The organism is Salipiger sp. CCB-MM3, from assembly GCF_001687105.1.
Lineage (GTDB): Bacteria > Pseudomonadota > Alphaproteobacteria > Rhodobacterales > Rhodobacteraceae > Salipiger.
Genome location: NZ_CP014596.1, coordinates 880,486 through 937,796, shown reverse-complemented (window position 1 = coordinate 937,796; position 57,311 = coordinate 880,486). Strand labels below are relative to the sequence as shown.

Here is a 57,311-nt window from a genome sequence, read left to right as displayed (position 1 = left end):
AACGCTTGCGGCAGGATGACGTATCTCTGCGCCTGCCAGTAGGTCAGCCCATGGGCGAAGGCCGCCTGCGACTGTCCCTTTCGGACCGATTGGATGCCAGCGCGGATGATCTCCGAGTAGTAGGCGGCCTCGAAGAGCACGAAGGCGATCAGCGCCGAATAGAAGCTGCCAACCGGCCTGCCGATCGCAAGCGGGACCAGGAAGTAGAACCAGAAGATCACCAGGATCAGTGGCACCGAGCGGATCAGGTTCACGTAGCCCGCCGACAGCAGCGACACCGGCAGCACGCCCGACAGCCGCATCAGGGCAAGGCCCGTACCAAGCACCAAGCCGCCGATGATGGAGAGAAAGGTCAACCCGAGCGAAAGCCCCAGCCCCTGCAAGAGGAAAGGCAGATTGCTCGCGATGACGCCAAAGTCGAAACCTTCTGTCATCACTTGGACCCCACATAACCTGGAATGCGCGTGTAGCGCTCGAGCAGCATCGCGATGGCGGTGGCCATGAGCGCGATGCAGACGTAGATGACCGTCGCGGCGGTGTAAGCCTCGAACCCCTGGAAGGTGTACTCGGCGATCTGCTGGCTCTGCGCTGTCAGTTCGAGCAGGCCAATGGTGAGCGCCAGCGAGGAATTCTTGAATATCGTCAGGAATTCCGATGTGAGCGGCGGCACGATGAGCCGGAACGAGATCGGCAGAAGAATGTAGCGGTAGGTCTGCGCGACTGAAAACCCGTTTGCGTAGGCCGCCGCGGTCAAAGACGTGCCAACGGATTCAATGCCTGCACGCACCTGCTCGGCGACCCGGCTGGCCGTGTAGAGCCCGAGCGCGATGACCGCCGTCACGTATTCCGGATTGGGCATGTCGCGCTTCATCCAGCGTCCGACATCTTCTGGGACGACCTCGGGCATGACGAAGTACCACAGGAACATCTGCACAAGCAGCGGCACGTTGCGGAAGAGTTCGACGTAGGCCGTGCAAATGAAAGCGATTGGCTTTGAGGGCAGAGTTCGGCCTACGCCAACCAGCACACCGATGCTCAACGCGATAACCCAGGCCGCCAATGCGACGGCAAAGGTCCAGAGCGTCCCGGAGACGAGCCAGCCGAAATACTCCGGCTGGAAGAGGACGCCCCAGTTCCAATTATAGTCCATGCTGCGTCCTCCGATCTCAGCAGATTTCCAAGATCATTCCGGAAGAGCACCCAGCTGGAACGCGGCTTCAAGCAGCGGGGTCATTTCCACGCCCATCGGGCCGAACCACTGATCGTAGATCTCGGTGATCTCGCCCGAGCGGAAAACCTCCGCGAGAGCCGTCTTGCCGATAAGCGCGAAGTCCGCGTCACCCTTCGGCACCATGATCGCGTAGGGGTCGAAGGAGAGGAAATCACCAACCACCGCATATTGATCCGGCGTCTTGGATTTCTGCTTCAGCCCGTAGAGGAGGATGTGGTCCGTCGAGTAGGCATCGACGCGGTCGGTCTCCAGCGACAGCATGCCTTCGGCGTGGTCGCGCACCGGCAGCACCTTGATATCAAGCCCTCGCTCTTCGGCCGCGGCCTTCACGGCGCGCTCATTGGTCGTGCCCTGCGCCAGGGCAATCGTCATCCCATCGAGATCGTCGACCGACGAAATGCCGCTGTCGGCTCGGACGAGGAGCTTGGTGCCGGTGACAAACGTCGTGGGCAAGTAGCCGACCTGTTCTTCGCGCGTCAGCGTATCGGTGGTCGAGCCGCATTCAAGATCGATCGTGCCATTCGCCATCAGCGCGATGCGGGTCTTGGGATTGACCGGAGTCCAATCGATTTCGAGTTCTTTGCCGACAGAGTTAGAAACGGCTTCGACGACCTTCATGCACAGGTCGATCGTGTAGCCGACCGGCTTCTGGTTCTCGTCGAGGTAGCTGAACGGCACTGAGCTTTCGCGATACCCGATGCTGATCGAGCCGGTCTCGGCAATCTTGTCGAGACGACCCTCGGCCTGTGCGGGCAGCGTTCCGAAGGCCAGAGCAGCAGCGGCGAGTGTGGATATGAGTTTCATTCTTAGTCTCCCTGTTGGATGTTTAGGCTATTGTTATTTTTAGTCGTTTTCCCAAAGCGCCGGATAGCCGAACAGCGCTGCCGAGCCACCCGTATGCAGGAAAACAATGTTTGCTGCGCCAGCGAAGCGGCCCTTCCTGGTAAGATCGATCAGTCCATCGAGGCCCTTGCCCGAGTACACCGGATCGAAGAGCAGCCCTTCGAGCCGCGCGAGCAGCGAGACCGCGGACTTCATGCCCTCCGTCGGCAGCCCGTAGCCGGGGCCAACGTAGTCACAATTCGCCTCGACCTTCAGGTTCGCAATGTCGGCGCCAAGCCCCAGATGCTTCAGGGTTCGCGTGGCGAGATCGCGGACCATGGCCTCCTGCTTCTCGCGCGGCGCGCGCACCCCGATGCCCAGAAGTTCGATATCGGAGTCCAGCGCCGCGAGTCCGGCCACCAGGCCCGCCTGCGTGCCAGACGAGCCCGTGGCGTGAACGAGGGCGTCGATCTTGAGCTTCATGGCGTCTGCCTGAACCATTAGTTCGCGGGCACATTCGACGTAGCCAAGGGCGCCTGTCTCGTTGGAGCCGCCACCCGGGATGATGTAGGGCGACTTGCCCTCAGCGCGCAGCTCTGCGGCGAAGCGTTCCATTTCCGCGACCATGTCCGTTCCACCGGGATGACGTTCGATCGTCGCTCCGTGCAGGACATCGAGCATGACGTTGCCCGAATGGTTGTAAGCCATCTCTTCCGAGCCGGTGCGGTCTTCGAGAAGGATGTGGCACCCGAGGCCGAGCCGGGCTGCGGCCGCTGCCGTCTGGCGCGCGTGATTGGACTGAGTGGCGCCTTGCGTGATGACGCAGTCGGCGCCTCCTTCGAGAGCGGCCGCCATCAGGAACTCCAGCTTTCGCGTCTTGTTCCCGCCGGTCGACAGGCCAGTGCAATCGTCGCGCTTCACCCAGATGCGCGGGCCACCAAGGTAGTCGGACAGGCGATCGAGCGGCTCGAGCGGCGTCGGAAGGTGACCGAAACGCAGCCGCGGGAACTGCGTGATAGCCATCTCAAGTCGTTTAAGGCGATCCGTCGCCAGTTCCAGGTCAGCCTGCATCGTCTTCTCCTTCATGCTTAGCTCCTTTTTGGGTAACACTTGAAAATTCAGGCCCAAAATGCCGATTGCGCAGGCCGCCAATACTTTTAGTATGGGCAAGATGGATCTGAAGCTCATCGAAGATGCGCTGGCCCTTCTTGAGGAGCGCAACCTGACGCGGGCCGCCGCACGGCGAAACGTCACGCAACCTGCCTTCTCGCGCAGGATCCGGGCACTCGAGGATTGGATCGGGGTACCGCTGCTCGACCGACAGACGAATGCCGTGCAATTGCTGCCCGGCCTGATCGACAACGCTGCGGAATTCCGCGCCGTTCTGGCGAGGGTTGAGCAATTTCGCGAAGCCATTGCTCAGAGCCGCCCTCAGGGCCGCAAGGTGGAACTTGCGACCCAGCACGCCCTTGCCACCAGCGCCGTACCCTCGGTGCTCCGCCAGTGCGCGGAGCATGTGCCCGGAATCGACTGGAAGGTGAACACCATGAACCGGGAGGACTGCATTGCCGTCTTTCTCCGAGGCGACGTGGACATCCTGCTGTGCTACGAAGCGCGCGGCTTCCCGCCTCTTCCCTTCGACGCGACCATCACGCGCCGTCTTTGGATGCACGACACGTTGCTTCCCATTGTTGGCGGACGGCATCGCTACCGGCTCGGGGCCGACGGCTCCGTGCCAGAGGATGTGCCGGTTATTGCCTACCCGCCCGGCAGCCATTTTGGCCGACTCATGGAGAGAACCGGCACCGCCCACTCCTTCGGGCCGGGGCGCCGCGACATGGTCGAGACCGACTTTACCGTCGGCGTCTTCGATCTTGTACGGGACGGGTTCGGCGTTGGCTGGGTGCCGCACTCGATGTGCCGGGAGGCGCTTGGCTCCGGAAAGGTCCAAGGTCTTCAATCGCGCTACGGAGCTGTGCCAATTGACGCAACGCTTTTTGCGTCGACGAGCAACGAATTAGCAAAGAGTCTCATTGATTCAGGGCCGCACGGAGCCAGACAAGCGATTCCTGATATTTCGGAGGGAAGAAATGAAAATAAGAACATCCAAGGATTTAGGCGGCAATGATGCTGGTAACCTTGCGTGGGCCTTGATGCTGCATAAATAGCCCCACGTTTCTTAGACACCTTCTTTTTTCAGTTTCTGCTGCTCATCATGGCCTCCTTGCCTCAAAATTGGCGAAGGAGGCGTCCACGATACACGGGGCGATTCAAAGATGTCCTGACTGCAGACGCTACCCACGACTCATACAGCATAGCGGTCACTGCGAGCAAAAAGCTTTATCTCACCTAAATCCTGGGGAGCGACCATGGAAGCGCAACGCCGGGCCTAATCCAGCGAGATGGGATCAAACGCGATGAAATCGGTGAAAGCAGCTGCAATGCGAAGATCGAGGTTGCCAAGCGGGCCGAGTAGGTCTCTCCTTTAGCTACATGCTGGGGAGGTCTACGACATGAGATGTGTCGCCCTATCGGTTGTGCTTGCTCTTGGCCTGCCGATCGCCGCGGTCGCTGATCCTGCGACTGAGTGTGGCGGGAGTAGCCAAATCGAGATCGGGGAGTGTGTCACCGACGCTCTGGAGAGGGTCGATGCCGCGCTCGACGTCTATCTGAGGTCCGCTATGATCTCAGCCGAAGAACTCGACGACGTGACGGGGCGTACTGTAGCCGTCCCGGCGCTCGGGGCTTCGCAGGCTACCTGGTCAGAGTACCGCGACGCTCAGTGTGAGTACGTGGGCGCCACGTTCGGAGGCGGCTCGGGCACCGCCATTGGGATCAACTCGTGCAGGATCGAGCTCGGTCGAGAAAGAGCGATCGAACTCATGCGCTACGCTCGGTGAAAGATGACCTGCTCTTCGCTAAAACGGCTTTTCCGCATCGTCTGTCTCCTCGTTTGGAGAACAGGCTAACTTCAAACCGCGGACTTTTCAGGGGAGCAGGTCACCGACCTTCATCCTCCGAAAATGCTGCGCGATGGACGAATGGCCGGTCTGGTGAAGTTGCACCGCGGCGATCGGCCAGAGACTGAACGGCAGGTCTGGGCCGGGAGCGACGGCCGCCGCTGCCCGCCAGGCGCAAGACCCGCTGCGGCGCCGCATGTCGGCTCCGAGCCCATCAGCGACTTTCAGGCATGCCCCAGCAACGAGAACTCCTTCGCAGGAGCGGCTATGTGCTCGGCCCTTTGAAGTCTTGCGGCGGCGCAGGGTTGCTGTCACTGACCTTGGCGTGTCTCTCTCGGAACATCATTGCGGGCTGGAACACCCGCCAAGAAACGCCGCCTTCAGTCCACATCATCCGTTGTTAGCCATTCCCCGAGGGCTGAGGCGCCCGCGCTGGCGTGTGAAATCGGGGCAGGTCTTTTCAAGTCGTTCCCAGCGCGTCGCCGTAAAGATATGGCTCCCCTCACTACAAAATGTCTCGAACGCTGGACCCAAGCACTGTAACAATGTGTCCCTATCAGCGCCTGCTCTTTCCGCAGAAAGTAGAGCAATATCAAGTAGGTTGTAGCTATGGGAAAACGCGACTCTCACTTCTATTGGCAATGAGGAATACAGGTCGTCCGCTTCCTCAACTGCCTCTTGTTGTTGGTGTTCGAGGCGCCAGTTGCGAATCGTCTCATGATCTCTTCTTAGGATTGGCCCAATGTAGTATTGCACGCACAGATCGACGGCTTCCGATACGCGGTCTCGTTTGGTCCCTGAGAACGTTGTATAGCCGGAAGCGAGAATTGCGATGACCGACAGAACGATTGCTATCCAATCCAGCGCCAGTTTGTTTTTCAGGATTTCCATTACAATCTGCCATGCCCCGGCACAACGTCATGCAAAAAGACAGGCGAAAGGCCGGAGTCTTTCGCCTGTCACCACCCGGAATTGTGGCTTACGTTATTTGCAAAGACGAGTAGGATCACACATTGCGCCCTCCATTGAAAGTTCGCCCAAGACTAGTCCCCATCAAGAGTAGCCCCCTATTGATACCTGTCAAGTGAACTTGAGCGGTGTCAGGAAATCGTGTTCGGATGAAGGTGCGGTGGGGGGGCAGCAGTTTGAGCGCATTCAGATAGGATCTGTCCGCATTGTTTCGGGCGGCGCGCCGGCGGGCGTAACCGTATAACTAGTGGGCGTCCTTGCGCGATGCATGGCCTGGAGTGCTCTCGCCCCGCAATTTCCCGACTAGCGGTTTCCGAGCACCGCCGCTTTTCCGCAGCCGCGAAGAACCTACTGGCTTGCGCAGCGAATGTCCGCAAGGTCCGCACAGTGTGAGTTCGCCCATGCCTCGGCTTCGCAGCCGCGGCAAATGGCCGGTCCTGGGAAGCTGCGCCGCAGCGAATGACGTTAGTACAGGCGACGGAAAAGGGCCGAAGCTGCCCTGAACGCCTGGCACAGTAAGGTCGACTTGGCTGGCTCCGCTGGGAATGTCCGCTGTCGCAAAAGCCGTCGGGTGGTTTCGCGGTTGTCGCGAGCTCGTGTTTCCCGCCCAGCGGCCGGACAACTCGATGAAGCGTGGAGCTATTTTGGCGCTCAAGCATCCTTTTCCGCACGGCTCAGAGGCCGCCAGTGAACCCTCCTCGGCTCTTCTTGGCATGGGGTACATCCTGAACCTTTGACAGATGAAGGCCCGGCTCATACCTGACCTGCATGACAACTCCGCAGTTCCGATCTCCACTTCACACCACGCTCCGCGACCGGGAGCCTGCTTTTGCCGCGATGTCTCGGCTAGCAGCGGTAGGCGGCGTCTCCGCAGCTGATTTCGGCCGCGATGTCGAGATTCCCTTTACCGCAGTGCTTAAGGGTGAGCAGTCGAGTCTGGAGGCTCTCGGCCACCTTTGTGGGCAGCCGGGCGGAGTTTTCCGCGAGTGGACACCCAAGATTGTTGGATCGGCCAAGCGCAGCATTCGGGACCATCTCTTCCCTGTGCGTCCGTTACTGACGTCCGAAGTGCGGGGTTGCCCTTGCTGCCTTCGCGAAGATGAGCCAGCCCCTTTGAAGTGGTCCACCCACGAAGCCTGAAATCCGATAGGATTTCGGCGAACAGGAGGACTACGGAATGGCTGGAAAGCGTGAGAAGCCGGAAGACATTGTCACCAAGCTGCGTCAGGTCGAGGTGTTGCATGGCCAGGGCCTGTCGATGGCCGATGCGGTGCGGCAGATCGGGATATCGCAGCATACCTTTTACCGGTGGCGGAAGCAGTATGGTGGGATGAACCGGGCACAGTTGTCGCGGCTGAAGGAACTCGAGAAGGAGAACCTGAGGCTGCGGCGGGCGGTATCTGACCTGACGCTCGAGAAGCTGATCCTGACCGAGGCTGCCCAGGGAAACTTCTAAGCCCTTCGCGCCGCCGCGAATGCGTGGAGCATGTGCGCCAGACACTCGGCATCTCCGAACGCCGGGCCTGCCGGGTGCTCGGCCAACACCGCTCCACGCAGCGCAAGCCACCACAGGGCCGGGAAGACGAGGCGCGGCTGACCGCCGACGTCATCGATCTGGCCCGGGAGTATGGCCGCTACGGCTACCGCCGGGTCGCCGTGCTGCTGCGGCGTGCCGGCTGGCAGGTGAACCACAAGCGGGTGGCGCGCATTTGGCGGCGCGAAGGGCTCAAGGTCCCACACAAGCAGAAGAAGCGCGGCAGGCTCTGGCTGGACGATGGCTCTTGCGTGCGGCTGAAGCCCGAGCACCCCAACCACGTCTGGTCCTACGACTTCGTGCAGGACCGGACCAGTGACGGCCGGACCTACCGGACGCTCAACATCCTCGATGAATATACGCGGGAGGCGTTAATGATCCGTGTCGACAGGCGACTGAACTCCACCGATGTCCTGGACGCCCTGACCGATCTCTTCATCCAGCGCGGCCCGCCGCGGTTCATCCGGTCCGACAACGGCCCGGAGTTCATCGCGCAGAAGGTGCGCGACTGGATCGAGTTGGTGGGGGCGAAGACCGCGTACATCGAGCCGGGGTCACCCTGGGAGAACGGTTATTGCGAGAGCTTCAACAGCAGGTTCAGGGACGAACTCCTCAATGGCGAGGTCTTCTACTCGTTGAGGGAGGCGCAAATCCTCATCGAACAATGGCGAAAGCACTACAACACCGCTCGGCCGCATAGCGCTCTTGGATATCGGACACCGGCACCGGAGACTTTCATCCCCATAGATCGAAGGCCGACCATGCATTAGCATTTAACCCGGACCACTCGATGGGGTCAGCTCAACGCCGTTCCCGGCACCGTAATCGGCATCGAGGGCAACATGATCCGTCTCGATACGCCGCTGGGCCGTCTTTCGGGCAGGGCGACGTCTCCGTTCAGCATCGGCGACCGCGCGACCCTATTCGTGCGTCCCGAACTGATGCAGCTGTCTTCCGAGGGCTGCGACTGTGGGCTCGAGGCGACCGTCGAGGAGCGCGCCTTCGAGGGTAGCGTCACCCACCTTGGCCTGCGCACGCCATCAAACACCGGAATGGCTGCAACGCTCATCGCTGCCGATTTCGGGATGCTGCCCAACGAGGGCGACCGCATTACGGCGCATTTCTCCAGCACAAACGCCATCGTCCTGCCTGACGGGGCCGGCCAACTGGCGGGGGCCGCATGAGCAACCTTGCTATCACCTTCATGGCGACGCTCGTCGTTCTCGCGATCTTCTTTTCGCTGTACCGCTTCGACAGGAATGGACAGGACGGGGAAATCGGATTCTTCCGCCGCAACGGGGTGCTCGTCGGCGGCTATCTTGTGCTCGCGGTCGCGTTCTGGGTCATCCTGACCATCGTCATGCCGATGGTCTACATGGTCGACCTGTCGTTTCATCACAAGCTGCCCCCGTCGAAGGTCGGCGGCCCGGAAGACGTCTATACGCTGGACAACTACCGCAAGCTCATTTTCGGCAGCACGACGGACACAAGCAGCCTGAACTGGCTGCACCTGCGCAGCTTCCTGATGACCATCGGCATCTCGATCCTGCTGACGCTGTTGACCTTCGCAATCTGCTACCCGGTGTCCTACTATATGGCGCAGTCGGCGACGTCGCAAAAGCTGCGGATCGTCCTGCTGCTGCTCATCATTCCCTACTGGGTTAACGACATCCTGCGCGCCTTCGCGTTCCGCATCATGCTGGCCGAGAACGGCTTCATGAACAACCTGCTGGACTGGTTGGGCCTCATCAACGCGCCGATAGATTTCCTAGGGGCGAATGCGGCGCTCTATATTGAGCCAGCCCCTTTGAAGTGGTCCACCCACGAAGCCTGAAATCCGATAGGATTTCGGCGAACAGGAGGACTACGGAATGGCTGGAAAGCGTGAGAAGCCGGAAGACATTGTCACCAAGCTGCGTCAGGTCGAGGTGTTGCATGGCCAGGGCCTGTCGATGGCCGATGCGGTGCGGCAGATCGGGATATCGCAGCATACCTTTTACCGGTGGCGGAAGCAGTATGGTGGGATGAACCGGGCACAGTTGTCGCGGCTGAAGGAACTCGAGAAGGAGAACCTGAGGCTGCGGCGGGCGGTATCTGACCTGACGCTCGAGAAGCTGATCCTGACCGAGGCTGCCCAGGGAAACTTCTAAGCCCTTCGCGCCGCCGCGAATGCGTGGAGCATGTGTGCGAGACACTCGGCATCTCCGAACGCCGGGCCTGCCGGGTGCTCGGCCAACACCGCTCCACGCAGCGCAAGCCACCACAGGGCCGGGAAGACGAGGCGCGGCTGACCGCCGACGTCATCGATCTGGCCCGGGAGTATGGCCGCTACGGCTACCGCCGGGTCGCCGTGCTGCTGCGGCGTGCCGGCTGGCAGGTGAACCACAAGCGGGTGGCGCGCATTTGGCGGCGCGAAGGGCTCAAGGTCGTCCCACACAAGCAGAAGAAGCGCGGCAGGCTCTGGCTGGACGATGGCTCTTGCGTGCGGCTGAAGCCCGAGCACCCCAACCACGTCTGGTCCTACGACTTCGTGCAGGACCGGACCAGTGACGGCCGGACCTACCGGACGCTCAACATCCTCGATGAATATACGCGGGAGGCGTTAATGATCCGTGTCGACAGGCGACTGAACTCCACCGATGTCCTGGACGCCCTGACCGATCTCTTCATCCAGCGCGGCCCGCCGCGGTTCATCCGGTCCGACAACGGCCCGGAGTTCATCGCGCAGAAGGTGCGCGACTGGATCGAGCTGGTGGGGGCGAAGACCGCGTACATCGAGCCGGGGTCACCCTGGGAGAACGGTTATTGCGAGAGCTTCAACAGCAGGTTCAGGGACGAACTCCTCAATGGCGAGGTCTTCTACTCGTTGAGGGAGGCGCAAATCCTCATCGAACAATGGCGAAAGCACTACAACACCGCTCGGCCGCATAGCGCTCTTGGATATCGGACACCGGCACCGGAGACCTTCATCCCCATAGATCGAAGGCCGACCATGCATTAGCATTTAACCCGGACCACTCGATGGGGTCAGCTCAATATCGCGCTGTGCTATTCGCACCTGCTGCTGATGATCTTCACCCTCTACAACGCGATCGAGGCTCAGGATCACAACCAGATCGAGGCCGCGCGCGACCTTGGCGCACCTTGGTGGCACATCCACCTGTTCGTGGTCATGCCCCATGCCAAGCCGGGGATCGGATCCGGCATGACTCTGACCTTCATGCTGACCGCGGGCGCGGTGGCCACTCCCATGGTTCTGGGTGGCCCGAATTCGCTGTGGTTCACGCCTATCGTCTACGATCGCTTCTACCAGCTCTTCGACTGGCCACAGGGTGCAGCCTATGCCTTTGCCTTGCTGATCGGATGTTTCGTGCTGGTTCTCGGCGGACTGAAGCTGGCAGGTCTCAAACTCGGGGAGATCACCAAATGAACGAGAAATACGTTACCGGCTGGATGGTCAGCCTCTACCTCGCCGCCTTCTTCGTTTTCCTTCTCGGACCTCTGGCGGTGATGGCGCTGTCCGCCTTCAACACCCCGAGCTATCCGCAGGTCTGGCCGATCGAAGGCTTCACGTTCCGGTGGTTCATCGAACTCGCGAACGACCGGGAAATGATCGAAGGTCTGCAGACCTCCGTCATCATCGGCCTCGGCGTTGTCGCCATCGCCGTTCCGGTCGGCCTTGCAGGGGCGCTGGTCATGACGCAGGTCTACCGGTCGTCACGGACCTTCTATTACTTCATTGTGGTGGTCCCAGTCCTGGCACCCGGCATCGTGCTTGGCATCTCGACGGTCGTATTCTGGCGCGACTTCGCCGGACTGCTGAATGCGCGATCCTGGCTCTACAATGGGACGGTGCTGACGATCCTGGCGCATTCCACCTATATCTCGTCCTATTGCATGCTGGTCATCCTCGCCCGCCTGCAACGGTTTGACCGGGCACAGGAAGAAGCCGCGCTGGACCTTGGCGCAACCTATCCCAAGGTTTTCCGCCATGTCCTTCTGCCTTACCTGCGGCCCGCGCTGCTGTCCTCGGCCGTGCTCGCGTTTCTGTCCTCGTTCGAGAACTTCAATGCCACGACCTTTGCAATTCTCGCGGACAAGACCCTGACGACCGTGCTTGCCTCCCGGGTTCGCATGGGTTCTTCGCCGACAATCAGCGCACTGGCAACGGTGATTGTGATCCTGACAATCGTCTCGGCGCTGGCGTTCGAGTGGTACAAACGCCGCGAGCAGAAGCGCAAATACGTGCAGCAGAAGGTTGCTCGCGAAGCAGATGCCCGTGAGGCCGTGGCCTGACTGGCAATCCCCAACAAGCGCGGCGGCTCATCGCGTCGTCGCTCAATGCAAAGAACGGCCCCGGGATCGCTCCCGGGGCCGTTTCAATTCCGAAAGCAGCTTACATCATTGAAGCATGCCTCTTGGGTTTCGAAACATGGCGGTGTTTTTCGCCAGTGCGCAGGCTCGCGATTGCTCGGGGTGCAGCGGTTTTGCACACCCGGAGCAGTCGACGAAAGTTTCAGATCTCCATCTCAAGCAGCACCGACGCGAGACACTTGCCATGCGCATCCAGCGCCAAGGAGCGGGTGACCCCTCCCGTCAGGGCGCCGCGGATCACGAAGTTCAGGGCGTGCAGTTGCGGCAGCGCATAGCGCGTCACATCCTCGGGCGCAACGTCACCCATGTGCCTTGCCACGCGCTGCTGGGTGACTTCGCGCTGGATCAGCGGCCAGTCCTCGGGGCGGTAGGCGATCACCGAGATGTTCGAGACATCGCCTTTGTCGCCGGTGCGGGCATGGGCAATCTGGTGCAGTTTCATTGCTGTGTCCTTCGGCTTGCCGGGATCGCGAGACGCTCAGGCATCGAGCGTCTCCGAAAGTTCGCTTCGCACCGTGACCGATGCGGCGGGGAGGAGCGCCGAGGCAACGGCTATGATCTCGCGATGCGCGCGGCTGACGCCACCACCACCGGCCGGACCACAAAGGTAGAGGCTCTCGACCTCCTCGCCGACCCGCAGTGCGGTTTCTTGATCAGCGCAGCGTGCGGCGACGCGCAGTCGCACCTCGCTTGGCTCGGTCGCCGCGCGGGCGGCACCAGGAGCCACCGCATCGAGACCGATGAGATCGGTGCGCTCTTCGAGGATCCGACTGCCCCATTCCGACAGGCGCTGCCGCACCAACCCGGCGGCCAGCCGCCCCCGCGCAACGCAATTGGCACCAGCATAGGAGATCTGCCCCTCGCCACGCCAACCGTCGCGGTAGCCGACCGAAACCTTGAGCTCGCCCGTCGCAGGATGCCCCGACCCACCGGTGACGCGCACCCGGTCGACGCCGATCTCCTCGAGCTCGACCTGCGAGAAGTCGGCCACCACGTCGGGCTGCATGTAGCGGGCCGGGTCATGGATTTCATAAAGCAGCTGCTCGGTGCAGGTGGCGCGGCTGACCAGCCCCCCGGTGCCGGGCAGCTTGGTGATCACCGCGTTGCCGTCGTCCGAGACCTCCGCCAGCGGAAAGCCGACGTCTGCGAGATCCGGCACGTCCTTGACCCCCGGATCGGCGAAATAGCCGCCGGTGATCTGGGCAGAGCACTCCAGCAGGTGCCCGACAAGCGTGCCGCGTCCGAGCCGCTCCCAGTCGTCCATCGCCCAGCCGAAGCGGTGCACCAGCGGCGCAAGGAAGAGTGCGGGATCCGAGGCCCGGCCGCAGATCACGATGTCGGCTCCGGCGTCCAGCGCCTCGACGATGCCCGCGACACCGATATAGGCGTTGGCCGAGATCAGCCGCTCCCCGAGCGCCCGCGCCGGGGCGCCGGTCTCGGTCAGGATGCAGTCGCCGATGAGGGGCAGCACATCGTCGCCGGTCACCGCCGCCACGGTCAGCGGCAGGCCCAGCTCGCGCACCACGGCGCGCGTGCGCTCGGCAGCGGCGCGGGGGTTGGCCGCGCCCATGTTGGTGACGATGCGCGTACCATTGCGGGCACAGGCGGGCAGCACGGCACGCATGCGGCGCTCGAGCAGCGGATCGAACCCGGCGCCGGGATCGGCCAGCCGTGCCTGCTGCGCCAGCGCGATGGTGCGCTCGGCGAGGCATTCGAAGACCAGGAAGTCCAGCTCGCCGCGCTCGGCGAGATCGACGGCGGGGGCAATGCGGTCTCCCTGAAAGCCCGCGCCGGTACCAATGCGGACCATGCTCATGCCATCGCCCTCCCCTGTGCGCGGCCCACCGCGCGGGCGCCGAAGAAGATCGCCAGCGCCAGGAACGGCGTGATCAGCATCGGCCAGATCGCCAGCGCAATGACCAGCAGAAGCAGCAGGATGTCGAGGCCGCGCCTGCCGGTGAGGGGCGTGCCGCTCAGCAGCGCCGGCACCGCCAGCACCAGCGCCATGCCCGCGGCTGCCGCCTCGACGATCCCGACGAGGCCGCCCGACATGGTCATGCCCGGGTAGAGCAGCAGCAGGAAGGGCACCAGATAGGTCACCGCGCCAAGCCGCACCGCCTCGCCTGCGGCGGGCAGCCAGTTGGTGTTGGCGATGCCCGAGCCGACGAAGACCGCGACGCAGACCGGCGGGGTGATCACCGAGATCGTGGCGAAGTAGAAGACGAAGAGATGCGCGGCCAGCGGGTCGACCCCCACGGCGGTCATCGCCGGAGCAAGCACCGCGGCCACCAGCACGTAGGCGGCGGTGGTCGGCAGGCCCATGCCCATGATCAGGCAGACCAGCCCGACGATGATCGCCACCAGCACGACCGAGTCCCCGGCCATGGTGACGATCAGCGAAGACAACGTCACACCGATGCCGGTCATGTTGATCATCGAGACCAGCACCTGCGCGCCGGCGAGCAGCACGCCGATGATCACCATGCCCTTGCCCGCGTCTTCGAGCCCGTCGATCACCCGCCCGGCCATCTCACGCGGGCTCAGCCGTCCGGCCTGAGTGGCGACGAAGGCGATCAGCAGGCCGACGACCCCGTAGAAGGCGGCGGTGGCGATCGAGCGGCCAAGCCAGATGCCGATGCCCAGACCGCCAAGCGCGGCAAGGATCGGCAGCACCCGGCGCGGCGCGGTGATGGTTTTCCAATCGGGCATCTCATCCTCGGGCACCACGGCAAGCCCGCGCTGCTGCGCGACAAAGTGCACGGTGACGAAGACCGAGACGTAGAACAGCACCGCCGGAAGGATCGCGCCGACGATGATGGTGGTATAGGGAAGCCCGAGGATCTCGGCCATGACGAAGGCCGCGGCGCCCATGATCGGCGGCGCGATCTGCCCGCCGGTGGAGGCCACTGCCTCGACCGCCGCCGCAAAGGGGCGCGGGTAGCCGAGGCGGATCATCATCGGGATGGTGAAATTGCCGGTGGTGGCGACATTGGCCACGGCAGAGCCCGAGATCATCCCGAAAAGCCCCGAGGCGATGGTGGCGATCTTCGCCGCGCCGCCGGGCTGGCGGCCGCCGAGACGCATGGCCAGATCCATGAAAGCCTGCCCGCCGCCCGAATGCAGCAGCAGCGCGCCAAAGAGCACAAAGGCAGCGATCACCGTCGCCGCGACGCCGGTGAGCATGCCCCAGATGCCGAGATCACCGAGGAAGATGGTCTCGGTCACGAAGGCCGCGTCGAAGCCGCGGTGCCCCAGCGCGCCCGGAAGCAGGTTGCCGAACATCGCGTAGCCGATGCCGATCAGCACCAGCACCGGGAAGATCAGCCCCACCGTGCGCCGCCCAAGCTCGAGCACCGACAGCACCAGACCGACGGTCAGCGCCATGTCGAGCGTCGTGGCCCAAGGCAGCGTCGTCATGATTTCATCGTAGTTCCAGACCACGTAGCCGCAGGCCCCCACCGTCACCGCGCAGAGCACGAGGTCGATGGCGAGCCCGAGCGGGCGCCAGGATTTCCCGGCGCCCAGCGGGTAGAGCGCGAAACCGAGGGAGGCCACGAGGGCGAGGAAGATCGCCCGCTGGATCAGCCCCTCGAAGGGGCCGGTCGCGGCGGTGTAGAAGACGAAGGCCCCGACGAGGATCGCCAGCCCCTTCTGGACGCGCTCCAGTGTCATGTCAGCTCCCCGGCTGCAGCTTGGCGGGGATCTCGAGCCCCTGCTCCTCGAACCAGCGCGCCGCGCCCGGATGCAGCGGGACGGTGCCGTAGTCGAGCGTCATCTGCGCCAGATCCGCGCCCTTCAGGCTGGCCATGGCGTTGGCCTGCGCGCTGTCGTCGGCCATGATCGCCGAGACGATCTTATAGGCGGTCTCGTCGTCCATCGAGGCGGGCGCGGCCACGCCGACGCCGAAGCTCCAGGTGGTGTAGGCGGGGATGCCGTCGGCGGCACCCTCGGGGATGTCGATCACCGAGATGTCCGGCATCTTCTCGCGCAGGGTGTCGGCTTGGGCGTCCGAAAGACCGACCACGGTGATGTCGGTCGAGGTGGCGATGTCCATGGTCGAGCCGTCGAGCTTCATGCCCGAGCCCGATTTCACGTAGCCCGCCACGCGGTTGTCCTTGATCGCGCCAACGATGTCGGTGGTCGAGCCGCGCACGTAGTCCGCCTCGAGCCCCAGCGCATTGAACACCGCCTCGGTGGTCGACTCGGTGCTCGAGCCCTTGATGCCCGGATTGAAGCGCACGCCCGACAGACCTTCGAGACTGTCCACGCCCGCGTCCTTGCGCAGGATCACGTTCTGCGGCGCGTTGGTGTAGACCCAGAGCAGACGCAGGTCCTGCGCGTTGCCCTCGAAGGCGTTGGTGCCCGAGACCGCGTGCTGCGCCGCGTTGGTGGTCACGAGGCCGAGGTCGACCTGACCGCGCGCCATGCGGCGGATGTTGTCCATCGTGGCGCCGGTCTCGACCACCGAGGCCTTCAGCCCCTCGGCGTTTTCGTTGATCAGCTGGCCGACGGCGACGAAATAACCGTAGTGGCTCGACGAGGCCGAGGTCGAGCCGATCAGCAGATCGGTCTCTTGCGCCAGTGCCGGACCGGCAAGCAGAGTCGCGCCCGCAAGGGCGTAGAGCGTAGATTTCATGGTTTCCTCCCTGGAATCCCGGTTTCGGGATCGTGCGGGCAGAATGGCGCAATCAGTTTGTTGTCGGAAGTGAGAGTTTGGGTATTATTAGTGCATGGAACGCACCAATCCCTCGCTCGCCGATTTCAATGCTGTCCTTGTGGTGTTGCGTTGCGGCTCGTTCCGCGCCGCCGCCGAGGTTCTGGCGCTCTCGCCTTCGGCTCTGTCGCGGCAGATCACCGGGCTCGAGGCCCGGCTCGGCACCCGGCTGTTCGATCGCGACACGCGCAATGTCACGCCCACCGCCTCCGGTCTCGCCTTCGGACGCGTCGCAGAGCGGATGATCAACACCGCCGAAGACGGCATGGCGGAGTTTGAGGCGCATCTTTCGGCCCGCAATGGGCGGCTGACCATCGCCGGGCTGCCCTCGGTGACCGCCGGCCTGCTGCCGGGGCTGCTGCGGAGCTTCTCGGCGGAATACCCGGATATCGACCTGCGCATCGTCGACGCGCTTTCGGGCAGCGTCATCGAGGCGGTCGAGGCGGGCATCGCCGAGATCGGCTTCACCGCCGGCACGCTCTCGGCGCGCAGCAGGCTGACCTTTCAGCCGCTGATGGATGACCGGTTCGTCGCCGTCGGCGCGCCCGACGGGCCGCTGCGCGCGGCGCGCGACTACACTTGGGAAGAGCTGGTCGAGATGCCCTTCATCGCCATGGCGCAGGGCACCAGTGTGCGCGAACTGATTGATGGCGCCTGCCTGCGCATCGGCCACACGCTCGCGCCCCGCTTCGAGGTGGCGCATCTTGCCACCGCCGGAGCGCTGGTGGCCGAGGGGCTGGGGATCACCGCCCTGCCCACCCTGACGCTGCCGGTGCTACGCACGGAAACCTTGGTCCAACGCGAGATCACCGGCTTCGGGGCACGGCGGCGGATCGGGCTGGTGCGGCGCTCCGGGCAATCTCTATCGCCCTCGGCACAAGCCTTTCTGGCGCATGTGCGGAAAGCGAGCGCGCTGAAGTGACTCACCTGGACTTGATGGTGTCGGTCTCCTTTCGGGTGGCCCAGCCAAGCACTCGAAGGATAATCCTCCGCGGTGCCTCCGGCTAGCCCAGCGTGGGGTCAGGCCGCGCCGCCGCGCAAGAGGCCGCGATAGCGCGCGAGACTGCCCTCGAGGTGCGCCTTCATCGCTGCTTCCGCCGCCTCGGGCGCGCCGTCGATGATCGCATCGACGATACGCGCGTGCTCCTGCACAAGATCGGGGTTCGGCTTGTAGGCACGCGGCGTACCGCTCTTGCCGGCCTCCAGTTCGACCCGGGGCACGATGCCGGGGCGGATCAGAGCAAGAAACTCGGGAAACCGCTTGTTCTGCGTGGCCTGCGCGATGGCGTAATGGAAGGCGAAGTCTGCTTCGCGGGTGTTGCCGCCTTCCTCGAAGGCTTTTGAGACGGCGGCATTGGCCGCGAGGATCGCCTCGATCTGCTGCGCCGAGCGCCGCGCGGCAGCGAGCCCAGCGGCGCGGATCTCGAAGGCCGAACGCAGCTCGAACAGTTCGATCACCCCCGAGAGCCGCTCCATGTCGAGATCGGCGAACGGCTGAGCCCGCCGCGCCTGCACCGGATCGAGCGCGAAAACCCCAGAACCCTTGCGCGCTTCCACCAGCCCCTCGGACCGCAGCAGGCCAAGCGCCTCGCGTACGACGGTACGGCTGACAGAGTGGATGCGCGTGAGCTCGGATTCGCTGGGCAGGCGGTCGCCGGGACGAAAGCGCCCAGTCTCAATCTCGCGCCGCAGCCCGGCGGCGATCAGCTCAGCACGGGTGCGCGCGGGCGACGGCTCAGCGGCCTGCCCGGTGGGCGAGAGAAGAGCATTCGTGTCGGTCATAGGTTCGCGCCTGCGGATTTCTGTACAACAGGAAGTCTAGCCGCACCAGGGATCGGGACGCCAGAAAAATCGTCCATATTTCGGATATATCAATCACTCGACCGCGGAATGGTCCGGAAAAACCGTTGACCCGCCAAGGGTACATGTCATACCTTCCTGTTATACAGATTGCCGCTTGGCGTTCCTGCCTGCGGAGAGGAGGAGACCACCCGTGATCATCACCGACGTGTCCGTGCGCGTGTTCCGGCACAAGACCCGCCGTCACTCCGACAGCGCGGGCCACGCCCACCCCGGCCCCGAGCACGAGGTGCAGCAGGCCATTGTCACCATCCGCAGCGAGGACGGAATCGAGGGCCATTCCTTCTGCCCGCCCGAGGTGGCGCGCCCGCATGTCATCGACAAGTACGTCAAGAAGGTGCTGATCGGGCAGGACCACCGTGACCGCGAGCGGCTGTGGCAGGATCTGGCACACTGGCAGCGCGGATCGGCAGCACAGCTTACCGACCGGACTTTGGCGGTGATCGATTGCGCGCTCTGGGATCTCGCCGGGCGCACGCTGGACCAGCCTGTCTACAAGCTGATCGGTGGCTACCGTGACAAGGTACTGGCTTATGGCTCGATCATGTGCGGCGACGAGATCGAGGGCGGACTCGCCACGCCCGAGGATTACGGCCGCTTCGCCGAGGCGCTGGTGGCGCGCGGCTACAAGGGCATCAAGCTGCACACCTGGATGCCCCCCGTCAGCTGGGCGCCGGACGTGAAGATGGACCTCAAGGCCTGCGCCGCCGTCCGCGAGGCCGTGGGCCCCGACATCGCGCTGATGATCGACGCCTTCCACTGGTACAAGCGGACCGAGGCGCTGGAACTGGGCCGCGGGCTGGAAAAGCTCGGGTTTGCCTGGATCGAGGAACCGATGGACGAGCAGTCCATGTCCTCCTACCGCTGGCTGGCCGAGAACCTCGACATTCCTGTGGTCGGCCCGGAAAGCGCCGCGGGCAAGCACTGGCACCGCGCCGAATGGATTACCTCAGGCGCGTGCGACATCCTGCGCACCGGGGTAAACGATGTCGGTGGCATCACCCCGGCGTTGAAGACCATGCATCTGGCCGAAGCCTTCGGCATGGAATGCGAGGTGCATGGGAATACCGCGATGAACCTGCATGTCGTCGCCGCCGCTAAGAACTGCAAGTGGTACGAGCGCGGGCTGCTGCACCCGTTCCTCGAATACGACGACGGGCTCGACTATCTCAACACGCTGTCCGACCCGATGGATCGCGACGGCTATGTCCATGTCCCGGACCGCCCCGGTCTGGGCGAGGACATCAATTTTGACCTCATTGAAAACAACCGCGTCTGCTGAACTGGCGCGGGTCTCTAGAGCTTTGGGAGGAGAACCTATGAGACATTTCCTAACGGGCGTGGCGCTTTCGGCGCTGCTGGCGGGGGCCAGCCCAGTGCTGGCCGAAACCCCCGAAGACCAGCTGATCGTCGCTTTCACCATGACCAACGTGCTGACCATGGATCCCGCCGCGATTACTGGCGGTGAGGCGGTGCAGGTGCTCAACAACGTCTACGACGCGCTGGTCGAGCTCGACCCCGAGACCAAAGCGCTCATGCCGCGTCTCGCGGAGAGCTGGGAGATCGGCGAGGACAACCTCAGCATCACCTTCCACCTGCGCTCCGATGCCACCTTTGCCTCTGGCAACCCGGTGACGGCAGCGGATGTGAAGTACAGTTTTGACCGGGTGATGGCCCTTGGCCAGTCGCAATCCTCGGGCCTCAACTCGCGCGGCTTCACCGCCGACGGGGCGGATGAGCAGTTTCAGGTGATCGACGATCACACGTTCCGGATGGTGATGCCGGAGGCGGGCGATCCCAAGATGATCCTGATGTATATCTCGCAGGCGGGCGTCGGCTCGATCCTCGACAGCCGGCTGGTCGAGGAACATGCGGGCGACGATCAGGGACAGGCCTGGCTGACCAACAATTCGGCAGGCTCGGGGGCTTTCACCCTCGGCCAGTGGCGGGCCAATGAATACGTGATCCTCACGCGGAACGACGACTTCTGGGGTGACGCACCCGCGATGAAGCGCGTACTGATGCGCCACCTGCCAGAAAGCCAGAGCCAGCGGCTCGGCCTGCAGCAGGGCGACATCGATGTGGGCTTCAGCCTTGCCGCGCCCGACCTGCGCGCGCTGGAAAAGGACGAGACGATCACCGTCGAGACCGTGCCGAGCGCCGGCTTTTACTACCTTGCCGCCTCTACCGCCGACGAGAAGTTCGCCAATCCCAAGGTGCGCGAGGCGCTGCGCTACCTCATTGACTACAAAGGCATCAACGGCGCAATCATGCCCTATTTCGGTGTCGAGCGGCAGCGAGTGATCAACAGCAGCGCCTTTTCGGCCCTGCCCGATCCGGGCTACGCGCTCGACGTGGAAAAGGCCAAGGCATTGCTCGCCGAGGCGGGCTTCCCCGACGGGTTCGACACCACTCTGCGGGTGATTTCGACCCAGCAGTTCCTCGACAGCGCCACTGCCATTCAGGGCACGCTGGCACAGGCCGGGATCAATGCCGAGATCATCACCGGCGATGGCGGCCAGATTTATGGCGCCATGCGCGAGCGGCAGTTCGAGCTCTTGGTCGGGCGCGGCGGCGGCGGCCAGCAGCCGCACCCCGACAGCAACTTGCGCGCGCTGGTCTACAACCCCGACAACAGCGACGAGGCGGGGCTGACCAACTACCAGAGCTGGCGCACCTCTTATCAGGACACCGAGTTGAACGGGCTGATCGAGAGCGCGCTGGTGGAGCGCGACGCCGACGCGCAGATCGCCCAGTACGAGCAGATTCAGCAGATGATCGACGAGAAGGTGACCTCGATCCAGCCGTTTTCGGAACGGGTGGTCACCGCGGCCTTTCAGGACGACGTATCGGGGGTGATCATCGACCCTTGGGTGTCGCGCTTCGAAGACGTGGTGAAGTCGCGCTAAGCGGCAAACCATAGGAGACGCAGAGGGCGCATCCCACGGGATGCGCCCTTTTTGTGTGTCGGCTGTTGGCTGGCCAGCAGGCTTCGCCTTTGTTCCGGGCGGATCAGTGCCTTTGCCTAAGCTCCCTCGCCCATTCGGCCTGGACTGGTCATCGGAACCGACAAGGAACTGCCATTGCCCAACGAAAAACCCCTCCCTGCCACGCGGCAGGGAGGGGGTGTCGTACTGTCGTTAAAGATGCCCTACGCCGCGCCCTCGTAGGCAAGGCTGGCTGCAATCAGCTCCTGCGCGTAGGGGTGCCGGGCCGATCCGTCGAGGATCGCCTCGCGCGGCAGCACCTCAACGATGTCCCCGGCCTTCATCACCGCAAAGCGGTCGCACATGTGGTCGATCACCGCGAGATCGTGGCTGACCATGACGTAGGTGAACCCCTTCTCCTCGCGCAGCCGAACCAAAAGATTGAGGATCTCTGCCTGCACCGAGACATCGAGCGCCGAGGTCGGCTCGTCGAGCAGCAGGACTTCGGGCTCGAGGATCAGCGCACGGGCGATCGCAACGCGCTGGCGTTGCCCGCCCGACAGCTGGTGCGGGTAGCGATCGAGGAACTCCACCGGCAGGCCAACGTCTCGCATTGCCTGCGCGAGCCGGCACTCGGTATCGCCGAGCCGGTGGATCTTCAGCGGTTCCGACAGCGTGGTGCGCACCGAATGGCGCGGGTGGAGCGAACCGTAGGGGTCCTGGAACACCATCTGCAGAGTGCGGCACCGCTCCATCAGGTCCATCTCGCGCACCGATCGGCCGCCGACCCTGGCATCGCCGTGCCAGTTGCCCAGCAACATCGAGGCGCAGCGCAGCACCGTCGATTTGCCCGAGCCGCTCTCGCCGACGAGCCCGAAGCATTCCCCGGGTGCCACCTCGAAGCTCACCTCGGGCAGGATCGTTACCGCGCCGAAGCGGATCGACATTTTCTCAATGCTCAGCGGTTTCATGCGAGGGCCTCCTTGGTCCAACTCGGGTCGCGCTGCAGCACTGGCAGCGGCGCGCGCGCCCCGCCGATGCGCGGCTGCGCGGCCAGAAGCCCGCGCGTGTAAGGATGCGTCGCAAGATCGAGATCGCGCGCATCCAGCGTCTCGACCACCCGGCCCGCGTACATGATCAGCACCCGGTCGCAGAAGTTGCGCACGAGGTTGAGGTCGTGGCTGATCATGATCAGCCCGATGCCCCGCTCTTTTACCAGATCGTCGAGGATCTTCAGCACCTGCAGCCGCACCGTGACGTCGAGCGCCGAGGTCGGCTCGTCGGCGATCACCAGATCGGGATCGGTAAGCAGCATCATGGCGATCATGATGCGCTGACCCATTCCGCCCGAGACTTCATGCGGGTAGAGATCGTAGACCCGCTCGGGATCGCGGATCTGCACCGCCGCCAGCATTGCCACTGCCTTTCCGCGCGCCGCCGCCTTCGAGCAGCGCACATGGGTGCGGTAGGCCTCGGCCACCTGGTCACCGCAGCGGCGGATCGGGTTCAGCGAATACTTGGGATCCTGCAGGATCATCGACATCCGCGCGCCGCGCAGCTTCAGCATTTGCGCCTCCGAGGCGTTCAGCAGGTCGACCTCTTCGAAGCGCATGGCGTCGGCGCGCATCTCAGCGTCGGGAAGCAGTTTCATGATTGCGCGGCCGACGGTTGACTTGCCCGAGCCGCTCTCGCCGACGATGCCGAGCCGCTCGCGCCCGAGGGTGAAGCTGACGCCGCGGACCGCTGGCTCGTCGGCACCAGGATAGCGCAGCGACAGATTGCGAATATCGAGGATGGGATCGCTGGTCATGGCTCTCACCTCTTCGTCATCTGTTTTGGGTCAAGTGCGTCGCGCAACCCGTCGCCCAGCAGGTTGAACGCCAAGCTCACCGACAGGATTGCGAGGCCGGGGAAGGTCACCAGCCACCAGCTGTCGATCATGTAGCGCCGCCCGGTGGCAATCATCGCGCCCCATTCCGGCATCGGCGGCTGTGCCCCGAGCCCGAGAAAACCCAGCCCCGCCGCCGTGAGGATCACCGTTGCCATGTTCAGCGTCAGGCGGATGAGTACCGAGGGAAGGCACATAGGCACGATGCTCTTCCAGATGATCCGCGCCGGGCTAGCGCCCTGCAGCCGCGCCGCCGCGATATAGTCGGCGCTGCGGAAGGTCATGGTCTCGGCCCGCGCCAGCCGCGCGATCGGCGGCCAGGCGGTGAGCGAGATGGCGATGATCGCATTGTTGAGGCTCGGCCCCAGCGCCGCGACGAAGGCCAGCGACAGGATCAGCGAGGGGAACGACAGGAAGATGTCGGTCACCCGCATCAGCACCACGTCGGTCTTGCCGCCGAAGTAGCCCGCCACCGTGCCCACCAACAGCCCCAGCGGGCCGACCACGATGGTCACGAGAAAGATGATCGTCAGCGTGATGCGCGAGCCGTGCACGAGGCGCGAAAAGATGTCCCGTCCGAGCTCATCGGTGCCGAAGAAGTGCCCGCCGCCCGGGGGTGCCAGCGTGTTCGTAAGGTCCTGCATGTAGGGATCATGCGTCGCGATGAGTGGCGCAAACAGCGCGGTGAGGATCAGCGCCGCCAGCACCAGCAGGCCGAAGGCCGAAGTCGGGGTCTTGGCAAGGAAGCGCAGGATGTTCCCGGCGGCGATCAGCGATTGCGGCATCCGGCGGCGGGTCTCGGCCGCGGCAGTGGTCTCGGACATGGTCATCGGGTCCTCGGGTCGAAGATGCGGTACAGCAGGTCGGACAGGATGTTCAGCGCGATGAAAATCACGCCGACGATCAGCACGCAGGTCATCACCGCGTTCATGTCGCCGATCAGCAGGTTAGAGGTCAGGTATTGGCCAAAACCGGGCCAAGCGAAGACCGTCTCAATGAGCACAGCGCCCTCGAGCAACGCGCCGTAGGCGAGCGCCACGATGGTCACCAGCTGCACGCGGATGTTGCCAAAGGCATGACGCCAAACGGTCTGGCGGCGGCTGAGGCCCTTGACCCGCGCGGTGGTCACATATTCCTGTCCAAGCTGGTCGAGCATGAAGCTGCGGGTCATCCGGGTGATATACGCTGAGGACGAATAGCCGAGCAGCGAGGCCGGCAACACAATGTGGTTGAGCGCCGAGCGGAAGACGTCCCACTCCCCTGCCATGATGCTGTCGATCAGCAGGAAGTTGGTCGTCTCGGGCACCATGCCGATGTAGAATTGGCTCATCCGGCCCGAACCGCCGACCCAGCCAAGGCCCGCGTAGAAGATCAGTAGCGCGATCATCCCGGTCCAGAAGATCGGCATCGAGTGGCCCATCAAGCTGAACACGCGGATCAATTGGTCTTGCCAGCGGTCCTTCTTCACCGCCGCGAGCACACCGAGCGGGATGCCGACACCAGCCCCGAAAAGGATGGCGAAGGTCGCGAGCTCGATGGTCGCGGGCAGCACGTGGAGGATGTCCTGAAGAACCGGCTGGCCGGTGCGGATCGAGGTCCCAAAATCAAATGTAGCCACATCGCGCAGGTAGACGAAGAACTGCTCCCACATCGGCCGGTCGAGGCCAAGTTGGCGGTACACCGTCTCGTAGACTTCGCGCGTCGCGTCCTCCCCGACGATGGCGCGGACCGGGTCGGTGGGCATGATGCGCCCGATCACGAAAGTCAGGATCAGTAGGCCGAATAGCGTGACGAGAACAGATCCCCCCTGCCCGGCCAGCGCCGCCCATCTGCGGCGGGTGTCGTAGGTCATGCCAGCTCCTCCTCCTTGATCCGGCACAGGACGGCAAGCGCCCATGATGTGCGACAAACCTGTTATACAGGATTGTCTTTGTCAAGGATGCTCTATCCCCTGACACAAAGGTGCCTGAGGTGCTTTGCGGCAGGACAGCGCTCGGTGGCATCCACGAAAGTCTGTACTTCGACAGGCTGCGCTCGTGTTAGGATCTGTCGCCAAGAGGGTGGCATCATGAGCGAACGGCGACACGTCGAGGAGATCGAGCAGGTCTTGGGAGGCTCTCAGACCGGCCGAGACGGGTTCGTTTCAGCCTCTTGGCGGAGATGCGTCGAGCTTTACGGCATGGACCCCATGCGCCGCGACCCCGCTTACATCGTGACCGAGAGCGAGCTTCGCGACCATCGCAAGCAGGCGGAATGGATGATCGGTGCCGCGCGGTCCAGCCTGCAGAGCCTGTTCCGGCAGGTCGCGGGGCAGAACTACGTGCTGCTGCTCACCGATGCCAAGGGCGTCTGCGTCGACTTCTTCGGCGATGATCTCTTCGTCGATGATCTGCGGGCAGCCGGGCTCTACCTTGGCTCAAACTGGTCCGAAAACCTTGCCGGCACCTGCGGCGTCGGCGCCTGCATCGTCACGCAAGAACCGGTGACGGTGCATCAGGACGACCATTTCGGCAATGCGCATACCACGCTCAGCTGCACCGCCGCGCCGATCTTCGACAGTCTCGGCGGGCTTGCAGCGGTGCTTGACATCTCCTTGCTGCGCTCGCCGACCCCCAAGCGCAGCCAGAACCTTGCCATGAGCCTCGTGACCAATGCCGCGCGGCGCGTGGAGATGGCGAACCTGATGGCCGAAAGTCGCCGCGATTGGGTGCTGCGCCTGTCGGCCAGCCCGGAATTCCTCGACGTCGATCCCGAGGCTGCCGTTCGCCTTGATGGCGGCGGTCGCGTACTCGGTTACACTCGGGCCGCCCGGCGCCTGTTCCCAGACGGCGGCGAAGTGATCGGGCGGCGCGTCGACGAGGTGCTGGGGCTGAGCGTCGACGATCTGCCCGACCTGATGCGCGACCGTCCCACAGAAGAGCGGATCATCGAGATGCGTGACGGCGGCGCGCTCTTCGGCCATGCCATCGCGCCGCAGGCGCCGCGCATCGCACCGCGCAGCAGCCGCCGCGGCGGCCCTCTCGCGGGACTTGCCGGAGAAGACCCGGCGATGGCGCAACTGCTGGCGCAGGCGGCAAAGCTGGCCCGCACCTCGGTGCCCTTGCTGATCACCGGTGCCACCGGGACCGGCAAGACCAAGCTGGCCCATGCGATCCACATGGTCGGCACCGCCAATGGCTTCCTGTCTCTCGACTGCGCCGGGCTGTCGCCCGACGTTCTGCGAGAGGCCACCGCAACACTGACCGGCCCCACTACCCTCGTGCTGCGCCGCATCGAGGACTTGCCCGCCGACACGGCACCGACGCTGACCGCCGTTCTGGATGGTGGTCCTTGCCTGCGCCCGATCGTGACAACCTGCGCCGACCCCGCCGCCCTGGCATTGCCCGGCCCGCTGTTCCACCGGCTGGCAGGCGCGACCCTCCGGCTGCCGTCGCTGCGCCAGCGCCGCGATCTCGGCTGGCTGCTCGACCGGGTCCTGCATCGGCGCGCCCCCGAGGACATGCGGCTGTCGCCCTCGGCCCGTGCGGCGCTGCTCGGCCGCTCGTGGCCCGGAAACCTGCGCGAACTGGAGCAGGTGCTCGACGTGGCCATTGCGCTCTGTGACGGCCGGGTGATCGACCTGCCCGACCTGCCTGCGCCGGTCGACAGCCTGCCCGAACCGCCGGATGCCGAGGAGCAGCTTGAGCAGGTGATGGAGGCCTGCGGCTGGAACATGGCCCGCGCCGCGCGCCGCCTCGGCGTCAATCGCTCTACGGTCCTGCGGCGCCTGCGCAAAGCCGGCCTGCAGCCCCCAAGCTGAGCTGTTGCGCGCCGTTGCGCACGCAACATGCCGCAGCGCGGCGCCCATTTTTCGCACAGTCCGAGGCAACCTGCCGTAGAACGCCGCGCCAGCCTCCCGCGATACTCCTCGCAGAACAACGCGCAGAGGAGGAGACGCGATGCTCGATTCAACCACCGTGAGCCGCACGCAGGAGGTGCTCGACCGGCTCAACGCCGCCCTGGAGGAAGGCGACGTCGCCGCCGCAGCGGCCCTGTTTGCCACCGACAGCTATTGGCGCGATCTGATCTCGGTCAGCTGGAACCTCAAGACGGTCGAGGGCCCTGCGGGGGTCGCCGACATGCTCGGCCAGCAGCTCACGCAGACCCGTCCCGGCAATTTCCAAATTCAGCCGGGCGAGGTGCCTTCCGAGGACGGCGGCGTGATCACCGCGTGGATCACCTTCGAGACGGCCGCCGGACGCGGCTGGGGCCTGATGCGATTGAAGGATGACCGGATCTGGACGTTTCTCACCGCGCTGCAGGAACTCAAGGGCTTCGAGGAGAACCGCGGCACGCGCCGCCCGATGGGCGCCGAGCATGGCGCGCAGAAGAACCGCAGCAGCTGGAAGGAGCGCCGCGAGGCAGAGGAAGCCTCGCTCGGCTATGACACACAGCCCTATACGGTGATCGTCGGCGGCGGTCAGGGCGGCATCGCGCTCGGCGCGCGGTTGCGGCAGCTCGGCGTGCCGACCATCGTTCTCGACAAGCACGACCGTCCCGGCGACCAGTGGCGCAGCCGGTACAAGTCGCTCTGCCTGCATGATCCGATTTGGTACGACCACCTGCCCTACATCAAGTTCCCCGACAACTGGCCGGTGTTCACCCCCAAGGACAAGGTCGGTGACTGGCTCGAGATGTACACCAAGGTCATGGAGATCAACTACTGGACCCGCTCCGCGGTCGAGAAGGCCAGCTTCGACGAGGCCTCGGGGACCTGGACCGTGGAGGTCGACCGCGACGGCGAGAAGGTGGTGCTGAAGCCGACGCAGCTGGTGCTCGCCACCGGCATGTCGGGCAAGCCGAACCTGCCGCAGTTCCCGGGTATGGACAGCTTCAAAGGCACCATCCAGCACTCTTCGCAGCACGGCGGTCCGGATGCCTGGAGCGGTAAGAAGGTGGTCGTGGTCGGGTCGAACAACTCCGCCCATGACATCTGCGCCGCGCTCTGGGAGGCGGATGCCGATGTCACCATGGTGCAGCGCTCCTCGACACACATCGTGCGCTCGGACAGCCTGATGGAGATCGGTCTCGGTGCGCTTTATTCGGAAGAGGCGGTCGCGAACGGTGTCACCACCGAAAAGGCCGACATGATCTTCGCCTCCCTGCCCTACAAGATCATGCACGAGTTCCAGATCCCGCTCTATGACCAGATGCGCGAGCGCGACGCCGACTTCTATGCCGGGCTGGAAAAAGCCGGGTTCGATCTCGACTGGGGCGACGACGGCTCGGGGCTGTTCATGAAGTACCTGCGCCGTGGCTCGGGCTACTACATCGACGTCGGCGCCAGCCAGTTGATCATCGACGGCGAGGTGAAGCTGGTGAAAGGCCAGGTCGACCACTTCGACGAGACCGCGGTGGTGCTGTCGGATGGCACCCGGCTCGAGGCCGATCTTGTGGTCATGGCCACAGGGTACGGTTCGATGAACGGTTGGGCCGCGGAACTCATCAGTCAGGAGGTCGCCGACAAGGTGGGCAAGGTCTGGGGCCTCGGGTCCGACACCACCAAGGATCCCGGTCCCTGGGAGGGCGAGCAACGCAACATGTGGAAGCCGACCCAGCAGGAAAACCTGTGGTTCCATGGCGGCAACCTGCACCAGTCGCGGCACTATTCCCTCTACCTTGCCCTGCAACTGAAGGCCCGGATGGAGGGCTTGGACACCCCCGTCTACGGCCTGCAGGAGGTGCATCACCTGGCGTGATGCATTTCGCGCCCGGCTCCCTCCCAGGCCGGGCGCAATCCCTTTCAGGGCTCGGAGAAAGCCCCACGAAAGCAGCACGTTGATACGGCATGAAGCATATCCGACCCGAGGGTGTGCCCGAACCCGTCCCGGGCCTGACGAGGTGAAGGTGAAGGGCGCCTGGACAGGTATCTGCGGCAGCTTCCTGCAAGAGTACCTTGCCGGTCCGATCTTCGTGCCAGTGGGTGAGGACCATCCGCTCAGCCACGATCAGGCGCCGATCACCATGGGCCATGAGTATTGCGGCGTGGTGACCGAACTGGGCGATGGCGTGACCGGGCTGGCTCCGGGTGATCGTGTCGCCATCGAGCCGATCTTTGCCTGTGGTAGTTGCCCGGCGTGCCTAGAGGGGAAGTACAATCTGTGCGACCAGCTGGGCTTCGTCGGCCTCTCCGCTGGGCATGGCGGGTTCGTCGCCCCCTGGCCGGTTTTTGCTCCGCCGTTGACAGCCGCTCGATATGCTTACTTGATGACGCGCCGGAACGCTCAGGCTTTGCGTTCCCTGAAGCCTTCCGTGTCGATCTCGAACCAATCGTTCGGCAATCCGCCATACACAAGGAAGAGCTGTAGTGCTTTCTGGCAGATCTCTGCTGCGGCGGTCAGCCGGGGGCTTTCTGTTTCCTTCAGGCTGCCTTTGTGGACAGCGCCGGACGCTAGGTCATAGGCTTTCTTGACAGCCTGCTTGATCTCGCGCCGCTCTTCCAGATTGCTGCCCGTGACGATTGCTGCGCGGAGCGCGATGCGGTCAGCTAATCCGGGACCGTTGTCTTTCGATAGGAAACTTGTTTCGAGCGCGACGCGCAGATGTATGGCTTTTTCGACAAGCGGCAGGCGTGCGCCGAACAGGTTCAGGTGCCGCAATGGGACTCTTATCCGATCCGCATCCGTTGGTTCGAGGCAGTCCAGATACCCCGCGAGACGGGCCGCATTGTGGACCTCTACTGGCGCCAGAGAGACCATGAAATTCGGGGCGGCGAGGCGTTCAAGATCCCAAGCACCCCAATCGGTGGCGAACGGAATGCGCGTGTCTGGAACGATTGTTTTCGGACCGCCAAACACCCCTTCCTTAACGTCCGATGCCAGCCCGAGGCAAAGGGCAACGTCTTCGAGCTGTTGGCTGGAACTTTGCAACTCTTCCCATGACCAAAAGAATTCACGATCACCTTCTAGACGAGCTTTCCCTATAGGGACCGGGTACAGGTGTTCTTTCGTCAGGGCGAAGTGATAGCGCGGCGCTGGCACGCCGTATGACCAGCGCGTGAGCTGAAAGGCCAAGGTGGCATTGGGCACACCGCCAGAATGGCGAAGCATGACACCGTTCGGAAATTCGTAGGGTTCATCAAGCCCTGCAACTTCGACCTGAGCGATTGGCTGCACGTGATGCACAACCATTTCCGGGTTCGCGAGGTAGGCAAACAAATCATCTAGGGCTGTCTCGGCGCTGCGGCAAAAGCGCGTGCGCTCAATCATCCATTTGGTCAGGTGCCAAATGCTGGTGGAGCTGGAGCTATTAGGTAGATACTGGACATTTCCCTTGCGGAAAATGGCAAGTTCCTCAGCGCCCAAAAGTGCAAGACCAAGAGCTGAAAAGTACGGATCGCTCTTTGACAGTTCTTCTTCATCTGTAACGCCCATCCACAGCATGGAATGAGCGTCAGCATTCTTCGCCGCTGCTTGGAGCAGGGGGAGCAGCTGGGCTTTCAAGTCTGTGTACGGCAAAGGGCCCTCGAACTGGTTAAGCGATCTCGCGCACGTTCTGGCTATCTGGAGGATGCGTCAAGCCTGTGCTCCTACTGCTCCGAGGATTAAAGGATCGTCTTTCCCTCAACTAACTCCATGTAGGCCGGCGTGCCGTCGAAGGCGAATGTATGCTTGTGCTGAGCCCCGTCTTCGCTGGTGCAAGACACGATTATCTCTTCCGGCTCGCCCCCTAGGGTCAGGACCCATTGATTTGGTTGGGCGCGCGTGATTCACCCTTTGAAAACGAGCGGTGAACATGTCTGATCTTTTCTGGTTGAGCGATGCGCAGATGGCGCGTCTGGAGCCTTACTTCCCCAAGTCGCACGGCAAGCCCAGGGTTGATGATCGGCGTGTCCTGAGCGGGATTATCTTCATCAATCGCAATGGCTTGCGGTGGCGAGATGCGCCGAGGGAATACGGCCCGCACAAGACGCTCTACAACCGCTGGAAGCGTTGGAGCGACAGGGGTGTCTTCGCCCGGATCATGGCGGGGTTGGCGGCCGAGCACGGTGAGGAGACGACCGTGATGATCGACGCAACTCATCTGAAGGCCCATCGTACGGCGTCCAGCCTGGGCGTCAAAAAGGGGGGCGTGGGCGTCTGATTGGCCGAACCAAAGGCGGCATGAATACGAAGCTGCACGCGATCTGCGACAGCCAGGGCCGACCCATCGACCTGTTCCTGACTGCCGGACCCGTCAGCGACTACATCGGGGCGCGTGCCCTGGTCAGCGGGTTGCCCAACGTGAAGTGGCTGCTCGGAGATCGTGGCTATGATGCCGATTGGTTCAGAGAAGCCTTGCAAGACAAGAAGATACGTCCTTGCATCCCGGGCCGGAAGAAACGGAAGACGCCCGTCCGGTATGACAAGCGCAGATACAAACGTCGCAACCGGATCGAGATCATGTTCGGCAGGCTCAAGGACTGGAGAAGGGTTGCGACCCGTTATGACCGCTGCCCGCAAACTTTCTTCTCAGCAATCGCACTCGCTGCGACCGTAATCTTCTGGCTTTGAGAGAGAACGAGTCCTGACCCTAGCCACCGCTCGTCAATGTCAGCTTCTGGGAAGCTGCAGTGCAGCAACCTATGGCACGGTCAAAGTCTTGTTGGGGCCGTTAGCGACGGGCGTTGCTGCCCACCATGTTTACGGCTCGCTGCACTACCCCAAGCCCGCTCCGAGCCCTTTCACGACATTCAATTTATGGCAGTGTGCATTCATCGCTGCATTGCTGCAAAGGCTTCTTCCACCAATCTTTCTGGAATTCCTAGGACGAACCTATTCGCTGCCAGCATTGCAGCGTTTGATTGCATCAAACACCGAAGGCCTTCGACCCTCCCCAGAGTGCGCGATGTTGCGCGGAACCAGCATCAAGCGGGGATTTTCATCAATTCGCATTCACATACTGGAATGCGTCACCTTGCCTCATTCAGAGCGAGCGAGCGGAGACCAATATCTGAAGGCGACGGAAAATTATCGAAAGGAATCGAGATGAAATACCTAATCCTTGGAACATTCCTGGTTGGTACGGCTGTGTCACCACTGTATGCGGGCCATGCCAATCCATGGGCGGACGGAGATGATACGCTGAACATGCAATATCATGATGCCAACCAGGCCAAGAGCTTGGACACACCCGGACAGGACGAGATGCGCGGGAATATGGTACAGAGCGCCCACGGCAAGCTTGACGAAACGGTTGGAAAATCGATGCCAGGTAGGGCCGGGGGTGCTACGGAAGCAGGGCAAGGTAAGAACTGATCCGAAACGCCTGCGCAGTAGTGAAATGGCCTGCGGCACATGGTTCATGTGCCGCAGGCCTTTTTGTGACATTGAGCGGCGATCAGAACCTCATCCGAACCGCAAGCTGCAGGGCATGGCTTTCGTACTCATCACCGAAAGAGCCGATGTAGCCGCCCTGTATTACGCTGCCTGAAACTCCTAGGGATGTGGCGAAGCCGACGGAGAGCTCCGTCCACTCTTCGTCGAAGCCATTTACCGAGAGCGCCGTGGCCGGAAGGCCGATGAAGCCGCTGTCGACGAGCTCATCATCCCCCTCGGCCGAGTTGTATGTTAGCGCTCCGGACAGGCGCGTGACGTTCGGGCCGCCCGCGAAGAGATATTCACCGCGCATGCCTATCGAAGCGAGGTGAATTGTGCCGGACTGATCCTCGACGTCGAGATTCCACGCTCCGGCCCCGCTTTCCTTAAAGCTGGCCACCGACAGGTCGTAGAATTCTAAACTCGCCGTAGGTCCGAAAGCATAGCCGTGCTGGCTGAACATCCACTCGCCTTGGAGTGCTCCGAAGACCTGGCTACCTTCGGTCTCGCCGTTGGCGGTTTGCCCCATAACCTTGCGTTTACTCTCAAAGCTCAGGTCCTGGTAGCCGACGATCGCCTGCACAAGGCCGCCCTCGCCAAAGCCCATTCGGCCGAAGGCAGAGACGGAGATACCGTCAGCATCGATTTCGCCCCGTCCGTGGTATGCGTCCGCCGTGCCTCTCACGCCGCCAAGCATGACGCCGAAAGACGCATCCCCGGACAGTTGCTGCTCGATCCCAGCGCTGAGGCTAGAGATGCCTATGTCATAGCCGATGCTGTCGGACGTTGTGTCGTAGCTCGCCTCGGTCCCATTGAGCGCTACGAACCCTGACAGGCCATCGCCCATCGTCCAAGTTGCGGGCTGTCCCTGCGATGACAGAACTGGCTCTTCATCATCGCCGTTGAACGATGCATGGCCATAGGCGAGAATCTGGCTACGGCCCAGTTCAAAGCCGAGCGCCTTGAAGGCCGACAGAAAACTGAAGCCGACGCGTTCGAGGGCCTCGGCCTGGTCTGCTGGCTCGAGCGCAAGAATGCTGGAGATCGCCTCCTGATAGGTCGTGCTATTCCCGAGGTCGAGGTAGGGCACATTCGCGGCCATATCGAGATTTGAGGCAACGTCGAACTGATAGTCTGACTGCGCTTCGGCAACGATATCGGGGAAGACCGGGGTGAGGCGCAATGTCACCGCGCTGCCATCCACGTCGCCGAGATCGATGATGAAATTGAGGTTCATGTTCCTCAGGTCTTCGATCACGTCGACCTCGAAGAGCTCATTGGCTTGCATCGCCGCCAGAACCTCGTCGGGGATCACGTCTCCGCCGCCGCTGTAGCCAAGCGCCGCCGCATCAATACCAAGGCTGTCTGCGAGGGCCGAGAGCCTGTCCGAGAGTGGGACCACGCCCTCTTCGGTCGGCGTCTCGACGCCGAGGTTCCCGTAGAGCCACGTGCCGCTGCTCGTGTTGTACCAAGCGATCAGCACGGGCTCGTCCGAAGCGAGGGTCGTGGCAGAAGCATCCCAGAAGTAGGCGTCCGGGATCATCCTGTCGTCGAGCATCGCGTCCCCAAAAAGAACCTGATAGGAACTGTTGCTCAGATCGTTGGCAGAGAGCAACACCTCTCCAACCGCGACGCTCATCTGTGCGCGGGCGTCGTCAAAGAAACCGGTGCCAGCGTCCTCCTGCCCACCGCTCCCGAACAAACCGTCGGGCAGGTTGAAGCGAGGATTGTAATCCTCGTCGAACAACGCCGCGTAGGCAGGATCGCTGGAGTCCATCGGCGTAAAGTTGTCGCCCGATCCGGTACCGAGTTCGATCTCGAATCCCGTGACCCGGGCGCCGGTCAGGTTCGAGGTCTTGCCGTAAAGGAAATACTCGGTGATGCCGCCGCTGGTTTGCGTGCTGAGACGGATGTCCATGCCCGATCGGCCTGTAAGGCGTGTCTTGATGCGTTTTCCCGAACCCGGCTCCGCTGTGCATGCAAAATCGGGGTTGTTTGCCATGAGGCAGTTCTCGATCCCGCTGGGATTGAAGGTGTTGGGATAGTCAGCGTTCACCTCGGAGGTGACGGCCTTGATCCCCGGCTCGAGGATGCCTTCAGCGGGATCGGCGAAGACATAGCCATCACCATCGATGCCAAGTACGGGTGCATCGTCGAACGTGCCTGCCCAAAGCGGCGCGCTCCACGCTGCGCATAGCGCAGACACCGCGACAGTTGCCCATTTCCCAGCGCTCGCACGCTTCTCAATTGTACCCACGGTTCCCTCCATCATGTTGCCTGAGGCATCGGTGGAAGGCGCGAGTCGGTTCCAGAAGGGGACGACGGTAGCGGGAAAAGCTGAGCATTGGACAGTCCAAAAGGCAACTTTTTACAGCAACTTATCGTGGTTCAGCCAGAACTTTTCGGGCCTCCATAGCTCAGGCGGTTCAACTCAGACATTGAAATTCAAGTATCGGAATGCGTAAAGATAAATAGTGAAAGTGGAATGTATCTTTCTTCGTTCCGGAACGAGCAAATCTGCCACACTGTCGTACTTGGCTTTCAAGGACGGACCCCACGCCAAAACGTCATTCAGGCGCGCCCGGCATTGTTCGAGGCGAATGAGGCTTCGGCCCTTCCGGGGCCAGAACGCGCGGAGGCTTCAAGAGTGCGGGTCCACGCAGAGTCTGACGGATTTCGTTGATACACATCAAGACCGCGGAATGTGAATTGTGGTCCGCTCGCCTGGGGAGGGCTTTCATCACACATTTCACACCCCCAACATTGCACTTCCGAATTGGAGGAGAAGAAGCATGTCAAATTTCCTGTCTCCTGTTCACACGTTTTCCATCAACGATCTCACCGCAACATTTACCGGCATTCAGTTTCCGGACGATCCGTCCATCCTCGACACGGCTGGCGCAGTCGTCGCGCCTTACGTCGATCATGACGGCAACGTGCTCTATGGCATCGACAGCGAGTTCGGCTTCTATGTGACCGACTTCATCGGAGCCGAAGAGAAGGTTCTCGATGGCGATTATGGCGAAGGGTTCGCCGGCAACATCTACGATACCGACGGGGCTCTGCTGGGGCTCGCGCTGCGAGATGCAGAGACGGACCTCTTCCTGTCTGGCGCTCCGCTGGGCACATGGTCGCTCGGCCTTGGAGGCACAACGGTCAAGGCGTCCACAGAGCATTACGTCACAATGTCTTCGGTGCTGTCGGATCAGCTTTTCCCTGGTGATCCGGATGCGCTCGGTCCGCTGGACAATGATCTGAAGATGCGCGACTTGCGCCCGACGGGTGTGGGCGGAAGCTTCGAGCCTGGACCGCTTCACGATCTCTACGTGAAGGAACTGGTGAACGCCCTGCAAAGCGCCATCGACGATCCCGATCCTGCGCTCGACGCCACGCTTACCGACATTGATTTCGACCGCGACGGCACCAATGACGCATACCGCATCGCCAAGACGGCGGTGGACTTTGATGAGGATGGCGACGGCACGGTAGAGACAATCCTCGTCGGCGCCGTGGACCTTGGAGCGGACGGGACTGTCGACGTGGTTGACAGCCAGCTTAACGGCTATGGAGGTGACGCCGACATCACGGATCTGCTCGAGCCAAACGAGTCTAGTGTTACCTACAACATCGCTTACGGGCAGGACTATTCGGTCACCCTCAAGGATGACGGGAAGTTGCTTTATCGTTGGGGCGAGGCGGTGAAGCGCCCCAATGACATCCGTATGGAGGTCAATCTCGCGCTTCCCGAGGAATGGATCGCGGATACCGACGGCAACGGGATCGCCGACATCCTCGAAGACGGTTCAGGCGGCTTCGAAGTCACCCGGGCAGAACTGATCATCACCCATGATATCACCAACAACCCCAACGATCAGGTCCGTCCGGAAGACTATGAAAACGAGGCGGCGATTGGTCGGCTGCCGTCTTACTATGTGGTCGTCGATCCCGATGACTCGAGCAACACGCTTTGGGTCTCACCGGTCGACAGCTACGATGGCACTGGCGCAGCCCTGCCGAGTTATTTCATCCTCAACGCCCAGGGCGAGATCGATATGACAGCCGGCGGCACGCCGGTCTATAGTGCAGATGGCGCGCTGGTGGGATATCGCAATCAAGATGCCTCCGGCGCACCGGTCGGCACCGTCCTGCGTGACATGGCGTTGGCCGCTCTGTCGGGGGCCGCGGGCCTCGATTTTGCCACCGAAGACCTTGAGGAAGGGTTCACCCCGGCTTGGTACACGACGATCGACCGCGAACCTTTCGAATGGTCCTATGACAAGTATCCCGACGATCCCTATGCGAATGTCTTCGAGAGCTTCAGGAGCCCCGAAGATGCCGCTGCGGCTGGCTACGACGAAGAAGCTCTGGTTTCCGGCCCGCGCTGGCGCCTGACGCCCAACAAATTCGGCCAGGACCTCCCGGGTCTGGAAATCCCGCTGGAACCCAACAGTGAGCCGCCCTTCACCTCAGACAATATCAAGTATGACACCGGTGAACTCACCACCACGACGCTCAATCTTCTTGACTGGGAAGGCCCCTCTCCGCTGGCTAACAGCACCGGCTGGATGACAGTTGATCCCACCTTGATCGATGCGAATGGGGATGGCGTTATTGATGACGGCTGGTCCGAGGTCAATGGCACGCTTGGTGCAGGAGACGCACTGCCGAGCGGGCTGATCCTGTCAGCGATCACACCGAATGGAGTGCTCCTTGAGCAGGACTTTTTCGACACGGCGATCTACCTCAAAGGCGATCGCCAAGACTCCGCCAACCTCTTCGACATGCAGCTGGTAATCGAATACGGATCCGACGACGATCTCCCCAGCGAAACGATGGGAGCCGTCCAGAAGATCGTAGGGCTCGATCACAATGTCCTTGCCGTCACCTACGAGGACGGCGCCATTTTCGAGAATCCGGTGGTCTTCGCCAGCCCGGCGACTCTGAACGGGCCTGATGCGGTGACAGTGGAGTTCACCGAGATCACCTCGACTGGCGCCAGCCTGTACCTGCAGGAACCGTTTGGCTACGACGGCTGGCACACCGGTGAAGATGTCACCTTGCTGACGCTGGAGGAAGGAGTCTGGGAACTCGACGATGGTTCACTCTTGCAGGTGGGTACAACCACCTTCGAGGAAGGGGCGCTCGACACATTCCATGAGGTCGCTTTCGCAGAAGCCTTTGAGGATATCCCGAGCCTGCTCGTGCAGATCCAGACAGATAACGGGTCGCACTGGGAGATTGTTCGCTCAAAAGATGTGTCTGAGACCGGATTCAGCTTTGCGATTCAGGAGTCCGAAGGTCAAAGCGACGACTGGCACATGTCCGAGGTCATCGGTTGGGCCGCGCTGGATGCTGCTTCCTCATCCGGGGTCGTCGATTGGGGTGACGTGACTGCGCAGTCTTTCAAGACGGGCACAGCTGTCACAGATGCACCTACGCCATTCTCCTTTGAAGAGGAGATCGGAACAGCACCGCTTGTCTCTGCCGTGCTTTCAAGCTTCAGCGGCTCGGATCCCGCGACCCTTCGACTCGATGACCTGGCGAATGATGGTCTCGCAGCTACAGCATTCTTCGTAGCGCATGAAGAGAAGAGCCTTGATAGCGAGATCATTCACTTGGCCGAAGAAGTCAGCGGTTTTGCCTTCGAGGCTGCTGGCCTTCTGACGGCGTCGGAATTGGGCGTGGATGATTTGGTATTCGTCTGACCACTTGATGCGAAAACTTGCAGGGCGCTGCTCATATGGCGCCCTGACGAGAGGAAAACTATTCCACTATGCGGAATCGCATTGTGCCTTGGAACCGGATGCTGTCCTAGACCCCAAATCGCGGGTACCCGATGCCCTCGTGACGCAAGCGCAGCGGATGTCCGGAAAGTCCGCCCTGCCGACCTCGGACTTTCCAAAATGCTGCAGCTTGCATGATTGACCGGTTGGGTGAAGGCTACAGTGGTCGCCATGGATGACAACGAAGGGCCGCTCCCCACCTCAAAGCATCATCTGAGGGCAGTCGACCTTTTACCCGTTCGTGGTTCCGGAGAGCTCACAAAGGTACCCAGTCTGGAGAAAGGTGTCGGCCACGTGGCACTTTAGGTCAATGGGGACCAGGCCTGCATACGGTACCCTGGGCCTGCTGGGCAGCCTCTATCGACCGGCGCACAGTGCCAAACTCAAGCGTGGTGGCATCCGGGCATTGGCTGACTCCTTCTGGCAGAAACATGATTTCAGGCAGCGCGTCGATTGCCAGACCTATCGCCGCTTCGCACGCATCAGGGACAAATGCCTTTGGCTTCCGTTCCCGGGAACGGAAGTGCTTGTGGTATCCAAACATCATGACAATCGGTCTGACGCAGCATGAGCCCCGCGCCGGTGTCTCACCCAGGATGATCGCGGCGCATGCGCCAGAATTTCCTATCGAACAAGGCGACGAGCGCCACCGCGCTCGACAAGTTTTCCCGTCGGTGGCCGGGATATCGAAGGTCGTCGTGACCGACCTTCTGAGACGGGCATCATGAAGACACCATCCAAGTGCACGGGAATGTTTCCGTTCAAGCGGATTTCACCACCCTTGGGGAGAGATCATGTCCCCGCAGCGCGCTGCATTTTTGAGTGGCGGCAATCTTCTTTCCGAGCGTCCAGCTCATCTGGATAGGTGAATCCTCCTTTCATTTCGCTCTTCGTGACTTCTTCGACAGGCATCTTCATGCGAGTCCGTCATGAGTATGAGATGGAACGAATGATCGCTGCCCAAAACCGGTTCCCTGAAAAATCGGTGCACGCTCGCCTGGTCCTCGCGCAGAAGCCGCCCATCAGCATCGGCTTGGGAAGCGCAGCCTCTAGGCGGAGAAGGCTCCTATCCATGTAAGCGGGCCAACCACTGCCTCAAAGAAATGAGACATTTTATTTATTAAATTCAGATACTTCCGCATTATACAGCCAATTTTCCGAGATTTCTCTCAGAAAGTTGCTCCGTCATTTCTCCACTCGACCAATTTCCTTCCAAGACCGGGCGCTGCTCGGTCGATAGCAGAGAAGGAACAATGATGGACCAAGACTGGAACGACACCGACATCGAGTGGACCCAAGGGGTGATGCCTCATAGCGCCTACGATGCCCCCGCCAACTTGGCTGCCAACGACGCATTGCCCGCGCGCCCTGTCACCGATCGCAACCCTGGGGTGGGCGCCAAGAAGCACTTCTCCTGCGCGTTCGTCTATGGACCTGGCGCAGGCGTTGTCATGAACACGGAAAGCCTCACCGAGAATCTTGTTGGGCTTGTGCTGCTGGCCCGCCCCGACGTTGTCAGCCTGGAAAACCAGGTGGGTTTCATCTGGGTCGCAAACGACGGGTCGACGCACACGCATTTCTTCGACTTCCGCGCGACGATGGTCGATGGCAGCCGCGTGGCAATCATGGTCAAGTATGACGACAAACTTGGGCAGGAGGAGTTTCGAGCCGAAATCTCCGAAATCGCCGCCCAAGTGCCTCCGGAGTTCGCCGACCGTGTGACTCTGCTGACCGAGAAGCACCTGGACCCGGTCGACGTGTTCAATGCGACCCTGTTCAACGCGGTCCGCCAACCCGATATCGAGGCCGACGCCATCATGCGCCAAACAATCAGTCGACTGAACGGTGCCGCGAAGATCGAAGACCTGATCGCCCACACGGGTCTGGGAGGCCGTGGTTTTCGATCCATTGCGCGCCTCATCGGCTCTCGCGAACTCGAACTCCAGGGACGCGTTCGCGTCGCCTACGACTGTCTTGTCATGCGGAGGGCTGCCTGATGCTCGATATCCAATCCAGCCCGACACTGCCGCGCTTCGCGTTTGGCGATTTTGATGACGTGATCATCAAGGGCATTTCGTATCGCGTTGAAGATAGCTTCCCGCACGCATGCACCTTTACCCGACGCGACGGCACGGGCGTCACAGAGGAATTCTCCCATGCTTACCTGTCCCAATGCGTGACAGATGGGACCCTCGAACACAAGCGTGACTTTTTCCTCCCCGAAAATGCGAAGCGACGCCTTCGGCTGCAAAGCCGGGAATTGTCGACCCTCTCGCCGAGGCTCCAACGCAAGGCTAAGTATCACGAGGCGCTCGTGCTGGCGTTTCTCGAGCTGGAAAAGGAGGGGAAGGTCAAACGCACCGACGCATCCACCAAGCGCGCTCTCGAAGAGATCAAGTTTCGGGCCGGGAAATACTACTCCGTACCCAGCGAGTCTGATGACGGACAGGTCGCCAGGAACACGAGGGTTTCGCCCGAGAAGGTCAGCGCAAGCAGGCTCCTGAAGCGTGTCGCCGCATATTGCCGAGATGGCCTGCCTGCACTCTACGGCCAGGATATTCAGAACAGCCGGGCGCGGCGCATCGGCCCGGACGAGCTCTGCCTCCTGACCAAGACGGTCCGGAATTATTTGTCTCTGGAACAGCCCACAATCGCGAGTATTGTTGAAGACGTCGAGCGCGTCTTTCGCGCAGAAAACCGACGCCGCAAAGAGCTGACCGAAAGGGAGCTGAACGGCGAGCGACCGGGGCAAAAGACATCCTACCTGGCACTCCCGTCTCGCGAAACCATTCGGCGGGAAATCAAGAAGCTCGACCCTTTCGAAGTTGTTGCTACCCGCGAAGGTCTCGACGCGGCGCGCAAAAAATTTGCCCCGGTGGGCAGGGGGCTGGTCGTGACCAGGCCGCTCGAACGGGTGGAAATGGACGCATGGAAGGTTGACCTCCAGACGATCATGGCGACGACAGGGATCTGGTCGATCCTCACAGACGAAGAGAAAGCGGCCTTCGGCTTGGAAGACGGCAAAAAGACTCGCTGGTATCTGACTGCGGCCATCTGCACAACGACACGGTGCATCCTTGCGCTGAAGCTGTCCCGCGCTGAAAGCTCCCGGAGCGCGGTGCAGGCGATTGATATGATCGTACGCGACAAAGGGATTTGGACCGATGCCGTCGGCACACTGACCCCTTGGAGCATGTCGGGAACGCCCGAACTCATCGTCACCGATGCCGGATCCGGGTTCACCGATTTCGACACCCGTGCCGCGGCCACCGATCTGGGCATCAACATCATTGCCGGCCCCGCTGGCATGCCCGAGTTCCGCGGCACCATTGAACGGATGTTCGGCACCTTGGCCAGCAGTTTCATCTCGCGTTTCACGGGCCGGACCTTCAGCAACACCGTGGTAAAGGGCGACTACGACTCCGAGGGGCGCGCGGCGCTGACTTCTGAAGAGCTTAGCGAGGCCCTGGTCCGCTGGGTGGTGGACGTCTATCACCGCCGCCCGCACGCCGGGCTTGGTGGGGAAACGCCCCTGAATTGCTGGAACCGGCTGGTCGAGAAATACGGGGTCGCCCCGATGCCCAGTTTGGAACGTCGCCGCCTGGCGCTGGGAACGCGGAAGGAATACACCGTGACGAAGAAAGGCATCTCCATCCTGGGCGTTCGCTATCACTCCGAGGCACTCGCACACTGGTTCATGCATACCCGAAAGACAGAGGTCCGCGTCCGCTGGTACTCCGAGGATCTCGGTGCGATCGCCGTGGAACTGGACGGAACGTGGGTCGAGATTCCCTCGGTGCTGGCGTGTTTTCGGGGTCGGTGTGCGCAGACATGGCTTATGACCGAGCGCGAAATCCGTGCATCGCGGGCGGCAGAGGCCAAGGTCAGCGAAGAGATCATCGCCAAGACCATGGATCACATCGTGGCAATGAATGGCAACGCGTTGGTCAGCCAGAAAGTGTTCGTGCCGGACTACTCGGCGGAGCGCCTCCAGTCGCTCAGTGAAAACATGCTGATCGGTTTCCAGATCGAGGACTCCCCGCGCGACCCCATCGTGCCGTCCGGCGACGATGGCATGGGCATGGATTTGCCCACCGGCCACCCGCGCTCCGGACGCTCTTCGGCTGCCGCAACCGCCTCCACGGACAAGGCCGGTTGCTACGGCTTCCCCAACCCGGACGATGACTGGTCCATCGAGGACAAGTAATACGTCACAACGCGCCCCTTGGAAGCCCCCGCAGTCGTCATTGACTGCGGGGGCTTTTTTCTTGCCGGCGATCTGCGTGTGACCCCACTGGTCGCAGCGGCTTGCCATCTACGCGCCTGCTGCGGCTTGACGGCTCAAAGATGCCGCCCGCCAGATGCACCGAAAAAGTTCGGCACGTTCAATGTTTTTTTCTTCGTGATTGGCGAGGGTGGCCAATCTTGTTCATGCAACGACAGCACATGGGCCGCGCCCATGACACCGAGAGGCTCAGCGAAGGAGGACACCGGCGGACAGGCTTGAAACTGCCACGAATGGCTCAGCACAGCTCACAGGAGGATTCCCATGCTGCGCACCCTACCGACGCCCCTGTCCACCGACCCGCAACACGCCGCGGCCTGCGCACATCTCTCGCAACATGGCGAGGCGCTCTGCAATGCCGCCAAGCTGCTGGAGGGCGACGCCGGCAAGGCCAGCGTGCTCCGGATCATGTCCGACCTCCGAACGACGACCAAGCTGCAGCGCGCCACACGGCGCCGGCTGATCGACCTCCACCGGCTGATCTCTCTCGATCCGGTGTTCGGCGATCCGGAAACCGACGAAGCCCTCTGGCAGTTCCTCGATCCGGGCAGCCGGGACGTCGAAGACATCTGCCTGCTGGCGGACAGTCTCTTCGACCTGCTCGTCGAGATCGGGGAACTGGACGACGAAATGGACGCCTTGGCGCTCGCGGTTGCGGTTGCGGCTGACGACCGGGAAGCAGCCTGAACCCGCGCCCACGGAACCCACCTTTCAACGACACGAGGATACCGCATGAAGTACTTCGAACATCTGTCCCTGGAAGAGTTCTGGACGCGGACGCTCCAGGAAGTCGACCACCTCTACGCCCGGGTAGAGCAAACCGAAGAGGGTCTCTCGGCCACCAAGCGGAACGCGCTGCTGCAATCCCTCGCCAGCCTTCGAAGCGATGGCCCCCTGGCACAGGGTTCCGAAGGTCATGTGAGCCGTATTGAGGCCCTGCTTCTCGATGTCGTCGACCGAGAGACTCTGGGCGTCCGCAATGTTTTTGACGGCCACGATGACCCTGATCTCGGTTCTATCGGGACAATCCGGCAGGTGCCCATTCTTTCGGAACAGGGATGTGCTCTGGACGGGCTGCTACAGAGCTTTCTAATGATCTGCGCAATGCGCGCCCTGCTCACGGCGCGGGTCGATGCACACCGCCAGATGGCTCGCCTGAAAGTCGTTTGAGACTGCGCCAGACTATGAGCAGGTAGCACCCCGGACGCCGTGCCGTCTCCTGCCTCCGAGATCGACAGCCCCACCACCGCATCAAAAAAGGCCGCAGGGAAACCTGCGGCCTTCTTCGTTTCACTGGCGCGGCGGAGATGTCTTGCCAAACAGGCTCGCGGTCCCCAAAAAATCTGTTACTTCCGTTTCCCGTCACACCCGACTGGACCCATATTCCATTCGAGGCTGACAGAATGGGAAGACGACCACCCCAACGCTGAAAACCCGTTCCTGGAGCGGAACACCACCAATGGCCGTAGTTAGCGTGTAAATGGCCGTTTTTTTGACCAAAATGGCCAAACTAAGCTTGTCGGAACAATATCGTCCGACATGGGGATTACGACTTGGCGGGAAATAATATTATGGTTTATCAATTACTTAGATTGACACCCGACATTTGAGACTCCGACTTCCGACACGAAAATACCGTTCTGCGACACCATAAATCCGTACCAGACTAATCACTTCCACCACCCAGCCGGAAGACCGAAATGGCGAAAGCCGCCCCTAGGGGCGGCTTTCGAATTGCAGGAAACCTTGATCTTCTGGGTTACTTCGGGCGGCGCCGTTCAACCTTGCGCTTCTCCTCGTAGCGCTGCATAGCCGTCAGCGTATCGATGGCCGCCCAGTGCTCGGCGACGAACGGGTTCAACTCGTCGTCACAGTCCATCCGCATCTCGTAGGCATCCGCGAAATGCCCCATGTCAATCACGCCCTCCCCTGCTCTTAGGCACTCCCCGATCGCCTCGATGGACATTTCCACCGCAACCCCGAAGCGACCGACGGAAGCATGGATCAGGATCCTCATGAACTCCTCGAGCGACAGGATCCCCGGATCGACGATCCCCGCGTCGTCGAAGATTTGCATCAAGGTCTCACGAAGCGTCTCGCCATCGTCTTCGAACGTCATGGGACGCATCTCCATAGGCCGGAGCCGGCGTCGCAGTGGTTCGTCCAGGTTGACCACATGCCTGGCCTCCGGGGTCGCCGTCATGATCAGGCAAACCGGCCAGTCCTTGTGCTGCATCATATTGCGGAACACCTTGAGGAAAGCTTCGACGCTGTCCTTGGTCTTGTACCGTCCACTGTCCTGGACTTCGTCAAGATGGAGGGCGGCAATGCGGCTTTCCTTTAGGTATTCCATGACGAGGTTTGCGAGGTAGCTCTCGTCGCGCCGGCCGCGTGCCGGATGGCCCAGTTCCACCAAAATTGCATTCAGAGATTCTTTAACGGTTGAGCGACCGGGGACGATGACGCTTAGGATCCGCGTGCCGAACTGCCAGTCCCCAGCGTGTTCCGTGAGAGTGTTGTGCTCCTTGATGATCTCCTTCGCGATCCGTGACTTGCCAGCTCCAGCAGGTCCAATGAGGACAGCCCCTTTGAGTTCGCTTTTCCCCGCACGTAGGCGGGCCTCACGCATCGATAGCACATTGAAAATTCGCGTTCTGAAGCGACGGTAGTTTTCCGTCTCCTCGAAATGGTCCTCGAGGCGGACCAGAAGGGCTGCTATCTCCTTCGACTTTTCGAAGGTGGCTTTGGCTTCTTTACTTACTTGGGGAACGCCGGACACTCGGGGGACCATCTCGGAAATGGCGTCACTGGTTTCGGTATGGGCATTCATCATGTCACTACTCTCTCGTTCGCGGCCATCGCTGGATGGCGCGTGATATTGGAACGGTTCTTGGGACGGCGACTTTGGTCAGTCCGCCGAATTGATGGGGCCGGTGGCAGCGGGCCAGTAGGTAGTTCGCGGGTGAAAGCCGGTGTCATCGCTGGGCCGGACTGGCCAGAAAAAACTCAGCTGACACGCGCGCCGCGTGCGAGTACCGGGTGTCACCACATTTTCTGGATGCCGGCCTCCAAGCTTGCCATGCCGTTGCTTTCTGGATTTCCTCGGCGGGGGCGACATCATGCAGAAAGCGATGCGGAGTGCGCCGAACGCGTCGCATAGACAGACTGCCGCCGAGCCAGGCTGCCAAATCTGCGCGTCAAAGCCTTGCTTCAGGCCGGAAGGCTAAACCAACAACTACGTTCATTTGGCACAATGCGCTCGATTCGTCAATTATTGATTCAAAATCAATATCTTAACGAATTTTCCGCGCATCACATTTCTCGCAACTGTGTTCCTTCACCTCTCTTCCTGCAGGCGTCACCTGCGTAGCGCGAACTCTCGTTCCTTCCATCTTCAAGACCTCAGGTATGCGTTGAAAAACAGTGTCGGTACATTTTTGGGGCCCAATAATGTATAGAAACCTCAACAACCGTCAGCAATTGAAGACGAAGAGTTCGCTCGGTACGCCCAGTATGTGTGGCGCAGCGCAGACCGCCGAGGCTCTCACGCAGCCCGCAAAGCACTCTCCGGCAGTTTGATGTCAGTTCTGCAGCACGGCCGCAGGCAAACTTTGGGTCCCCCATTATCCTGAGTTATCCGGCCTTGGTATAAGCCTACCAAGCCTTGGATAATTATTTATTTTCAATTTATTATCTGAATAACCCCTCAAAATGACTTGCCAGTCGAGAGTCATCTTCCCACTTTGCCTGACTGCCAGATCGTCATAGAATGACGTATGCGACGACGCCCAACATTTGATGAACTGCGATCTGAAGCTGAGAGCTTTGTCGGCCCTCCCGAACCGCCTCAAATCCCGAAGATCACTCCGATCCGAGATCGAGAAGCGGTATACAAGCTGTACTGCGACGAACTCTCAAACAGAATTGCCCTCGAAACTGCAGCCTATAGAACCGCCGCGCGCCACCAGAAATAGCTCGGCTGGTCAGCGAGACGAGGGTGGCTGGGAGCGAACGACCGTCCACGACACCTATGGCGGCCTCTGCTTCAAAAGCGTAGGGCAAGGTGCCAACAGAGCATGCCGCTAATAAGGGATACCGCTCTCAGTTGCTTCGCCGCTCACCCACCGTCGCCGCAAGCCTCATCATCGTGCGGCCGTCAGTCTGGTAGAAATGGGCCCAAGCGATCTGATCCCATGTAGATGCCCCGGCATCTAAGCAAAGCCGCCGATGCGTGTCGATCCTGTCGCATGACGACAGCCGGCCCGGCGATACGGCTAGCGAGGCTTCCACTGCCGCACTGTGCCCATGTACGACAACGCTGTCACCCCAAGAATACTCACCGCGCGCAACTGACCATGTCCAACCCCGCATCCAATTCAGGAAAGGCTCGCGGATCCACGCCCAGTGCATTGAGTCAGTCTCATGCACCCGCCTTTTCTGAAGATGGACCTCGGGCGCTTTATGAGGCGCCAGTCCTGCATGAACGAAGAGCAAGCCACCTATCTGAAGATGCGATGGAGCATTCCTGATTGCTGTTTCAAAAGAGTCAGGCAGGGCGGCGCGCACCGCGTCTACAACGTCGAGCCAGCGAAGGCTTCGCCAATCGCAATCAAGTTCATCGAGCATTACCGTCCCTCCGTTAAATAACCAGACGTTCGAAACCCGATCGAGATAGTCGAGCAGCATTAATTCGTGGTTGCCAGGCAGCAATCGCACCTCGTCAGCGTTCATCAGCACAGAGGCACGGGACACGAGTTTCAGGACGAGAAGGTTTTCTGGCCCACGGTCAATCAGGTCGCCCAAGAAGACCACAATTCGTCGCGTGCCCTCACATTTCGGCATGGCCCGAATAGCGCTCAGGGTATCTCGGAGAGCCCTCGCCCTACCGTGGATATCACCGACCGCGAAGACCTCGATCTTCGGTGGCAGCCTGCTCGGAATAACCCGCGAGAGCTGCTCAACCTGTTTCGTTGATTTCGACACGCCACCTCGCCTTCCAGAAATCTTCGGTTGCGACTTTCGTGAAGAACCGGCTACCGCACCGCGCGGTTCAGTTATGTTCGCGGAACTAGGCGCCCAAGAAGGGGTCCTAATTCCACCTCACATTCCTTCGTCGATATACGATCGCATGAGATTTGCGAGGTCCCCCGGCTGCCGGGTCGAAGTGGAGCGCAACAGAAGCAGCGCGTATTTCCGAGCTTCACCCGCGATTTCCCTGCCGCGCATTTGCACGGCAATCTCGATAAGAAATTGAATAAGGTCATCGTCCGTCATTTCGGGGAGATCAAAGCGGACGACGACCTTTTCGAACGCATTCGGAAACTGCTCTGCAGCAGACTGGCATGACATGATCCAATTGATGTGCGACGCATCAATCCGAAATGGAATATGTTCGGCATGAAAAGTTCGCGCCACATCCCTGTCCAGCAGGGGAAGGAGGGCGAAAGCCCCACTTTCCGTTAGATCGCTTACCACGGCGATCCACTGAGCAACCTCCTTCATGGCTAGGCCATTCACCAGATCGGTAGGGAACGAGGCGACCTCCGGTCGAAACGAGATGACTTCGCCGCATGCCAGGATGTTGGACAGCAGGCAGCCAAACTTCGATCCATAGGCACCACAAAAGAGCAGCGGCGGCAAAGCGAGGACACCCCGCTGTCTCACAGACGCGCGGGCCAACGCATGTAGTTCATCGATCTGTACTGGCAGCCATTCGAATGCAGCAGCCATGGCAGCAAAGGTCTGGTCGACATACTCAGGCGTAATGCGGCGGGACATTTTCGGCAGTGTTAGGCTCTCCAGCCAGTTAGCATTAGTATCCGCCGGCGGCAGGATCCGCAGGTCCTTCGCGTCTTTGAAGCGTCCGGAACGCAAATCTACGCGTGGACTCAGATAGTCAGTAAGCCAAATATGATCTTTCGGCGCACGCATGCCGCGGCCCTCCCTTAGCTCAACCAATTGAAGCTACTGCGCCCTCGCCCCCGGACCCGCGATTGTCAAACCTGGCGCTCTTGGCCCCACCCGCAGCCCACATGGACTTCCCGGAAACGTCTGACGTCAATCACTAATCTTCGGAATCTCCGGTCTTTCTGGGTTTCCGATCAAGTTTCATTTTGTAGGTCCTACCGGACTTCCGGCGAAAGAGGACGTAGGTGAACTTGATGTGGGAAAATGCGCTGTTCTCGCGCTGTAGCTCACTCGGGGTCACCTCACCACGAGCAAGCCGTTCTTCATCCCGTTCGCGAGATCGCGCTTTTTCCTTCTGGCGCTCCTCGAAATCGAAATATTTGGGTGGCCTCTCATCATCAGACATCGGCACCTCCGCTGAAAGGACGATCCAACGACCCTATTCTTTCAAAGTCACCATGGGCCCATGATATCGCTTTCCTTTCCTGGAGCGAGCATCCCAATAGCCCTCATCATGAAAGAAATGGGAGATCCGGTGCTTCCGCACCACTTTGATATCTTGCGAAAAACTACCCCAATCGGGCGAACATCCATTGAAAATACGCTTGCCATCACCTTCTTGTGGCGGATCGTCGTCCCTGCGAAAAATTACGAGTACCGGGAGGTTGCGCGGACAAAATCTCTTCTACGCCCATTCTTGGTTGACAGCCCCTGATCCGCCTTGGGACCCATCACACCAGACCTGCCATTTCAAGGGTGCGCTGCACCGACAAGCGTTGAAGCGGAACTCTCCCAACTGCCCGGAAACATCAGTCCGACATACGGCAGCTTCAGCAGAATTGGCACGGCAGTGAGCCAGCATGTCAGCATGCCCCATTGGTCGACTCAGGGCAGCTTTACATGATCGCCGGCAGCAGAATAGCGTACTCGTCGTTTTGTCGTTGATCTTCCTCGGTAGCCGAGGAAGCCGTCAAGCAGTTCGTCGTGCCAAATTTTTAAAATGGCGGCGCCTTTTTCAGAATTGGCATGACCTCGATAAACCACTTCACGAGACCGGAATTGGCGAATGAGACATCCTGATTATGGGTACGTTCATTGGAACCTGCACAACGGCAAAACAATGATACAGCGCGCCGCTTCGTCAGGCCTATGTGGCGTGCGAGGTGAAATGGCCTGGAAAGGACTTGCTTGTAAAGGCTTGCACCCGGCACGCAAAGCTTCGAAAACTGGCGCACCAGCGGCGCAGAAGGCCGAGCCACAGCGAAAAGCGGAGTATGAATGGTCAAGAGCCCGGAACGGCAGCGTGGCGTCCAATCGGTGGACATGGCGATCCGCCTTCTCGAGATCGTTCGGAAGGAAAGCCAGCCGATGATGCTGCGCGACATTGCCGTCAGCGCGGGTATCACCTCCGCGCAGGCACATACCTATATGAGTTCTCTGAAGAAGTTCGGGATGATCGAGCAACTCGGCGACGCGGGGCGCTACGCGCTTTCGGACACGACACTGACGTTTGCGCGGCACGTGATCCGGAACGATGCAACGCTCAACGCCAACATCAATGCCGCGCGCAGCCTGTCCGCCGAGATCCAGGAAATGGTCACCGTGGATTGCCTTGTCCAAGAGCAGCCGACAGTGATCTTCGCAGTACAGGGCCCGCGCACCCCCAGTCTCAGCCTGAGACCTGGCACCCGAAGCCGGATTGGCAACAGCGCAGCAGCACGCATTTTCGATGCTTGGAGCGATACCCCAGAGATGAACCCGAACCTTAGCCGGATCATCCGAGCGAGCGGATACGCGCATGCCGAAGGCACCCCGGTCCCCCATCTTGCATCCCTTGCCGCCCCGGTGTTCCGCGAAGGCGCGCTAGTCGCATCGATCTCGGTCATCGGGTTTCCCGACGCCATGGCGCCGGAGCCGGAACGGCCGGTTCTGCGGGCCTTGCTGGCTGCGGTATCCTCTCTTGGAGGTTCGTCGGCATGAGCGACGCGACTGAAAAGGAAGGGCGTGGCGTTCGCGCCGTCGAGACCGGGCTCTCGCTTCTGGGGCTCTTTTTGGATAGCGATGGCCCGCTCAGCGCCGCAGATTTGGCCTTGCGCTCTGGCCTCAGCAAGGCGCAGGTCCATGCCTACCTGGTCAGCCTGCAACGTGGGAACATGGTGGTCCGTGATCCGCAGACGGGACGCTACGCGATCGGCCCTTTCAGTCTTGAACTTGGCATGTCACGTCTGCTTACTCTCGACCCGCAGATCACTGCTTCGGAAGAAGCTCTTAAGGTTGCCCGCAAGCTTGGACAGTCGATTTCCATCGCGGTCTGGGGGCGCTATGGCCCCGTGGTGACAGCCGTTGTTCAGGCCAATGACCAGCTCCTCAACTCGGCCCAACCAGGTACGGTCTATTCAGTGACCGGCACGGCAACTGGCCGGCTCTTCGCCGCGCTGACGAACGAAGCAGAAGCCCGTGAGATCGCTAAACTGCAGATGGCCGAGGTCACACCGCCGAGATACGTTGGAGCCTGCCCGCCTTTCGACGAAATCCACGAGCCACTGGAGACCGTCCGGCGCACTGGTGTCTCGATCACCTACTCCTTCCCGCAGCCAGGTGTCACTGCCATCTCCGCACCGGTCTACAACTTCTCGGACGAGCTTGAACTTGCCGTAACAATGATCGGCCCTGCCGAGGAGATCGACATCTCGCTGGAGGGCAACCATGTGGCTCCGCTGCGCGCGCTCGCCGCGACCATCTCCAGAAAGCTCGGATTCATCGGAAAAGCATCCGGCGCCTGATCGTCTCCTCCCCTTCCCTGCACATCTCGTGGGCATCCAGAGCAAGGGCTGCGGCGGAACACGCACGAATTCCAAGTTATCTCTAATAAGCAAAGCATTTCGCTATATACATACATCACTTCGGCCTAGCCGGGGCGATTTCGTACCCCATTCGACTTCAAGGAGCTCGCATGCATACCATCAAGATGTCCGCCGCCGCACTTGAGCGCGGCAAGAAGAACCGAGGCGGTCGCGACCATGCCTTCGAGACGTTCGACCCCGCCCGTACGGCCCATGTGATTGTCGATCTGCAAAATGGCTTCATGGAAGAGGGTGCTGTTTCCGAGATCCCCGTAGCGCGCGACATCGTCCCGAATGTGAACGCCCTTTCCCAAGCAATCCGGGCGGCCGGAGGTACGAACATTTTCCTTCGCTACACCTACGATCCGAATGAGAAGATCGCCTGGACCAGCTGGTACGGCGATATGCTTGGCACACCTTTCTCGGAAGGTCTCAGGAAAGGCTTCGCCGCCGGTGAGCACGACCATGCGCTCTGGCCAGAGCTTGACGTTGCCGAAGGCGAGCCCGTGCTCGACAAAACCCGTTTCAGCGGTTTCACTCAGGGCACCTGTGATCTGCACAAAGTGCTGCAGGAACTTGACGTGGATACCGTGCTGATCACCGGAACGGTGACCAACTGCTGCTCGGAGGCGACCGCGCGCGACGCGCAGCAGCTGAGCTATAAGGTGATCTTCCTGTCCGACGGAAATGCTGCGCTCAACGACGACGAGCACAATGGCACGCTCGACAGCCTCTATCCGGTCTTCGCCGATGTCCGCACCACCAAGGAGGTGATCGGACTGTTGAATGCCGGAGCAGCGACTCGCACGGCCGCCGAGTGACAACTCGAGCCGAAGGGCCCATGCCCGAGGACCCCAGACGTCACTAGAAAGACCCCGGCATGGTGATCACGCCGGGGTCTCAATGCTCTTGGGCTCTACGAGTCAGGCCGCGAAGCCCATAAACTCACTCACCGCCCGGCTGTCGGTCAGCTGGTCTTTGGGAATCTGTCGATCCAGCACACCGTTCGAGATGGTATAGACACGATCCGAAAGGCCTGTGATGAAATCGAGGTTTTGCTCGACCAGAACGATGGTGATGTCCGTGTTGCGGGTCAGGGCCTGCAGAGTCTCCGAGATCTCGTCGATGATCGACGGCTGTATCCCTTCGGTCGGCTCGTCCAGCAGCATCAGCCGCGGCTTTCGGCACAGGCACCGGGCCAGCGCGAGCAGTTGCTGCTCGCCCCCCGACAGAGCACCGCCACTACGATCAAGCAGGCGGGTCAGACGCGGAAAGATCGTGAGGATTTCCTCGATCACTGTGTCTGCATCCTTCTGACCCGCGATCCCGCTCTCAAGGTTCTCGCGCACCGAAAGGGTCGGAAAGATCATTCGGCCTTGCGGCACAAGCCCCAAACCCATCCGCGCCCGAGCGTTGACCGGCAGGGCATTCAGCTTTTGCCCGTCGAAGACAATATCCCCGCTGGTCACCTTCACGAAGCCCATGAGCGCACGCAGCAGGGTCGTCTTGCCCATGCCGTTGTGGCCCAGCACCCCGACGACCTCGCCCGGCGCAACGGTCATGTCGACCTGGTGCAAGGCCGGCACCGCGCCGTAAGCGGCCTTAAGATTGCGAACTTCAAGCAGCGACATCGGCCTGTTTCCCCAAGTAGATTTCTTGAACGGCACGGTCGGACATGATCTCGTCGATCATCGCCTCACGGAAAATCGCGCCTCGGTTGAAGACGGTAGTGAATTTGGCGATGCGGCGGATGAAGGCCATGTCGTGTTCGACCACCACGACCGCGGCGCGCCGAGAAGTTTCGAGCACGAGATCGGCCAAACGGTCTCGCTCGTCGCCGGCCATGCCGGCCGCCGGCTCATCGAGCAACACCAGCCGCGGCTCGCCCGCCAGCACAGTTGCTAGCTCCACCAGTTGCCGCTGGCCATGCGCCAGTAGCCCGACTTCGCGCCGGGCGAGATGGGCGATGCCGCATTTCTCCAGCATCTCTTCGGCCTTCTCTTTTGCCATCGGGCGCAAGTGCTTGCGACGCGCCGACATACGCACGTTCTCATAGGCCGATAGCCCGTCGAAAAGGTTCGGCACCTGTGTCTTGATGCCGACACCCATTCCGACGATCGCATGGGTTTCCCAGCCGGTGATGTCCTGCCCGTCGAACCGGACCCTTCCGGACGTGGGAGTCAACTGGCCGGTTAGGCACTTGAAGAACGTCGACTTGCCGGCACCATTTGGACCCAGAAGGCAGCGCAGCTCGCCCTCGCGCAGGGTGAAATCGACATTGTCTACGGCGGTCACCCCGCCGAACTGCATGACGAGCTTCTCGGTGGTGAGGATCGGACGAAGATCAGACATCGGGAGCTACCTTTCCGGGGGTTCCTGAGCGCCGCACCGAGCCCCGTACGCGCAGCGCAGCGATGCCATCGCGAAGCGTCGGAAGCCCGCCCTTGGGCACCAGAAGGACAAGGACGATCATGATCCCGCCAAGGATGAAGTTGTTGTTGAGAATGTGCATCTCGCCCAACTTCAGCGACAGGTACTGCAGCAGCACCACCGCGAAGATCGGCCCCGCCAGCGTTCCGACACCCCCGGCCATGGTCCAAATCAGTGCCTTGGCCGACATCTCCAGCGAGAAGACATTGGGATCGATGAAGGTCTGGTACGTGGCCCACATACCTCCTGCCATCCCGGCAATGCCTGCGCCGAGCGCGAACATGATCACCTTGTGCCGGCGCACGTCGTAGCCCAGCAACGCGGCCCGGGTCTCATTTTCGCGAATTCCCATCGAAATGCGCCCGAAGTCCGAGGCAATGAGGATCCGCAGCAGCACGTAGAGTAGTGTCAGGATGGCCATGAAGACCTGAAACATCTGTCCCGGGTCGAGCCAAGCCTGCGCGTCGCCTGGCACGTTCAGCACCGGCACTGAGGGGATGCCGTTGAACCCGCCGAGGCGCGCGTCGCCGATAGCGTATTCAGGGCCGGCCGTATGGTTGATTAGCTTCCAGAAGATCAGCGTGACTACCATGGTCACGACGCCCATGTAGACGTCCGACAATTTGCCGTAGAACATGAAGTAGCCGAGTGCCGCACCGAAGATGGCTGGGATGGCGAAGGCCAGCACGAAGGGAAAGGTCGTCTCGCCCATGTTGATCGCCGCGACCGAGAAGGTGTAGGCGCCCAGCCCGAAGAAGGCAGCCTGCCCGAAGCTCAGGATTCCGCCGAACCCCCAGATGTAAGCCAGCGAGAGCACATAGACCGAAAGCACCACGTATTGCGTGATCTGCATGATCTGGAAGAGGTCCCAGAAGAGAGGCCCTAGGAACAGAAGCACAAGGCCCAGAGCTGTCATGAACCAAAAGCCCGGATCCGTGCGGAGAGAGGTTTCCATTTGATGACTCCTTTGGAACGGCGGGTCAGAGGGATTTTCGGAAGATGCGCCCGGTGATGCCCTGCGGCAGCAAGCGCAGCAGGATTAGCGCGGCCAGCAGCAGCGCCGCATCGCCATAGACGGGCCCGGTAGCGAAGGTCACGCCCTGGCTGATCGTGCCAAGAAGTGTGCCCGCCGACAGCGTCCCGGCAATCATTGAGGCACCGCCGGTGATAACGGTGATGAAACTCTGGGCGACGAAATTCACGCCCATTGAGGGGGCCACGCCGGTCAAGGGAGCCAGCAGACCGCCCGCCAGACCCGTCACTGCCGATCCCAAGCCGAAGGTCGCCATGTAGACCCAGCTCGTGCGCACGCCCAGCGTCTCGGCCATGTCCGGATTCTGCATCGTCGCGCGCGCGATCAGCCCTGCCGAGGTAAACCGCAGCACCAACCAGATCGCCATCATCATCGCCACCGCAATGCCAATGAGCAGAAGGTTATAGCCGGGCACCTGGTAGGCCCCGATCGAAAGGCTGCCGAGCGGCGTCGACACGCCCTGCACAGTATTGCCGAAGACCATGGTCACCCCGCCAATCATCAGCAAGCTCAGGCCCCATGTGGCGAGCAGGCTGTCGATGATGCGACCGTAAAGGTGCCGGATCACCAGACGTTCGACGATGATGCCGAAGACGCCAACGACCAGCGGCGCAAGGACACCCATGGAGATCCATAGCGGCACCCCGGCGTTGTGCGACATGATGGTGATGTATCCTCCCAGCATCAGGAACTCGCCGTGGGCGAAGTTAATGACCTTCATCATCCCGAAGATGATGGCCAGCCCCGCGGCGAGGATCACGAGCCAGGAGATGGCGCGTAGGATTTCGAGGAAGACAATTATAGTGTAGTCCATTTGGCGCTCCGTGTTCGGATTGGCCGGACCGGCCCGCCGCGATTTGCGGCAGACCAGCTCAGTTTACTCAGAGGCTGATCTCGTGATGGACGTTGGCATCCGGCGTTTCCTGCAGGTTGCAGACCATCTGCGTATCGGTCGGCTGCACCGCTTCGAATTTTTGCTGGATATCCATTTTCTGATCCCTGAGCTCGGCGATGTAGACGTCGCGCACAGCGTGGTGGGTCAGCGGGTCGATGGCTACATTTCCCGCGGGCAGCAAATAGGACTTGCCGGTTTCGATCACCTCGAGAATTGCGTCCCGGTCCGTCGAGCCCGCTTCTTTGACCGCGTCGGCCCAGATCATCACTGCCTCGTAAGTAACTTCCGACGTCTCACCCAGCACAGGCGGATTGTCCGGATAGAAAGCCTTAATACCTTCACGGAATTCGGCATTCTTCTCGTTTTCGACAGTCTCATAGTAGCCGAAGGCAGTGAGGATTCCGTTGCCCTCTTCCGGCGTCAGCATGACGTTCTCGGTGCCGTTGCCGCCGAAGCTGGTAGAGGCGATCGGGATCTCGCCCTTCATCCCGGAGGCGACCCACTGGCGGTAAAAGCCCAAATGCGCGGTTCCGACAAGCACCGACATCACCATGTCAGGCTTGGCCGCCTGAATCTTCGAGATCGTCGAGCCAAACTGTGTGGTGTCGAGGGGGAAGAACTCGGTCTCGATCAACTCGCCGCCGTTCTCTTCCACGTAGCGCTTAATCCATGCCGCGGTGATGTGACCGTAGTTGTAGTCAGCGGCGACAGTATAGACCTTCTTACCCCAGAGGTTCATCGCGTAGGGAATGAGCTGCGCCACAGTCTGGGCCGGAGTGGTACCCAGCGTGATTTCGTTTCGGTCGCAGACACCGCCTTCGTAGAGGCAGCTGTAAAAATAGGGGGTCTGGTAGCGATGGAAGATCGGGCGGATGGTCTCGCGACTAGCCGAGGTGATGCCACCGAAAACTGCCGTCACCTTGTCACGCAGCGCAAGCTGGGTCGCGTATTGCGAATAGAGCGACATGTTCGACTGCGGATCGTAAGTGACCGCCTCGACCTGACGGCCGAGAAGACCGCCCGCCTCGTTGATCTGCGCCACCGCGTATTGCATCGCCTGGTTCATAGGAATGCCGCTGGAGTCGATCGCGCCCGACAGATCGTGAAGGCCACCGATGCGGATCATGTCGTCCTGCGCGCGCAGGATCGTAGGCGCAGAAAGCGTGGCGGTAAGCGCCGCGGAAGTCTGGAGAAAGGTCCGTCTGGAGAAAGTCATGTGAAGATCCCTGTTGCTGCTTCTCGTCGAGTTTCCGAGATGGTCGGCATAAATGAAATCGGTTTTGACAATTTAATATGTCATTTACGGACATAAAATATTTGGTGCCGCATTTTGGCGCAAGAACCGGGCCCAGAGCTGATGAGTGTTCAAGTCCGACGAGCACCTTTGTCGATCTTGCGCTGGAGCGACCCGCTTAGGCCGCCTCACTTGAAGAACCGGAGCCGTTGAAACTGCCTACGGGAATCATCGATCCCCTCGGCGTAAAATCCAAAGGCCCCGCCACTACGCCGGGACCTTTGCAG

Annotated in this window: 49 protein-coding genes and 1 pseudogene (1 of these 50 running past the window's edge); 25 read left to right on the top strand and 25 right to left on the bottom strand. The window is 61.4% G+C overall.

Annotated elements, in window-relative coordinates:
• The 4 genes in view from AYJ57_RS18025 to AYJ57_RS18010 are tightly spaced (at most 39 nt apart) and all read right to left on the bottom strand, a layout consistent with a single transcriptional unit that may run on beyond the window.
• On the bottom strand, positions 1–434 hold the 5' portion of the coding sequence (locus tag AYJ57_RS18025) for an amino acid ABC transporter permease (protein ID WP_066109227.1). 223 nt of this gene lie to the left of the window's left edge; the window shows 434 of its 657 coding nt (coding positions 1–434); its start codon is at positions 432–434; its stop codon lies beyond the left edge, outside the window.
• Complete coding sequence (locus AYJ57_RS18020) at positions 434–1,150, bottom strand: amino acid ABC transporter permease (protein WP_066109222.1); 717 nt, start codon at positions 1,148–1,150, stop codon at positions 434–436. Before AYJ57_RS18020 ends, AYJ57_RS18025 begins: the two co-directional genes overlap by 1 nt.
• 33 nt (positions 1,151–1,183) lie before the next feature.
• Positions 1,184–2,035 carry an amino acid ABC transporter substrate-binding protein gene (locus AYJ57_RS18015; RefSeq protein WP_083191358.1) on the bottom strand — a complete coding sequence of 284 codons (852 nt, stop codon included), beginning with the start codon at positions 2,033–2,035 and terminating at the stop codon, positions 1,184–1,186.
• 39 nt (positions 2,036–2,074) lie between these two features.
• On the bottom strand, positions 2,075–3,076 hold the full coding sequence (locus AYJ57_RS18010; RefSeq protein ID WP_083191399.1) for a D-cysteine desulfhydrase: 1,002 nt from the start codon (positions 3,074–3,076) through the stop codon (positions 2,075–2,077).
• A 106-nt stretch (positions 3,077–3,182) separates the two neighbouring features.
• Between AYJ57_RS18010 and AYJ57_RS18005 the strand changes: the two genes are divergently transcribed.
• Positions 3,183–4,181 (top strand): LysR substrate-binding domain-containing protein, encoded by a 999-nt coding sequence (locus AYJ57_RS18005; protein WP_066109219.1) that lies wholly within the window; start codon positions 3,183–3,185, stop codon positions 4,179–4,181.
• 385 nt (positions 4,182–4,566) lie between these two features.
• Complete coding sequence (locus AYJ57_RS18000) at positions 4,567–4,953, top strand: lysozyme inhibitor LprI family protein (protein WP_066109216.1); 387 nt, start codon at positions 4,567–4,569, stop codon at positions 4,951–4,953.
• Between the two features lie 450 nt (positions 4,954–5,403).
• Here AYJ57_RS18000 and AYJ57_RS25950 read toward each other — a convergent pair whose 3' ends face one another.
• Positions 5,404–5,904 (bottom strand): hypothetical protein, encoded by a 501-nt coding sequence (locus AYJ57_RS25950; RefSeq protein ID WP_157374247.1) that lies wholly within the window; start codon positions 5,902–5,904, stop codon positions 5,404–5,406.
• Positions 5,905–6,750: 846 nt separating this feature from the next.
• On the opposite strand from AYJ57_RS25950, the gene AYJ57_RS26650 reads away from it, so the two are divergent.
• The 7 genes from AYJ57_RS26650 (at position 6,751) to AYJ57_RS17960 (ending at position 11,812) form a co-directional block, all read left to right on the top strand.
• On the top strand, positions 6,751–7,122 hold the full coding sequence (locus tag AYJ57_RS26650; protein WP_083191356.1) for a TniQ family protein: 372 nt from the start codon (positions 6,751–6,753) through the stop codon (positions 7,120–7,122).
• Positions 7,123–7,159: 37 nt separating this feature from the next.
• Positions 7,160–8,286, top strand: a protein-coding gene (locus AYJ57_RS17990) for an IS3 family transposase (protein ID WP_157373999.1) whose coding sequence is annotated in 2 segments (ribosomal slippage) — positions 7,160–7,424 and positions 7,424–8,286 — 1,128 coding nt in all. Because the reading frame shifts where the segments join, the coding sequence is not laid out codon by codon here.
• A gap of 72 nt (positions 8,287–8,358) precedes the next feature.
• A complete protein-coding gene (locus AYJ57_RS17985; RefSeq protein ID WP_066109212.1) occupies positions 8,359–8,700 on the top strand; it encodes a TOBE domain-containing protein in 342 nt (113 codons plus the stop codon).
• Positions 8,697–9,350: an ABC transporter permease gene (locus AYJ57_RS17980; protein WP_066109210.1), complete on the top strand. Its 654-nt coding sequence runs from the start codon at positions 8,697–8,699 to the stop codon at positions 9,348–9,350. Before AYJ57_RS17985 ends, AYJ57_RS17980 begins: the two co-directional genes overlap by 4 nt.
• Before the next feature lie 37 nt (positions 9,351–9,387).
• A protein-coding gene (locus AYJ57_RS17970; protein ID WP_157374189.1) for an IS3 family transposase occupies positions 9,388–10,517 on the top strand; the annotation gives its coding sequence in 2 pieces (ribosomal slippage) (positions 9,388–9,652 and positions 9,652–10,517; 1,131 coding nt in all).
• 66 nt (positions 10,518–10,583) lie between these two features.
• Positions 10,584–10,946, top strand: coding sequence for an ABC transporter permease (locus AYJ57_RS17965; RefSeq protein ID WP_083191355.1), 363 nt, complete (start codon positions 10,584–10,586; stop codon positions 10,944–10,946).
• Positions 10,943–11,812 (top strand): ABC transporter permease, encoded by an 870-nt coding sequence (locus AYJ57_RS17960; RefSeq protein ID WP_066109207.1) that lies wholly within the window; start codon positions 10,943–10,945, stop codon positions 11,810–11,812. The genes AYJ57_RS17965 and AYJ57_RS17960 overlap by 4 nt, the downstream gene beginning before the upstream one ends.
• A 220-nt stretch (positions 11,813–12,032) precedes the next feature.
• Here AYJ57_RS17960 and AYJ57_RS17955 read toward each other — a convergent pair whose 3' ends face one another.
• From AYJ57_RS17955 to AYJ57_RS17940, 4 genes are read right to left on the bottom strand one after another with little or no spacing between them, the layout of a single operon-like run.
• The gene (locus AYJ57_RS17955) at positions 12,033–12,332 is read right to left on the bottom strand and encodes an AtuA-related protein (protein WP_066109204.1); all 300 of its coding nucleotides are present in this window, start codon (positions 12,330–12,332) and stop codon (positions 12,033–12,035) included.
• Positions 12,333–12,368: 36 nt separating this feature from the next.
• Positions 12,369–13,706, bottom strand: a complete 1,338-nt coding sequence (locus tag AYJ57_RS17950; protein WP_066109200.1) for an acyclic terpene utilization AtuA family protein — start codon at positions 13,704–13,706, stop codon at positions 12,369–12,371.
• On the bottom strand, positions 13,703–15,562 hold the full coding sequence (locus AYJ57_RS17945; RefSeq protein WP_066109198.1) for a TRAP transporter permease: 1,860 nt from the start codon (positions 15,560–15,562) through the stop codon (positions 13,703–13,705). Before AYJ57_RS17945 ends, AYJ57_RS17950 begins: the two co-directional genes overlap by 4 nt.
• Position 15,563: 1 nt before the next feature.
• A complete protein-coding gene (locus tag AYJ57_RS17940) occupies positions 15,564–16,526 on the bottom strand; it encodes a TAXI family TRAP transporter solute-binding subunit (protein ID WP_066109195.1) in 963 nt (320 codons plus the stop codon).
• Between the two features lie 94 nt (positions 16,527–16,620).
• Here AYJ57_RS17940 and AYJ57_RS17935 point away from each other — a divergent pair, with 94 nt between their 5' ends.
• Positions 16,621–17,526 carry a LysR family transcriptional regulator gene (locus AYJ57_RS17935; RefSeq protein WP_083191354.1) on the top strand — a complete coding sequence of 302 codons (906 nt, stop codon included), beginning with the start codon at positions 16,621–16,623 and terminating at the stop codon, positions 17,524–17,526.
• Positions 17,527–17,624: 98 nt separating this feature from the next.
• Here the strand turns inward: AYJ57_RS17935 and AYJ57_RS17930 are convergent, their stop codons facing one another.
• Entirely contained in the window at positions 17,625–18,386 is a 762-nt protein-coding gene (locus tag AYJ57_RS17930; protein ID WP_083191353.1) for a FadR/GntR family transcriptional regulator, read from the bottom strand.
• 211 nt (positions 18,387–18,597) lie between these two features.
• Here AYJ57_RS17930 and AYJ57_RS17925 point away from each other — a divergent pair, with 211 nt between their 5' ends.
• Positions 18,598–19,746, top strand: a complete 1,149-nt coding sequence (locus tag AYJ57_RS17925) for a mandelate racemase family protein (protein WP_066109193.1) — start codon at positions 18,598–18,600, stop codon at positions 19,744–19,746.
• Positions 19,747–19,783: 37 nt separating this feature from the next.
• A complete protein-coding gene (locus AYJ57_RS17920) occupies positions 19,784–21,373 on the top strand; it encodes an ABC transporter substrate-binding protein (RefSeq protein ID WP_066109190.1) in 1,590 nt (529 codons plus the stop codon).
• A gap of 242 nt (positions 21,374–21,615) precedes the next feature.
• Here AYJ57_RS17920 and AYJ57_RS17915 read toward each other — a convergent pair whose 3' ends face one another.
• The 4 genes from AYJ57_RS17915 to AYJ57_RS17900 are packed head-to-tail and all read right to left on the bottom strand — an operon-like array spanning position 21,616 to position 25,131.
• Complete coding sequence (locus AYJ57_RS17915; RefSeq protein WP_066109187.1) at positions 21,616–22,362, bottom strand: ABC transporter ATP-binding protein; 747 nt, start codon at positions 22,360–22,362, stop codon at positions 21,616–21,618.
• Positions 22,359–23,201 (bottom strand): ABC transporter ATP-binding protein, encoded by an 843-nt coding sequence (locus AYJ57_RS17910; RefSeq protein WP_066109184.1) that lies wholly within the window; start codon positions 23,199–23,201, stop codon positions 22,359–22,361. The genes AYJ57_RS17915 and AYJ57_RS17910 overlap by 4 nt, the downstream gene beginning before the upstream one ends.
• A 5-nt stretch (positions 23,202–23,206) precedes the next feature.
• The gene (locus AYJ57_RS17905) at positions 23,207–24,109 is read right to left on the bottom strand and encodes an ABC transporter permease (RefSeq protein ID WP_066109179.1); all 903 of its coding nucleotides are present in this window, start codon (positions 24,107–24,109) and stop codon (positions 23,207–23,209) included.
• Entirely contained in the window at positions 24,106–25,131 is a 1,026-nt protein-coding gene (locus AYJ57_RS17900; protein WP_066109176.1) for an ABC transporter permease, read from the bottom strand. Before AYJ57_RS17900 ends, AYJ57_RS17905 begins: the two co-directional genes overlap by 4 nt.
• A 216-nt stretch (positions 25,132–25,347) precedes the next feature.
• Between AYJ57_RS17900 and AYJ57_RS17895 the strand changes: the two genes are divergently transcribed.
• From AYJ57_RS17895 to AYJ57_RS25580, 3 genes and pseudogenes are all read left to right on the top strand, one after another.
• A complete protein-coding gene (locus AYJ57_RS17895; RefSeq protein ID WP_066109173.1) occupies positions 25,348–27,078 on the top strand; it encodes a sigma-54-dependent Fis family transcriptional regulator in 1,731 nt (576 codons plus the stop codon).
• A gap of 139 nt (positions 27,079–27,217) precedes the next feature.
• The gene (locus AYJ57_RS17890; RefSeq protein ID WP_066109170.1) at positions 27,218–29,017 is read left to right on the top strand and encodes an NAD(P)/FAD-dependent oxidoreductase; all 1,800 of its coding nucleotides are present in this window, start codon (positions 27,218–27,220) and stop codon (positions 29,015–29,017) included.
• A gap of 142 nt (positions 29,018–29,159) precedes the next feature.
• A pseudogene (locus AYJ57_RS25580) lies at positions 29,160–29,408 on the top strand (alcohol dehydrogenase catalytic domain-containing protein); the annotation flags it as partial.
• A gap of 134 nt (positions 29,409–29,542) precedes the next feature.
• Here the strand turns inward: AYJ57_RS25580 and AYJ57_RS25945 are convergent.
• Positions 29,543–30,760: a hypothetical protein gene (locus AYJ57_RS25945; protein WP_157374243.1), complete on the bottom strand. Its 1,218-nt coding sequence runs from the start codon at positions 30,758–30,760 to the stop codon at positions 29,543–29,545.
• Positions 30,761–31,052: 292 nt separating this feature from the next.
• Between AYJ57_RS25945 and AYJ57_RS25570 the strand changes: the two genes are divergently transcribed.
• Together AYJ57_RS25570 and AYJ57_RS17870 are read left to right on the top strand one after the other, a co-directional pair.
• Positions 31,053–31,810 (top strand): IS5 family transposase gene (locus AYJ57_RS25570; protein ID WP_157374241.1). Its coding sequence is split into 2 segments (ribosomal slippage): positions 31,053–31,374 and positions 31,374–31,810, totalling 759 coding nucleotides; the frame shifts between segments, so codons are not numbered across the junction.
• Positions 31,811–32,284: 474 nt separating this feature from the next.
• Positions 32,285–32,554, top strand: a complete 270-nt coding sequence (locus AYJ57_RS17870; protein ID WP_066109160.1) for a hypothetical protein — start codon at positions 32,285–32,287, stop codon at positions 32,552–32,554.
• A gap of 82 nt (positions 32,555–32,636) precedes the next feature.
• Here AYJ57_RS17870 and AYJ57_RS17865 read toward each other — a convergent pair whose 3' ends face one another.
• On the bottom strand, positions 32,637–34,871 hold the full coding sequence (locus AYJ57_RS17865; protein ID WP_193789534.1) for a choice-of-anchor F family protein: 2,235 nt from the start codon (positions 34,869–34,871) through the stop codon (positions 32,637–32,639).
• A gap of 535 nt (positions 34,872–35,406) precedes the next feature.
• Here AYJ57_RS17865 and AYJ57_RS17860 point away from each other — a divergent pair.
• The 5 genes from AYJ57_RS17860 (at position 35,407) to AYJ57_RS17840 (ending at position 43,852) form a co-directional block, all read left to right on the top strand.
• The gene (locus tag AYJ57_RS17860; protein ID WP_066109154.1) at positions 35,407–38,319 is read left to right on the top strand and encodes a hypothetical protein; all 2,913 of its coding nucleotides are present in this window, start codon (positions 35,407–35,409) and stop codon (positions 38,317–38,319) included.
• A 1,331-nt stretch (positions 38,320–39,650) separates the two neighbouring features.
• Positions 39,651–40,394: a hypothetical protein gene (locus tag AYJ57_RS17855; protein WP_157374239.1), complete on the top strand. Its 744-nt coding sequence runs from the start codon at positions 39,651–39,653 to the stop codon at positions 40,392–40,394.
• The gene (locus tag AYJ57_RS17850; RefSeq protein WP_066109148.1) at positions 40,394–42,604 is read left to right on the top strand and encodes a Mu transposase C-terminal domain-containing protein; all 2,211 of its coding nucleotides are present in this window, start codon (positions 40,394–40,396) and stop codon (positions 42,602–42,604) included. The genes AYJ57_RS17855 and AYJ57_RS17850 overlap by 1 nt, the downstream gene beginning before the upstream one ends.
• Before the next feature lie 342 nt (positions 42,605–42,946).
• Positions 42,947–43,369, top strand: coding sequence for a hypothetical protein (locus AYJ57_RS17845; RefSeq protein ID WP_066109145.1), 423 nt, complete (start codon positions 42,947–42,949; stop codon positions 43,367–43,369).
• A gap of 45 nt (positions 43,370–43,414) precedes the next feature.
• Entirely contained in the window at positions 43,415–43,852 is a 438-nt protein-coding gene (locus tag AYJ57_RS17840; RefSeq protein WP_066109142.1) for a hypothetical protein, read from the top strand.
• A gap of 589 nt (positions 43,853–44,441) precedes the next feature.
• On the opposite strand, the gene AYJ57_RS17835 is transcribed toward AYJ57_RS17840, so the two are convergent.
• The 4 genes from AYJ57_RS17835 to AYJ57_RS17820 form a co-directional block, all read right to left on the bottom strand.
• Positions 44,442–45,515, bottom strand: a complete 1,074-nt coding sequence (locus AYJ57_RS17835) for an ATP-binding protein (protein ID WP_066109139.1) — start codon at positions 45,513–45,515, stop codon at positions 44,442–44,444.
• 1,268 nt (positions 45,516–46,783) lie between these two features.
• Positions 46,784–47,665: a metallophosphoesterase gene (locus tag AYJ57_RS17830; RefSeq protein ID WP_066109136.1), complete on the bottom strand. Its 882-nt coding sequence runs from the start codon at positions 47,663–47,665 to the stop codon at positions 46,784–46,786.
• Between the two features lie 117 nt (positions 47,666–47,782).
• Positions 47,783–48,613: a hypothetical protein gene (locus AYJ57_RS17825; RefSeq protein WP_066109133.1), complete on the bottom strand. Its 831-nt coding sequence runs from the start codon at positions 48,611–48,613 to the stop codon at positions 47,783–47,785.
• Positions 48,614–48,746: 133 nt separating this feature from the next.
• Positions 48,747–48,995 carry a hypothetical protein gene (locus tag AYJ57_RS17820; protein ID WP_066109130.1) on the bottom strand — a complete coding sequence of 83 codons (249 nt, stop codon included), beginning with the start codon at positions 48,993–48,995 and terminating at the stop codon, positions 48,747–48,749.
• An 872-nt stretch (positions 48,996–49,867) separates the two neighbouring features.
• Here AYJ57_RS17820 and AYJ57_RS17815 point away from each other — a divergent pair.
• From AYJ57_RS17815 to AYJ57_RS17805, 3 genes are all read left to right on the top strand, one after another.
• Complete coding sequence (locus AYJ57_RS17815) at positions 49,868–50,569, top strand: IclR family transcriptional regulator (RefSeq protein ID WP_066109127.1); 702 nt, start codon at positions 49,868–49,870, stop codon at positions 50,567–50,569.
• Entirely contained in the window at positions 50,566–51,372 is an 807-nt protein-coding gene (locus tag AYJ57_RS17810) for an IclR family transcriptional regulator (RefSeq protein WP_066109125.1), read from the top strand. Before AYJ57_RS17815 ends, AYJ57_RS17810 begins: the two co-directional genes overlap by 4 nt.
• A 170-nt stretch (positions 51,373–51,542) precedes the next feature.
• A complete protein-coding gene (locus AYJ57_RS17805; protein ID WP_066109123.1) occupies positions 51,543–52,253 on the top strand; it encodes a cysteine hydrolase family protein in 711 nt (236 codons plus the stop codon).
• A gap of 102 nt (positions 52,254–52,355) precedes the next feature.
• On the opposite strand, the gene AYJ57_RS17800 is transcribed toward AYJ57_RS17805, so the two are convergent.
• The 5 genes from AYJ57_RS17800 to AYJ57_RS17780 form a co-directional block, all read right to left on the bottom strand.
• Positions 52,356–53,063, bottom strand: coding sequence for an ABC transporter ATP-binding protein (locus AYJ57_RS17800; RefSeq protein ID WP_066109120.1), 708 nt, complete (start codon positions 53,061–53,063; stop codon positions 52,356–52,358).
• On the bottom strand, positions 53,050–53,784 hold the full coding sequence (locus tag AYJ57_RS17795; protein WP_066109118.1) for an ABC transporter ATP-binding protein: 735 nt from the start codon (positions 53,782–53,784) through the stop codon (positions 53,050–53,052). The genes AYJ57_RS17800 and AYJ57_RS17795 overlap by 14 nt, the downstream gene beginning before the upstream one ends.
• Entirely contained in the window at positions 53,777–54,817 is a 1,041-nt protein-coding gene (locus AYJ57_RS17790; protein ID WP_066109115.1) for an ABC transporter permease subunit, read from the bottom strand. The genes AYJ57_RS17795 and AYJ57_RS17790 overlap by 8 nt, the downstream gene beginning before the upstream one ends.
• Positions 54,818–54,842: 25 nt before the next feature.
• A complete protein-coding gene (locus AYJ57_RS17785) occupies positions 54,843–55,709 on the bottom strand; it encodes a branched-chain amino acid ABC transporter permease (RefSeq protein ID WP_066109112.1) in 867 nt (288 codons plus the stop codon).
• Between the two features lie 67 nt (positions 55,710–55,776).
• Positions 55,777–57,006: a transporter substrate-binding protein gene (locus tag AYJ57_RS17780; RefSeq protein ID WP_066109110.1), complete on the bottom strand. Its 1,230-nt coding sequence runs from the start codon at positions 57,004–57,006 to the stop codon at positions 55,777–55,779.
• Positions 57,007–57,311: the final 305 nt, after the last annotated feature.

Bases quoted from the DNA above. Each gene is read 5' to 3' on its own strand.
- AYJ57_RS18020 (WP_066109222.1), bottom strand. From the start codon at position 1,150: ATGGACTATAATTGGAACTGGGGCGTCCTCTTCCAGCCGGAGTATTTC.
- AYJ57_RS18015 (WP_083191358.1), bottom strand. From the start codon at position 2,035: ATGAAACTCATATCCACACTCGCCGCTGCTGCTCTGGCCTTCGGAACG.
- AYJ57_RS18010 (WP_083191399.1), bottom strand. From the start codon at position 3,076: ATGGCTATCACGCAGTTCCCGCGGCTGCGTTTCGGTCACCTTCCGACG.
- AYJ57_RS18005 (WP_066109219.1), top strand. From the start codon at position 3,183: ATGCCGATTGCGCAGGCCGCCAATACTTTTAGTATGGGCAAGATGGAT.
- AYJ57_RS18000 (WP_066109216.1), top strand. From the start codon at position 4,567: ATGAGATGTGTCGCCCTATCGGTTGTGCTTGCTCTTGGCCTGCCGATC.
- AYJ57_RS25950 (WP_157374247.1), bottom strand. From the start codon at position 5,904: ATGGAAATCCTGAAAAACAAACTGGCGCTGGATTGGATAGCAATCGTT.
- AYJ57_RS26650 (WP_083191356.1), top strand. From the start codon at position 6,751: ATGACAACTCCGCAGTTCCGATCTCCACTTCACACCACGCTCCGCGAC.
- AYJ57_RS17985 (WP_066109212.1), top strand. From the start codon at position 8,359: ATGATCCGTCTCGATACGCCGCTGGGCCGTCTTTCGGGCAGGGCGACG.
- AYJ57_RS17980 (WP_066109210.1), top strand. From the start codon at position 8,697: ATGAGCAACCTTGCTATCACCTTCATGGCGACGCTCGTCGTTCTCGCG.
- AYJ57_RS17965 (WP_083191355.1), top strand. From the start codon at position 10,584: ATGATCTTCACCCTCTACAACGCGATCGAGGCTCAGGATCACAACCAG.
- AYJ57_RS17960 (WP_066109207.1), top strand. From the start codon at position 10,943: ATGAACGAGAAATACGTTACCGGCTGGATGGTCAGCCTCTACCTCGCC.
- AYJ57_RS17955 (WP_066109204.1), bottom strand. From the start codon at position 12,332: ATGAAACTGCACCAGATTGCCCATGCCCGCACCGGCGACAAAGGCGAT.
- AYJ57_RS17950 (WP_066109200.1), bottom strand. From the start codon at position 13,706: ATGAGCATGGTCCGCATTGGTACCGGCGCGGGCTTTCAGGGAGACCGC.
- AYJ57_RS17945 (WP_066109198.1), bottom strand. From the start codon at position 15,562: ATGACACTGGAGCGCGTCCAGAAGGGGCTGGCGATCCTCGTCGGGGCC.
- AYJ57_RS17940 (WP_066109195.1), bottom strand. From the start codon at position 16,526: ATGAAATCTACGCTCTACGCCCTTGCGGGCGCGACTCTGCTTGCCGGT.
- AYJ57_RS17935 (WP_083191354.1), top strand. From the start codon at position 16,621: ATGGAACGCACCAATCCCTCGCTCGCCGATTTCAATGCTGTCCTTGTG.
- AYJ57_RS17930 (WP_083191353.1), bottom strand. From the start codon at position 18,386: ATGACCGACACGAATGCTCTTCTCTCGCCCACCGGGCAGGCCGCTGAG.
- AYJ57_RS17920 (WP_066109190.1), top strand. From the start codon at position 19,784: ATGAGACATTTCCTAACGGGCGTGGCGCTTTCGGCGCTGCTGGCGGGG.
- AYJ57_RS17915 (WP_066109187.1), bottom strand. From the start codon at position 22,362: ATGAAACCGCTGAGCATTGAGAAAATGTCGATCCGCTTCGGCGCGGTA.
- AYJ57_RS17910 (WP_066109184.1), bottom strand. From the start codon at position 23,201: ATGACCAGCGATCCCATCCTCGATATTCGCAATCTGTCGCTGCGCTAT.
- AYJ57_RS17905 (WP_066109179.1), bottom strand. From the start codon at position 24,109: ATGACCATGTCCGAGACCACTGCCGCGGCCGAGACCCGCCGCCGGATG.
- AYJ57_RS17900 (WP_066109176.1), bottom strand. From the start codon at position 25,131: ATGACCTACGACACCCGCCGCAGATGGGCGGCGCTGGCCGGGCAGGGG.
- AYJ57_RS17895 (WP_066109173.1), top strand. From the start codon at position 25,348: ATGAGCGAACGGCGACACGTCGAGGAGATCGAGCAGGTCTTGGGAGGC.
- AYJ57_RS17890 (WP_066109170.1), top strand. From the start codon at position 27,218: ATGCTCGATTCAACCACCGTGAGCCGCACGCAGGAGGTGCTCGACCGG.
- AYJ57_RS17870 (WP_066109160.1), top strand. From the start codon at position 32,285: ATGAAATACCTAATCCTTGGAACATTCCTGGTTGGTACGGCTGTGTCA.
- AYJ57_RS17860 (WP_066109154.1), top strand. From the start codon at position 35,407: ATGTCAAATTTCCTGTCTCCTGTTCACACGTTTTCCATCAACGATCTC.
- AYJ57_RS17855 (WP_157374239.1), top strand. From the start codon at position 39,651: ATGATGGACCAAGACTGGAACGACACCGACATCGAGTGGACCCAAGGG.
- AYJ57_RS17850 (WP_066109148.1), top strand. From the start codon at position 40,394: ATGCTCGATATCCAATCCAGCCCGACACTGCCGCGCTTCGCGTTTGGC.
- AYJ57_RS17845 (WP_066109145.1), top strand. From the start codon at position 42,947: ATGCTGCGCACCCTACCGACGCCCCTGTCCACCGACCCGCAACACGCC.
- AYJ57_RS17840 (WP_066109142.1), top strand. From the start codon at position 43,415: ATGAAGTACTTCGAACATCTGTCCCTGGAAGAGTTCTGGACGCGGACG.
- AYJ57_RS17835 (WP_066109139.1), bottom strand. From the start codon at position 45,515: ATGATGAATGCCCATACCGAAACCAGTGACGCCATTTCCGAGATGGTC.
- AYJ57_RS17825 (WP_066109133.1), bottom strand. From the start codon at position 48,613: ATGCGTGCGCCGAAAGATCATATTTGGCTTACTGACTATCTGAGTCCA.
- AYJ57_RS17820 (WP_066109130.1), bottom strand. From the start codon at position 48,995: ATGTCTGATGATGAGAGGCCACCCAAATATTTCGATTTCGAGGAGCGC.
- AYJ57_RS17815 (WP_066109127.1), top strand. From the start codon at position 49,868: ATGGTCAAGAGCCCGGAACGGCAGCGTGGCGTCCAATCGGTGGACATG.
- AYJ57_RS17810 (WP_066109125.1), top strand. From the start codon at position 50,566: ATGAGCGACGCGACTGAAAAGGAAGGGCGTGGCGTTCGCGCCGTCGAG.
- AYJ57_RS17805 (WP_066109123.1), top strand. From the start codon at position 51,543: ATGCATACCATCAAGATGTCCGCCGCCGCACTTGAGCGCGGCAAGAAG.
- AYJ57_RS17800 (WP_066109120.1), bottom strand. From the start codon at position 53,063: ATGTCGCTGCTTGAAGTTCGCAATCTTAAGGCCGCTTACGGCGCGGTG.
- AYJ57_RS17795 (WP_066109118.1), bottom strand. From the start codon at position 53,784: ATGTCTGATCTTCGTCCGATCCTCACCACCGAGAAGCTCGTCATGCAG.
- AYJ57_RS17790 (WP_066109115.1), bottom strand. From the start codon at position 54,817: ATGGAAACCTCTCTCCGCACGGATCCGGGCTTTTGGTTCATGACAGCT.
- AYJ57_RS17785 (WP_066109112.1), bottom strand. From the start codon at position 55,709: ATGGACTACACTATAATTGTCTTCCTCGAAATCCTACGCGCCATCTCC.
- AYJ57_RS17780 (WP_066109110.1), bottom strand. From the start codon at position 57,006: ATGACTTTCTCCAGACGGACCTTTCTCCAGACTTCCGCGGCGCTTACC.